Origin of the sequence: Pseudomonas gregormendelii, assembly GCF_017114825.1 — a bacterium.
Lineage (GTDB): Bacteria > Pseudomonadota > Gammaproteobacteria > Pseudomonadales > Pseudomonadaceae > Aquipseudomonas > Aquipseudomonas gregormendelii.
Genome location: NZ_JADEVO010000020.1, coordinates 1 through 57,490 on the forward strand (window position 1 = coordinate 1; position 57,490 = coordinate 57,490).

Here is a 57,490-nt window from a genome sequence, read left to right on the forward strand (position 1 = left end):
ACTGAAGCCACCGCCACCGCCGCCACCGAATCCACCACCGCCAAAACCGCCCGAACCGCCTCGCCCACCGCCACCACTGGGCAGGATGCCGAGCATCTGGCAGACAAATACGGTGAGGATGAACAGCATGACGAGGAACACCAATACCCCGGGATGCCGTGACAGGAAATCGCTATCCTGATCCCCGCGGGGTTCGTAGACCGTGGAAGGTTCGTCCAGCGGATTGCCGCCCAGCACGACCAGCATGGCCGCAACGCCGTCGCTGATGCCCTTGCTGAAATTACCGGTCTTGAACGATGGAGTGATCACCTGATTGATGATCACCGAACTCTGCGCATCGGTCAGGCGATCTTCCAGCCCGTAACCGACCTCGATACGCAACCGTCGATCATCCCGGGCCACAATCAGCAGTGCGCCGTTGTTCTTGTCCTTCTGGCCAATGCCCCAGTACCGCCCCAGTTGATAGCCGAAGTCGGCAATGTCTGTGCCCTGCAAATCCGCCACAGTGACCACCACCAACTGTTCACCGGTGGCTTTTTCGTGAGCCTGGAGTTGCTGGGCCAGTTGCTCGCGAACCGCGGGCTCGATCATCTGGGCGTTATCAACCACCCGCCCGGTCAGCTGGGGAAACTTCAACTCGGCCTGGGCCGCCAGGGCAAACACCCAGAGCAGCAGCACCAGGCCAACTTTCAACACGCGCATTGGCAACCTCATCCGTGGTAATGCAGCCCGATCAGAACTTCACTTGAGGTGCTTTATCGGCATCGGGGCTGGTCGCCTCGAAGGTTTCACGCACAGGCAGATCGCTGTACATCACACTGTGCCAGAGGCGCCCAGGGAAAGTGCGGATCTCGGTATTGTATTTTTGCACTGCCAGGATGAAATCCCGTCGTGCGACCGCGATACGGTTCTCGGTACCTTCGAGTTGCGACTGCAGCGCCAGGAAGTTCTGGTTGGCCTTGAGGTCCGGATAACGCTCGGACACCACCATCAGGCGACTCAGGGCACCGGTCAGCTGATCCTGGGCCTGCTGGAACTGCTTGAGCTTTTCCGGGTTGTCGAGGGTGCTGGCATCCACCTGGATCGAAGTCGCCTTGGCCCGGGCTTCAATGACCGCCGTCAGGGTTTCTTCTTCATGTTTGGCGTAGCCCTTGACCGTTTCCACCAGGTTGGGGATCAGGTCGGCACGGCGTTGGTACTGGTTCTGCACCTGACCCCAGGCGGCCTTGGCCTGTTCGTCCAGGGTTGGAATATTGTTGATGCCACAGCCGGCCAACAGCGTGGTCAGCAACATCAGGGCGGCCACCTGCAGGCTCGACCGATAGTGGTGTCGTACATTCATCTGGTTGACGCTCCCTTGCACATTCCGTTGAAAAAACAACCTGCGAACTTTGAACGCGGCTCTTGGGGCATAATCGGCGCCGCCACTGGATTGCATCCTGCCGATGGGCTAAAAGATGCTCCAGGATTAAAACAGTTCAGAAGTTTGCTGCATTTACCTGAACAACAATAGTCGCTCCCTCAATTTTGGCTGACCGGCGCGAAGTCATCGCCGCTTAGGCTTTCGAGAAGACAATTCATGAAGAAGCTGTGTTTGCTGGGCCTGTTCGTCAGCCTGGCCAGTCATAACGTACTGGCCGCCGCGACGCCCGCACCTCTGGAAAACAAGGATGCCTTCGTCAGTAACCTGATGAAGCAGATGACCCTCGATGAAAAAATCGGCCAGCTGCGCCTGATCAGCATCGGCCCGGAAATGCCGCGCGAGATGATCCGCAAGGAAATTGCCGCCGGCAACATCGGCGGCACGTTCAACTCGATCACCCGCCCGGAAAACCGTCCAATGCAAGACGCAGCGATGCGCAGCCGGTTGAAGATCCCGATGTTCTTCGCCTATGACGTGATCCACGGCCACCGAACGATTTTCCCGATTCCGCTGGCCCTGGCGTCGAGCTGGGACATGGACGCCATCGGCCTGTCCGGGCGCATTGCTGCCAAAGAGGCCGCGGCCGACAGTCTCGACATCACCTTCGCACCGATGGTCGACATCTCCCGCGACCCGCGCTGGGGCCGCACTTCCGAAGGCTTCGGCGAGGACACCTACCTGGTGTCGCGCATCGCCGGGGTCATGGTCAAGGCGTTCCAGGGTGCCGGCGCGAATGCGGCCGACAGCATCATGGCCAGCGTCAAGCACTTTGCCTTGTATGGCGCGGTAGAGGGCGGTCGCGACTACAACGTGGTCGACATGAGCCCGGTCAAGATGTACCAGGACTACCTGCCGCCGTACCGCGCCGCGATTGATGCTGGCGCCGGCGGAGTCATGGTGGCACTGAACTCAATCAACGGCGTACCGGCGACCGCCGACACCTGGCTGATGAATGACCTGTTGCGCAAGGACTGGGGCTTCAAGGGCCTGGCTGTCAGCGACCACGGGGCGATTTTCGAGCTGATCAAGCACGGCGTTGCTCGCGATGGCCGTGAAGCGGCGAAGCTGGCGATCAAGGCCGGCATCCACATGAGCATGAACGACACGCTTTATGGCAAGGAACTGCCAGGGTTGCTGAAGGCTGGCGAGATCGAGCAGAGCGACATCGACAATGCCGTGCGGGCTGTGCTCGGCGCCAAGTACGACATGGGGCTGTTCAAGGACCCGTACCTGCGCATCGGCAAGGCCGAGGATGACCCGGCCGACACCTACGCCGAAAGCCGCCTGCACCGTACCGAGGCCCGTGACGTAGCACGTCGCAGCCTGGTGCTGCTGAAGAACCAGGGCGAGACCCTGCCGTTGAAGAATACCGCGAAGATCGCCCTGGTCGGTCCGTTGGCCAAGGCGCCAATCGATATGATGGGCAGTTGGGCCGCTGCCGGCAGACCCGCGCAATCAGTGACCCTGTTCGACGGCATGAACGCGGCCATGGCCGACAAGGCAACTTTGATCTACGCACGCGGCGCCAACATCACCAGCGACAAGAAGGTCCTGGATTACCTTAACTTCCTGAACTTTGACGCACCGGAAGTGGTTGATGATCCGCGCTCGGCCCAGGTGCTGATCGACGAAGCCGTGAAAGCGGCCAAGGACGCCGATGTGGTGGTGGCAGCGGTGGGCGAATCCCGTGGCATGTCCCACGAGTCCTCAAGCCGCACCGACCTGAACATACCCGCCAGCCAGCGCGAACTGATCAAGGCCCTCAAGGCCACCGGCAAGCCATTGGTCCTGGTGTTGATGAACGGGCGTCCACTGTCGATCCTTGAAGAAAAGGACCAGGCAGATGCGATTCTGGAAACCTGGTTCAGCGGCACCGAAGGGGGCAATGCCATCGCTGACGTGCTCTTCGGCGACTATAACCCCTCGGGCAAGCTGCCCCTGACCTTCCCGCGTTCGGTAGGCCAGATTCCGACCTACTACAACCACCTGAGCATTGGCCGGCCGTTCACGCCGGGCAAGCCGGGCAACTACACCTCGCAGTACTTCGATGACACAACCGGCCCGCTGTTTCCATTCGGTTTTGGCCTGAGCTACACCGATTTCAGCCTGAGCGACATGGCGTTGTCATCGACCACACTGAACAAGACCGGCAAGCTCGATGCCAGCGTCATGCTGAAGAACACTGGCAAGCGTGATGGCGAGACCGTGGTGCAGTTGTATATCCAGGACGTCACCGGTTCGATGATCCGGCCAGTGAAGGAGCTGAAGAACTTCCAGAAAATCATGCTCAAGGCCGGCGAAGAGAAAGTCGTGCACTTCACCATTACCGAGGATGACCTGAAGTTCTTCAACACCCGGCTCAAGTACGCGGCAGAGCCTGGCAAGTTCAACGTGCAGATCGGCCTGGACTCGCAGGACGTGACTCAGCAGAGTTTCGAGTTGCTGTAACCCCTCGGACACTGAGAATCACTGTGGGAGCGGGCTTGCCCGCGATGAGGCCATAACATTCAACATCTACGTTGACTGTCAGGCCGTCATCGCGGGCAAGCCCGCTCCCACAATAATTTACGACTACCCCCGCCGATCCAGCAAATTCACCACGAGCCGATCCACCCATCCCCACACCCGCTGCTTCACCCGCCGCCACAGCGGCCTGCGCTGCCAGGCCTCCAGGCTGACTTCCTGACTCTGGGTAAAATCCTTCTCGAAACTGGCCACCACTGCTCGGGTCAACCCTGGGTCCAGGGCTTCAAGGTTGGCTTCCAGGTTGAAACGCAAATTCCAGTGATCGAAATTGCACGAGCCGATGCTGACCCAGTCATCGACCAGGACCATTTTCAAGTGCAGGAAACAGGGCTGGTACTCGAAGATTTTCACGCCAGACTTCAGCAACCTGGGGTAATAACGATGCCCGGCGTAGCGGACCGACGGATGATCGGTGCGCGGCCCAGTCAGCAGCAGCCGCACATCGATCCCCCGCGAGGCAGCGCGGCGCAGCGAGCGACGGACCTTCCAGGTCGGCAGGAAATAGGGCGTGGCGAGCCAGATGCGTTTCTGCCCACTGTTCAGCGCACGGATCAGCGACTGCAGAATATCGCGGTGCTGGCGCGCATCAGCGTACGCCACCCGCCCCATGCCCTCGCCCGTGGAAGGCACCTTGGGCAGGCGCGGCAAACCGAAATGCGCCGCAGGCCTCCAGGCGCGGCGATGGCGGTTGGCGATCCATTGGCGGTCAAACAGTAACTGCCAGTCGATCACCAGAGGACCGGAAATTTCCACCATGACCTCGTGCCACTCGCTGACGTCTTCCCCCGGGTTCCAGAACTCATCGGTGACGCCAGTGCCGCCGACCACCGCCAGGCTCTGATCGACCAACAGCAGTTTGCGGTGGTCACGATAGAAGTTGCCCACCCAGCGCCGCCAGCTCAAGCGATTGTAGAAGCGCAACTCCACGCCAGCGGCTATCAGGCGCTGACGCAGGGCCTGGGTAAATGCGAGGCTGCCATAGTCATCGAACAGGCAGCGCACACGCACTCCGCGCTCGGCGGCCTGGGTCAACGCCTGCACCATGGCTTCGGCGCAGGCGCCCGCCTCCACCAGATACAGCTCCAGTTCGACCTGTTCTTCGGCGCGTGCGATCGCCACCAGCATTCGCGGGAAGAACTGCGGACCATCGATCAACAGCTCAAAGCTGTTGCCTTCGCGCCAGGGGAAGATCGCACCGGCCATGGCAGTCAGCGCGCCGTGAAAATCAGTACCGCACCCACCGGTACCGACAGGCTGATCGCCGATAGAGCGGCGACCTTGCGCAAGCTTTCCAGCCCCGGCGCAAGGTCGAAGTCCGCCGCGTTGATCACCAGCGGCTCCAGCGTCACTACCTGAAATCGCCGGTCATCAAGACGAGTCGCCAACAGCTCGGCGTTGTATTCGTGGGTCTTGCCATGCAGGTTAACGGTCACCGGCAGGCGCAACTCGAGCTGCGCACCGGAGGCGAGATCATTGATCGGGCCCAGGTCAATTTGCGTAGTGATCAGGGCTTCGGCGAAGGTCTTGGTGTCGAACAGCTCCTTGCGCATGCGTTCGTCGCGCAATGGAATACCACTGTTCACCGAGTCCAGCTCGACTTCGACCTCGGCCAGGCCTTTGGGGCTCACCTTGCCGTGCAGCACGAGGAAGCGCTGCACTTCGGAAATGTTGGCGTTTTTAGTGCTGACGAACGACAGCCGCGAGGATTCGCCGTCCAGGTACCAGTTGGCCTGGGCCGAAAGGGTTGTGCCGGCAAGCAGCATCAGGGCGATAGTTTTGACCAGGGAGCGGTTGAGCATAGAGACTCGTGGGTGGATAAACTTGCACGAACCTTAACTGGCCTGAGGCCGCTTGCAAACAACCTGTTACTCCAGCGGCGCCCCTGAGGTGGCTAGGCCAGCGCGTGCCGTACCTCGCCAATGGTCGCAGCCAGGCTGCTCAGATGCAGGCTCAGCACCCGCTCCACCGGCGCCTGGTCCATCGGCCAGTGTAGCGCCATGCTGCCCACCAGGCGGCCATCGGCATGAATCGGCAGCGCCACCGCGCGGATCAGAAAAGGCAGGCGCACTGGGTACTCCCAAAAACCTTCGGTGCGCTGGCCAAAGCCCTGATGCAACGCCTGCTCACTGGCGCGGAACAGACTCTCATCGGTCAATCGCTCACGACCGGCCAGGCGCTCTACCTCATCGATTTCCAGCTCGCCCAGGCACGCCCGACCCATTGCTGAATGAAACAAGCTGGCGTGCTGGCCGACGATCTGGCAGTTGTTCGGGTAACGCTTGCGCAGCACGGCAGGAATCGAACTTTCCATGACCTCGACCCGCTCGCCGTCAAAGCTGGAAAGGTCGGCGACCAGCCCCGTGCGCTCGCTCAGCTCCATCAGCAGCGGCGCGGCGCTTTCCACCAGGCGCCGCTTGAAGCGCTGTTGACTGTCGCCAAACAGGCGCCTGGCACACAGCCGATAACGCCGATCACTCAGGCCGCGAAAGATCCAGCCCTGTTCCTGCAAGGTCAGCAACATGCGCGACACCGTCGCTTTGGGCAGGCTGGTCAGGTAGTGCAACTCTTCGAGGCCCAACGCCTGGTGCTTGCCCAGCAGTTCGACGATCGCCAGGGCCCGTTCAACGGATCGGACGCTGCCGGTGTCGGTTTTACTCTCCATGATTGGACCTCCCTAAGTCCGGTTCAGGTAGCCCGGATGGATGATCACTTTATGCAGCAAGATGCGGGCCCGTCGCATCGAATCAAGTTATTTGCAGGCACGCTGGCGGTCGGCGCTTGACCCATTGCGTCAGCTGTTCATGGGCGTAGGCCAGTTGCAGGACCGCCCGATCCGCCTGCGCCGGGCCTATGATTTGCAGGCCCATGGGCAACCCCGCCGAGTTGAATCCCACGGGTACGCTCATGCAAGGCAAGCCGGCCAACGTCGGCCCGATCACCACTTCCATCCAGCGGTGATATGTGTCCATGGAACGCCCGCCGACGATGCGCGGCCAAGGGGTTTGTGCAACAAAAGGGAACACTTGCGCGGTGGGCAACAGCAGGAAATCGTAACGTTCGAATAACTTGCCCAGGACGCAGTACCACTCGCTGCGGCTGACGGATGCCTGGTAGACATCGGCTGCGGTCATTCGCAGTCCGCCCTCGATTTCCCATTGCGCTTCAGGCTTCATCTGTTCGCGCTTCAGCGGGTCGGCATGCAGCGCCCCGAGACTGCCCTGCACCAGCCAGTGCCGGTGCACCAGCCAGCACTGCCACAAACGCTCCATGGAGAAATCCGGGTGACAGGTTTCAACCTGGCAACCCAGGGCAGTGAAGTCCCCCAAGGCCGACTCGCACAGATTCAACACACCGACGTCCATCGGCAGGTAGCCGTTGTAGTCTCCCAGCCAGCCGAGCCTGGCCCCGGCGAAGTCGCATTGCAACGGCTCGTTGAACTGCTGCGGGTCGCTGGTCAGTGACAGCGGCACGCGCCGGTCATGCCCGGCCTGGATGCCCAACAACCGCGCCACATCGGTGACGCTGCGGCCCATCGGCCCTTCAGTGGCCAGTTGCTGGACGAACGTTTCCGGCACGGGCCCATAGGGTACCCGGCCCTGCGATGGACGAAAACCGAAGACGTTGTTGAACGCCGCCGGATTGCGCAGCGAACCCATCATGTCGCTGCCGTCGGCCACCGGCAGCATGCGCAAAGCCAGCGCCACCGCTGCACCGCCGCTACTACCGCCGGCAATCAACGTCGGGTCATAAGCGTTAGTGGTGATGCCAAACACGCTGTTATAGGTCTGCGAGCCGAGGCCGAATTCCGGGACATTGCTCTTGCCAACGATGATCGCGCCATTAGCGCGCACCCGCGCCACGCTGATCGCGTCGTGCTGTGGAACGTGCCTGGCAAACAGCGACGAGCCCATGGTCGTGCGCAACCCCGCAGTAGCAGCCAGATCCTTGATCGCCTGTGGCATCCCGTGCATCCAGCCACGGGACTGGCCTTGATCCAGTTGCCGGTCGCAGACGTCAGCCTCGGCCAGAAGCTCATCAGTCGGGCGCAGCGACACCAGGGCATTGACCTGTGGATTGAAGCGCTCGATCTGCGCCAGATAAGCCTGCATCACCTCCCGGCAGGATACCTGTCGGGAGTGAATGGCACGGGACAACGCATCGGCGTCCAGTTGAACAATCGGATGCAGGCTCAAGGTTTCACCTCAAGGTCAAGGGCGACAGCTTTCTTGCGCGGCGTCTCGTGCATGCAGTAAGTGCCAAGCAGCGTCAGCACGCAAGCGAACAACACGTAGAACGCTGGGGCAACCGGAGTCGCCAGCACCTTGCTGAGCCACGTGACGATCAGCGGGGCGAAACCGCCGAAGACCATCACCGCCACGTTATAGGCCACCGACACTCCGGTGGAACGTACTTCGATAGGAAACTGCTCAGCCAGTGCAGTCGGTGCCGGGCCGAAAAATCCGCCAATCGCACTGCATAACAACATCTGCATCACCAGCAGTCGCTCCACCGAGGGTGCCGCTGCAACCCACACGTACAGCGGATACACCATCAGGAAAAACGCCAGGGTAAACGCCATCAATACCGGCCGCCGACCTAGCCTGTCCGACAGTGCGCCGGACAGTGGAATCACTACCGTCATCACCGCCACCGCGAGCATTTGCACCAGCAGTACCTGATCAAGAGGCAGACCCAGATTCTTATGCGCGAAGGTCGGCATATTCACCAGCACCACGTAAAACGACACCGTTGCGCCGCATGCCAGGCCCATCGATACCAGGATGCTGCGCCGATGCTCGCGGATCACTTGCATGAGGCTCGGGCTCTCGCCCTTTGCCTGCCGGCGAGCCTCAAGAAACTCCTCCGGCTCCTCCATGTGCTTGCGAATCCACAGGCCGACCGGGCCGATCAGCAAGCCGAGCACAAACGGAATCCGCCAGCCCCAGCTGTCCAGCGCCTCGGGGGAAAACAGATGAGTGACCAATGCCACCATTCCCGCGCCGCAAAATACCGCCAGACACTGGCCTACCAGTTGCCACGAACCGTACAGACCTTTTCTGTGAGCAGGCGCACTCTCCACCAGAAACGCCGTGGCGCTGGCGTATTCGCCGCCCGTAGCGAAGCCCTGGAGCATTCGCGCGACCACGATCAACAGCGGAGCGCCCATGCCGATGGCGGCGTAATTGGGCGCAAACGCGATCAGTGCAATGGACACTGTCATCAGGCGGATGATCATCTGCATCGCGGCCTTGCGGCCTTTGCGATCGGAATACATGCCCAGCAGGATGCCCCCCACCGGGCGCATGAAAAAACCGACGCCAAAGGTCGCTAGCGCCATCAGCAGCGAAGCGTATTCGTCTTCGGACGGAAAGAACTGGCGGGCGATGATGCTCGCCAGAAAGCCATAGACAATGAAGTCATACCATTCCAGCGCGTTGCCGATAACGGCGGCGACGACCTGCCGGGTACGCGAAACACCTGTGCTCGAAGTCTGCATGAAGGACTCTCCAAAAACCCTGTTGGTGAGAACGGGCGCAAGAGTGCGCGCCCGGTACAGCGGCAGTAGAAAGTGCGGGTCAGGCCGGCTTGAGCCAGCTCTCGGTCAGCGCCCCCCAGTACGCCGCCCCGATCAGCAGGATGTCGTCGTTAAAGTCATAGGCGGGGTTGTGGACCATCGGCCGCGAAACGCCATTGCCGATGAACAGGTAGGTGCCCGGGCAACGCTGCAGCATCCACGCAAAGTCCTCGCTGCCCATGAGTTTTGGCGTGCTACCGTCCACCGCATCGGCGCCGACCAGTTCGACGCCCACTTGCCGGGCGAACTCGGTTTCGGCCGCGTGATTGACCAGCACCGGGTAGGCCGGACGATGTTCGATGCGCGAAGTGCAACCGAAACTCCGGGCCTGGGCCTCAATGATCGCGCGCACCCGGTCGAGGGTTTGCTCGCGCACCTGGGCATTCAACGCGCGCAGGCTGAGGCGCAGGATCGCCTGCTGTGGAATGACATTGGCCGCTTCCCCGGCCTGCAACGCTCCGACTGTGACGACTGCCGCCTGCTGAGCATCGATGTTGCGTGCAACCACGGTTTGCAGAGCCATGACCACGCTGGCCGCCGCTACCAGCGGATCGACCGCCAGATGCGGCATCGAACCGTGACCGCCGACACCTTCAATGATGACCGCAAGCAAATCCTGCGAAGCCATCATCGGGCCTTCGCGAAAGCCCAGGTGACCGGCAGGCAGCCCCGGCATGTTGTGCATACCGAACAATGCGTCGCAGGGAAAGCGCTCAAGAAGGCCGTCGGCGAGCATCGCCTCGGCACCACCCTGGCCTTCTTCGGCGGGTTGGAAAATGAGGGTCAGGGTACCGTCGAACTGACGGGTTGCCGCCAGGTAACGTGCCGCACCCAGCAGCATGGTGGTATGGCCGTCATGGCCGCAGGCGTGCATGCAGCCCTGATGTTGACTGCTGTAAGTGGCGCCAGTGTTCTCGATGATCGGCAGCGCGTCCATGTCCGCTCGAATCCCGATTTTTCGCGAACTGTTGCCGTTACGCAGGACTCCAACCACGCCGGTCTTGCCGATCCCTGTATGCACTTCATAACCCCACGCCTGCAGGGATCTGGCCACCAGCGCCGAGGTGCGGGTTTCCTCGAAGCCGAGTTCAGGGTGAGCGTGAATGTCCTGGCGCGTGGCGTGCAGATCGCTGGCCACATCGTTGAGCCAGGCAAGAATGTGCTGATGTCGGTTCATGACGATTGTCCTCTGGCCGGGTTGATTCCCGTTCTTGTTGTTCGCGGTTGTCGGGTGTTGAGCGCGACACATCAAGGCAGGTCGCGCTCCCCACCAGATAACCGCGAGCGCGGCGCGAGGACAATCGAATGTGGTTCCACTGGGTGGAACCTGAAGCAGTTGAGCAGAACAACGCGCAGGTTCGGCGGACTCAGGGCGACAGGCGACAACCCTGGTGCTTGCTGATCCATTGCGCGCTGTTACTGCGGCCCATCCCGCTGACGGTGATGCGCTTGCCGACCGGGTCATCGGTAAATCCGCTAGTGGGCAGCCACTGTTTCACGTAGCTGTGGCAATACTCGGCGGGGCTGTTCATCACGTATCGGCATGAACAATATTCCTTGGCGGTGTAGGCGCTGATGATGTCCGCAAACGCCCAAAGCGCCACCCGCTCCCGCCAGATCCAGCCAAGCAACGCTGCCAGCACAATCAGTCCCAGGATGCTCAACGGCCGGCGACGTACAAGACTGCGGCGGGTCATGGTTGCACCCGCCCGGCGACTGCCTGGCGCACGAGCCTGAGCAATGTGTTGTGGCTATAGCTGCCATCGCGATCATCACCGTAGCGCACGATAACCAGGTTCTCGCTGGGGATCACGTACAGAGCCTGCCCCCAATGCCCGAGTGCCGCGAAGGTATCGGCGGGCGCATCGGGCCAGGGCTGGGCTGCGCCGTTGGCAGCGCGGTTAAGCCACCAATGTCCGCCCGGCACCGTAGCATCCTGGTGGGCCTTGTACCCCGTGAAGGGCTCGCGATTGAAGGCGACCCAGTCCTTGGGCAGCAATTGTCGTTCGCCCCAGCGCCCGTCGCGCGCCATCAGCAAACCAATGCGTGCCAGATCGCGGGCGGTGAGATAGGCATAGGAGGACGCGACGAAAGTGCCACTGGCGTCGGCCTCCCAGGTCGCGTCGCGGATGCCCAGCGGCTCGAACAAGGCGTTCCATGGGTAATCCGCATAACGCGTCGGCCCAACAATGGCTTTCAACGCGGCGGACAGCAGGTTGCTGTCGCCACTGGAATAGCGAAACACCTGGCCGGGCTCGGCGTAAGCGTCATGGGAGGCAGTGAACGCAGCCATGTTTGAATGACCGCGGGTATACAGCATCGCCACCACTGAGGACTTCAGCGGGGCGTACTCGTAGTCTTCCTGCCAGTCCAGGCCGGAGGCCCAGTGCAGCAGGTCAGCCATGCTGATGGCCGGATGCTTTCCCAGCGCCGGATAGAACTTCAGCACCGGGTCCGAAAGCTTGAACAGGCCTTCGCCATAGGCCACGCCGAGGACCGCGGCCATGAGGCTCTTGCTGATCGACCAGGTCAGGTGCGGCGTGTCGGCAGTGGTCGGTGCGCAGTAGCGTTCGTAAAGCAATTGGCCGTCGCGGATCACCAGCAAGGCATCGGTACGTATACCTGCCCGGGTGCTGTCATTACGGGGCGCGAATGCATAGGCCTCCAGGGCTTGCAGCGTTGGCCCGCTCAGGCTCGGGCCGCTGGACCACTGCTCCCCGGGCCAGGTTTCGGCACGGGCGCAGACACTGAGCACCACCAGGAAACACAGGGACAAACCTTTGGACATGGAGGTGGCTCGGGAGGTTGAACCTGTTGAGCCTAGTTGAAGCTAATTACAGTTTTAAGTTGGGTGTGGACCTTGGAGACGCCATCGCGGGCAAGCCTTGCTCACACAGGTCAGCGGCCACACCGCTGACTGGTCTGCCCCAAAATGTTAGACATCAATCATCACTTTTGGGGTGCAGACCATCGCGCAGGAATCGCGTGTGCACTGCAAATCCCTGTGGGAGCAAGGCTTGCCCGCGATGGGGCCATTCAATCCAGCGCAGATCACGCCAATGCCTTGGCCAACCGCTTGCCCCGCGCCACCGCTGCCAGATCCATCACCGCCTGATCGCGCTGCCACATCGCCGCCCAGTGCGGCGGCCCATCCGCCAGCGCCAGGCCAATCTCGACCTTGAGCCCGTCGAACTGGGCGAACAAACCGCCCAGCAACACATGCCCTGCCGGATTGTTCGGCGCCTGACGGCTGACTTCCGCACATCCGGCGAGCAACGCCAGCAATCGCAGCTGCAGGGACTGCGGCCAGGCACTGTCCTGCCCTATGCCGTAAAGCCAGGCGGTCACTGCGCTCAGCACATAGATATCTTCCAGGGTGCGGAACGGTTTGACGTAGGCGTCCCAACCGTCCCCGGCCAGCAATTCGCATTGGGCGTTCTCCAGAACCAGCCGACAGTGGCTGATATCCGGCATCAACGGGATCGACGGCAGGTGCTCCAGGCTTACCCCGGGCTCGCCCGGATACACCACCGCCAGGCTCAGGCGAGGCGCTTCGCCGGGCTGCTCGCTGCGAGCGGCGACCAGCAGCCAGTCGGCAGCATTGCCCGCGGTGACGAAATCCTTGCGGCCGCTCAGGCGTAAATCGCCCAGGCGAGTCTGCATGTCCGCCACCCGCAGGCTGCGCTGCTCGGTCGCACACATGGCGCCCAGGCTCAGCGGCGCGCTTGGCCAGAGCATGCGTAACGCAGCCTGATACCCCACCAGAAATGCCAGCCCCGGCGTCGCCATCAATCGCCCGCCCGCCACTGCCAGCTCGAAGGGCGTGACACTCCCCAGTTGCTGCAAAAGATTGGCAAAGCCTTCCGCCAGGTCCGCACTGGCCGGCACTCGATCACAACGTTTCAACAGGTTCTGCCAAGGCATTGAAGACTCCTCAAGGGCTGTCATACAAGCATCACCAAAGCTTCATGGCGATGACACCGGGGCTACATAGCCTGACTTTGCACAACACGGCTGCATAAAGAAAGTCGATCGACTGCCACCCAAGACGGGTGACCAGCCCGCACGGAGATTCGCCATGACCCAGATCGCCCACATCCGCGACACCGGCAATGAACGTCGCCTGCAAGCCGAACGCCTGGTAGGTGCCGACGCGCTGCAGGAAGCCCAGGCTCTGCGCTTCAACGTGTTCAGCGGCGAATTCAACGCCAAGCTGAAAGGCGCGGAGTGGGGTCTGGACATGGATGACTACGACGTTCACTGCGCCCACATCGGGGTGCGCGACCTGAACACCGGCCGCCTGGTGGCGACTACCCGCTTGCTTGACCACCAGGCCGCGAGCAGCCTGGGCAGGTTCTACAGCGAAGAAGAGTTCAGCCTGCATGGCCTGGTCCACTTGCAGGGCCCGATTCTGGAAATCGGGCGCACCTGCGTCGATCCCGCCTATCGCAACGGCGGCACCATCGCCGTGCTCTGGGGTGAGCTGGCCGAAGTGTTGAACCAGGGCGGCTATAGCTACCTGATGGGCTGTGCCAGCATCCCGATGCAGGATGGCGGAATCCAGGCCCATGCGATCATGCAGCGCCTGCGCGAGCGCTACCTGTGCACCGAACACCTGCGTGCCGAGCCGAAAAAGCCGCTGCCGGCGCTGGCCATTCCCTCCAACGTCATCGCCGAAATGCCACCGCTGCTCAAGGCGTACATGCGCCTGGGCGCGAAGATTTGCGGCGAGCCCTGCTGGGATGAAGATTTCCAGGTGGCCGACGTATTTATCCTGCTCAAGCGCGATGAACTCTGCCCGCGTTACGCCAAGCACTTCAAGGCGGCCATGTGATGAGCCGGTTGAGGGTGTACGCACGAATCGCACGAGTGCTGGTGGTGGTAACGCTGGGGTTGAGCATGGCTGGCGTGTTCGGGTTGTTCGAGCGCCTGGGCATCGCGCACTCCATGGCGCGCCGCCAGCGCTGGTCGCGTTTCTTCATGGCGCGCCTGGCCAATGCCCTGCCCTTTCGTGTGACCGTCCACGGCGAACTGCCGCAGCAACCGATGCTCTGGGTCAGCAATCACGTGTCCTGGACAGACATTCCGCTGCTGGGCATGCTCACCCCGCTGTCGTTCCTGTCCAAGGCCGAGGTGCGCACCTGGCCGGTGGCGGGCTGGCTGGCGGCCAAGGCCGGCAGCCTGTTCATTCGTCGTGGTTCGGGCGACAGCCAGTTGATCCGCAAGCAAATGGCCCGTCATCTGCAGCAGGCCCATCCCCTGTTGATGTTCCCGGAAGGCACCACCACCGATGGCCGCTCGCTGCGCACCTTCCATGGTCGCCTGCTATCCGCGGCGATTGATTCCCAGGTGAAGCTGCAACCGGTGGCGATTCGTTATCTGCGCGGGGGTGAGCTGGATTCGCTGGCGCCTTTTATTGGCGACGATGACTTGCTGTCGCACCTGATGCGCCTGTTCGGCGATGAGCGCGGTGATGTGGAAATTCATCTGCTCAAGCCAATCGCTTGTGAAGGCCGGGAACGCGCGGCGCTGGCGTTCGATGCGCAGCAGGCGGTGCAGAAGGCATTGTTTGGGGCGATTCCGGAACAGCAGCAAAGGCCGATGCGCCCTGCTATAGCTGCCTGACACCATTCCCCGAAAACAACAAATCTCCTGTGGGAGCGAGCCTGCTCGCGATAGCGGTGTATCAGTCGACAACTCTGTTGGCTGACAGACCGCAATCGCGAGCAGGCTCGCTCCCGCAGGATCTCCCCCAGGTCTATTTTGCTGGATGGTTCTGCACAAAGAGCTGAAGCTGAGGGTAGAACAACCGGAAATCCTCGCTCAGCGGCTCATACAGCACCCGCAACTCCTGCATCGCCCCGGCCAGTTCCTCCGGCCGGGTCAGCCGCCGCGAAATCCCGCGCAGCACCTGCTCCAGCACATCGAACTGGCGATAAGACCCCAACCAGTCATTGGCCATCATGTGCGGCGCAATCCTCGCCAGGCGTTCCGGCAGTTGCCGCTCACAGGCCAGCACCCGGTACACATCCGAAGTGAACCGTTCCAGCGGCTGCTCGGCATACAGGCCCCAGTCCCGCGCCAGGCAGTGATCGAAAAACACATCGAGGACGATCCCGGCGTAACGCCGGCGAGTCAGGGAAAAACGCGACAACGATACATCGACCAACGGATGCCGGTCGGTAAATACGTCAATGCTGCGATGCAGCTGGATGGCCGCCTCGACCTCCGGATCAAATTGCCCCTGCAGCCGCCCTTTGACGAAATCGCCATACAGGCTGCCGAGCAATTGACCGGGGCGCTGCCCACCAAGGTGCAGATGTGCGAGATAATTCATGTCGCCAGCTTAGCACTGCGCACCCGAATCGTTACAGCCAACGTATCGTTATAACTCGATATAGCGAATTATGTGGTCGTGAGACCAAAATCATATTTGTGTATCGCGAAATAGCGATTTAAAGTTCGCATCATCGCGATATAGCGTTTTACTCATCACGAGCCCATACCATGCCTATTAATCTCGACGAAATAATAAAAGCCCTGGCACACCCAGTCCGGCGAGAAATCCTGCACTGGTTGAAAGACCCGACCCTCGAATTCCCCGACCAGACCCACAGCAACGAGCACGGAGTCTGCGCCGGACAAATCGATCAACGCTGTGGCCTGTCGCAATCCACAGTCTCCGCGCACCTGGCCACCCTGCAACGCGCCGGCCTGATCAGCAGCCGCAAAGTTGGTCAATGGCACTTTTTCAAACGCAACGAGGAAACCATCCAGGAATTCCTCAGCACCTTCAGTAAAGAGCTCTGACCCTTTCAGTCAGCCAGCCCACAAGGAATCAACATGCCCCTCTCGCTCCTCATCCTGGCCTTGAGCGCCTTCGCCATCGGTACCACCGAGTTCGTCATCATGGGCCTGTTGCCCGATGTGGCGGCCGACCTCGGCGTGTCGATTCCTGGCGCGGGCTGGTTGGTGACCGGTTACGCACTGGGCGTGGCCATCGGTGCGCCGTTCATGGCACTGGCCACCGCCAAACTGCCGCGCAAGGCCGCCCTGGTAGCGTTGATGGGCATTTTCATCATCGGCAATCTGCTTTGCGCGCTGGCCAGTGACTACAACGTGCTGATGTTCGCCCGTGTCGTGACGGCGCTTTGCCACGGCGCCTTCTTCGGCATCGGCTCGGTGGTGGCGGCAGGCCTGGTTCCGGCTAACAAGCGCGCATCCGCCGTGGCCCTGATGTTCACCGGCCTGACCTTGGCCAACGTCCTCGGCGTGCCACTGGGCACCGCCCTCGGCCAGGAAGCCGGCTGGCGCTCGACCTTCTGGGCAGTAACCGTCATTGGCGTGATTGCGCTGATCGGCCTGATTCGGTTCCTGCCCGCCAAGCGGGATGAAGAGAAACTCGACATGCGCGCCGAATTGCGGGCACTCAAGGGCGCCGGCATCTGGTTGTCCCTGAGCATGACCGCGCTGTTCGCCGCCTCGATGTTCACCTTGTTCACCTATGTCGCGCCGCTGCTCGGCGACGTTACCGGGGTCTCGCCCAAGGGCGTTACCTGGACCCTGCTGTTGATTGGCCTGGGCCTGACCGTGGGCAACATCATCGGCGGCAAGCTGGCGGACAAGCGACTGGCAGCGACCCTGACTGGCGTTTTCATCTCGATGGCCGTGGTCTCCACCGTATTGACCTGGACCAGCGGGGCGCTGATCCCGACCGAAATCACCCTGTTCCTCTGGGCCACCGCATCGTTCGCCGCCGTCCCGGCGTTGCAGATCAACGTGGTGACCTTCGGCAAGGCGGCACCGAACCTGGTGTCGACCCTGAACATCGGCGCATTCAACGTCGGCAACGCACTGGGCGCCTGGGTCGGCGGCAGCGTTATCGCCCACGGCTTCGGCCTGACCCGCGTGCCATTGGCGGCCGCTGCCCTGGCAGTCCTCGCCCTGCTGGTGACGCTGATTACTTTCCGCCAGAGCGGCAATGCCGAACTGGCCCCTGCTACCCATTGATCTGCCACGAGGTTTGTATTTCATGACGACTATTTTCGATCCGATCAAACTGGGCGACGTCGAACTCGCCAACCGCATCATCATGGCGCCATTGACCCGCTGCCGCGCCGACGAAGGCCGGGTGCCGAATGCGCTCATGGCCGAGTACTACGTACAACGGGCCTCGGCTGGCCTGATCCTCAGCGAGGCCACCTCGGTCACGCCGATGGGTGTCGGCTACCCGGATACCCCGGGTATCTGGTCCAACGACCAGGTACGCGGCTGGAGCAACGTAACCAAGGCCATCCACGGCGCGGGCGGCAAGATCTTCCTGCAACTGTGGCACGTCGGCCGGGTCTCTCACGAGTCGTACCTGAACGGTGAGCTGCCTGTCGCACCAAGCGCCATTCAGCCAAAAGGCCACGTCAGCCTGGTGCGCCCTCTGGCCGACTACCCGACCCCACGCGCCCTGGAAACCGCTGAAATCGCCGACATCGTCGACGCCTACCGCACGGGTGCCGAAAACGCCAAGGCCGCCGGTTTCGACGGCGTGGAAATCCACGGCGCCAACGGCTACCTGCTTGACCAGTTCCTCCAAAGCAGCACCAACCAGCGCACCGACCACTACGGTGGCTCCCTGGAAAACCGCGCCCGCCTGTTGCTGGAAGTGACCGACGCCGCCATCGAAGTCTGGGGCGCCGGCCGCGTGGGCGTGCACCTGGCGCCTCGCGCCGACTCCCACGACATGGGCGATGACAACCTGGCGGAGACTTTTACCTACGTCGCTCGAGAGCTGGGCAAACGCGGCATCGCGTTCATCTGCTCCCGGGAAAAAGAAGGCGCCGACAGCCTCGGCCCACAACTGAAAGAAGCATTCGGCGGCCCGTACATCGCCAACGAACGTTTCACCAAAGACAGCGCCAACGCCTGGCTGGCGGCTGGCAAGGCTGACGCAGTAGCCTTCGGCGTGCCGTTCATTGCCAACCCGGACTTGCCGGCCCGCTTGAAGGCTGATGCGCCGTTGAACGAGCCGCGTCCGGAACTGTTTTACGCTAAAGGTCCAGTGGGCTACATCGACTATCCGGTGCTGTAAAACCGAACAGCAATACGCACTACAACAAAGCCTCGTCTCGAAAGAGCCGGGGCTTTGTATTACTGGTGTCTTGACCTTCAGGCAGTGAGGGTATTGGCGCGCTGACGGCTAGACCCGTTAGATCAATTGACACAAATCTCCTACAAAATACGCACCCCGCTACCTGTCCACCTGGCGGCTCTACGTATATAAAGCAGTCTGCGGGCGCTGGTCCCTTGACATCGCTGCCGCTACTTACGCATTTTGTTTCATTTGCGCAGGCTGGGACTGAAGCGCAGCATATCCAACCCTGTATCGGCCCAGCGCTCGGCCTCGGCGTGCAGCTCAAAGCTGTCCGGTGCCAGCAGCCACTGATACAGAATGCCGTCAATGTAGGCATGCAGGCTTATGGCGGCACGGACGGTGTCGAGGTCTGCCGGCAATTGCCCACGGTTGACTGCGTTACGCAAGGCGAGGCCGATCCGCACGTTGCAGTCCAGGCTGGCGGCCTGACGCTGCTGACGCAGGTCGCACATTTCATCGGTGAATTCGCACTTGTGAAACAGGATCTCATTGAGACGCCGGGTTTTCGGGTCCTGGGCAATCTGATGAAACAAATGAATCAGCAGCTTGCGCATGCAGCCCAGGGGGTCGGGTTCGTCCTCGCTCTCGCTGGCCTTGGCCATGTCATCCAGTGGTTCGTGCAAGCTATCGAGCATCGCCTGCACCACATCGGCCTTGTTGCTGAAATGCCAATAGATGGCCCCGCGAGTGACGCCGGCCAGGGTCGCGATATCGGCCAGTGTCGTGCGCGCCACACCCCGCTCGTAGAAGGCTTTTTCTGCCGCTTCGAGTATCTGGTTACGGGTTTCCTGGGCTTCCTCTTTGGTACGACGGACCATGGCAGTACAACCTCGATCAGGATGCTTCAGCAGTCTGAACATCCACTGAATAAAATTGCAGCGAGCGCTCTTGGGACTCGTCTGCGGCCTACAATTCAAACCTTCGCGGAGCATTTGTAACGGGATAAGTACAACGCCAAAGGTATTTACAAACAACCATGAACGTAAGTATATTCCTTAGCAAGCTACTTATCCACTCAGCGCACATTTTTTACCTTTCACACTTTCTAGTGCGCACCTAGCGCGCCTGACCCGAGGATTTTCATGCAATTCAAGCCAGCTGTTACCGCTCTGGTCACTGCCGTCGCCCTTGCATCGCTGCTCAGCGGATGTAAAAAGGAAGAGGCGGCCCCCGCCGCACCACCCCCTCAGGTCGGCGTCGTGACGCTGCATGCACAATCGTTCACCCTGACTTCCGAGCTTCCGGGTCGTACCAGTGCGTTCCGCATTGCCGAAGTCCGCCCGCAGGTCAACGGCATCATTCTCAAGCGCCTGTTCAAGGAAGGCGGCGACGTCAAGGCCGGCCAGCAGCTGTACCAGATCGATCCGGCCGTCTATGAAGCCACGCTGAAAAGCGCCGAAGCCAACCTGCAGCAGACCAAGTCGATTTCCGACCGCTACAAGCTGCTGGTGAAAGAGCAGGCCGTGAGCCGTCAGGAATACGACACGGCGCTGGCCAACCGCATGCAGGCGGAAGCTTCGGTGCAGACTGCCCAGATCAATGTGCGCTACACCAAAGTCTACGCGCCTATCAGCGGTCGAATCGGTCGCTCCAACGTGACCGAAGGTGCCCTGGTCACCAATGGCCAGGCCGAGGCCTTGGCGGTGATCCAGCAACTCGATCCGATCTATGTCGACGTGACCCAGTCGTCCGTGGAGCTGCTGGAACTGCGCCGTGAACTGGAAAGCGGGCGCCTGCAAAAGGCCGGTGACACCGCCGCGGCGGTCAAGCTGACCCTTGAAGACGGCAGCCAGTACAAGCTGGACGGTAAACTTGAGTTCTCCGAAGTCTCGGTAGACCAGACCACCGGTTCCGTGACGTTGCGCGCCGTGTTCCCCAACCCTGACCACACCCTCCTGCCCGGCATGTTCGTTCACGCTCAGCTGCAGGCCGGTGTGAACAGCGCAGCGATCCTGGCACCCCAGCAAGGCGTGACTCGTGACCTCAAGGGCGCGCCAACGGCACTGGTCGTGGGCCCGGACAACAAGGTCGAGCTGCGCCAGCTCAAGGCCAGTCGCACCGTGGGCAGCCAGTGGCTGATCGAAGATGGCCTGAAGGCGGGCGATCGACTGATCACCGAAGGGCTGCAGTACGTCAAACCTGGTGTCGAAGTCAAAGCCACTGAAGCGACTAACGTAGGCACCAAGAACCCGGTCCCCGCACAGGCAGCTGACAAGGCTTCCAGCGGCAAAGGGGAGTAACCCATGTCCAGATTTTTTATCGACCGTCCGATTTTCGCCTGGGTAATTGCCCTGGTGATCATGCTGGTCGGGGCACTATCGATCCTCAAACTCCCGATCAACCAATACCCGAGCATTGCGCCACCGGCCATTGCGATCCAGGTAACCTACCCAGGCGCGTCCGCACAAACCGTGCAGGACACCGTGGTCCAGGTGATCGAGCAACAGCTCAACGGTATCGATAACCTGCGTTATGTCTCCTCGGAAAGTAACTCCGACGGCAGCATGACCATTACCGCGACCTTCGAGCAGGGTACCAACTCCGATACCGCCCAGGTCCAGGTGCAGAACAAGCTGAACCTGGCCACCCCGCTGCTGCCGCAAGAAGTGCAGCAACAGGGGATCCGCGTAACCAAGGCGGTGAAAAACTTCCTGTTGGTCATCGGTGTGGTGTCGCGTGACGGCAGCATGAACAAGGACGACCTGTCCAACTACATCGTGTCCAACATGCAGGATCCGATCTCGCGGACCGCCGGTGTCGGTGACTTCCAGGTCTTCGGTTCCCAGTACGCCATGCGCGTCTGGCTCGATCCGGCCAAGTTGAACAACTTCAACCTGACCCCGGTAGACGTCAAGGCGGCCATCGCGGCGCAGAACATCCAGGTGTCCTCCGGCCAACTGGGCGGCTTGCCTGCTGCACCTGACCAGCAGCTGAACGCTACCATCATCGGCAAAACCCGCCTGCAGACCGCCGAGCAGTTCAACAAGATCCTGCTCAAGGTCAACAAGGACGGCTCGCAAGTGCGTCTGTCCGATGTCGCGGATGTGGGTCTGGGCGGTGAGAACTACAGCATCAACGCTCAGTTCAACGGCGCACCGGCTTCCGGCCTGGCGGTGAAACTGGCCAACGGTGCCAACGCCCTCGACACTGCCAAGGCACTGCGCAACACCATCGAAACCCTCAAGCCCTTCTTCCCGCAAGGAATGGAAGTGGTGTTCCCGTACGACACCACGCCAGTGGTGACCGAATCGATCAAGGGTGTGGTTGAAACCCTGGTCGAAGCGATCGTGCTGGTGTTCCTGGTGATGTTCCTGTTCCTGCAGAATTTCCGCGCCACGGTCATCACCACGATGACGGTGCCGGTGGTACTGCTGGGTACCTTCGGGATTCTCGCGGCGTTCGGTTTCAGCATCAACACCCTGACCATGTTCGGCATGGTGCTGGCCATCGGCTTGCTGGTGGACGATGCCATCGTTGTGGTGGAAAACGTCGAACGGGTCATGAGTGAAGAAGGCCTGTCACCCAAGGAGGCCACCAAGAAATCCATGGGGCAGATCCAGGGTGCACTGGTGGGTATCGCCTTGGTGCTCTCGGCGGTACTGCTGCCAATGGCGTTCTTCAGCGGTTCTACCGGGGTGATCTACAAGCAATTCTCGATCACGATCGTCTCGGCCATGGCCCTGTCGGTACTGGTTGCCCTGATCTTCACGCCGGCGCTTTGCGCAACCATGCTCAAGGCGATTCCGAAAGGCGAACATGGCACCCCGAAACGCGGCTTCTTTGGCTGGTTCAACCGCAGTTTCGACCGCGGCGTCAAAAGCTACGAGCGCGGCGTTGGCAACATGCTCACGCACAAGGCCCCTTACCTGCTGGCCTACGTGATCATCGTGGTCGGCATGATCTGGTTGTTCACCCGCATTCCAACGGCGTTCCTTCCGGAAGAAGACCAGGGCGTACTCTTCGCCCAGGTGCAGACCCCGGCCGGCTCCAGCGCCCAGCGGACCCAGGTGGTGATCGACGAAATGCGCGAATTCCTGCTGCGGCCGTCCAAGGACGGCGGCGAAGGCGATGCGGTGGCCTCGGTGTTTACCGTGAACGGCTTCAACTTCGCCGGTCGCGGCCAGAGTTCGGGCTTGGCCTTTATCATGCTCAAACCCTGGGGCGAGCGAAACGCCGATAACAGCGTATTCAACCTGGCCGCCCGGGCCCAAAAGCATTTCTTCTCGTTCCGTGACGCCATGGTGTTCGCCTTCGCGCCACCTGCGGTACTGGAGCTGGGCAACGCCACGGGCTTTGACGTATTCCTCCAGGACCGTGCCGGCATCGGCCACGAAAAACTGATGGAAGCGCGCAACCAGTTCCTCGGCATGGCCGCGCAGAGCAAGGTGCTGTCGCAGGTACGTCCCAACGGCCTGAACGACGAACCGCAATACCAGCTGGAAATCGATGACGAGAAGGCCAGTGCCCTGGGCCTCACGCTCAGCGACATCAACACCACCCTGTCGATTGCCTTGGGCAGTAGCTACGTCAACGACTTCATCGACCGCGGTCGGGTGAAGAAGGTGTACGTGCAAGGCCAGCCTGATTCGCGGATGAGCCCCGAAGACATCAAGAAATGGTACGTGCGTAACTCCGAAGGAACCATGGTGCCGTTCTCGGCCTTCGCCAAGGGCAAGTGGATCTACGGCGCACCTAAGCTGTCGCGTTATAACGGTGTAGAGGCGATGGAAATTCTCGGAGCCCCGGCGCCGGGTTATTCCACCGGTGAGGCCATGGCCGAAGTCGAAGCGCTGGCGAAGAAACTCCCGGCGGGTGTAGGGATTTCCTGGACCGGCCTGTCGTACGAGGAACGTCTGTCCGGCTCGCAGGCTCCGGCGCTGTACGCGTTATCGCTGCTGATGGTGTTCCTGTGCCTGGCGGCTCTGTACGAAAGCTGGTCGATTCCGATTGCGGTGATGCTGGTAGTACCTTTGGGGATCATCGGGGCACTGCTGGCGACCAGTCTGCGCGGGCTGTCCAACGACGTTTACTTCCAGGTGGGCCTGTTGACGACTATCGGCCTGGCGGCGAAAAACGCCATCCTGATCGTTGAATTCGCCAAGGAACTGCACGAGCAGGGCAAGAGCCTGCGAGAGGCTGCGATCGAAGCCTGCCGCATGCGTTTGCGCCCGATCATCATGACCTCGCTGGCCTTTGTCCTGGGCGTAGTGCCCCTGGCGATTTCCACTGGTGCCGGCTCAGGTAGCCAACATGCCATCGGTACAGGCGTTATTGGCGGTATGATCACGGCCACGGTCCTGGCGATTTTCTGGGTACCACTGTTCTTCGTTACCGTGTCGTCCATTGGTCAGCGCAAAAAAACCGACCCGGATGACACTACTGAAACTCCTAAAGAGGCTGGCCAATGAGCAAGTCGCTACTCTCCCTGGCAGTCGCCGCGTTCGTACTTGGTGGCTGCTCGCTGATACCCGATTATCAGCAGCCTGAAGCACCGGTGGCGAGCCAGTACCCGCAAGGGCCGGCTTATTCGCCGGCCCAGGCGCCAGGTCAGGCCGCTGCTGAACAGGGCTGGAAGCAGTTTTTCCATGACCCGGTCCTGCAACAGCTGATCCAGGTGGCCCTGGAAAACAACCGTGACCTGCGAGTCGCCGCATTGAACATCGACGCCTTTGCCGCGCAGTACCGCATCCAGCGTGCGGACCTGTTCCCGGCGGTGTCGGCCAATGGCACTGGCAGCCGCCAGCGAGTTCCGGCCAACGCTTCGCAAACCGGCGAGGCAGGGATCACCAGTTCCTACTCGGCTACGGTCGGCATCAGCGCTTACGAACTCGACCTGTTCGGTCGTGTTCGCAGCCTGAGTGAAGAAGCCCTGCAACAGTACTTCGCCACTGAAGAAGGCCGTCGCAGCACGCAAATCAGCCTGGTGGCCAACGTGGCCAACGCCTACCTGACCTGGCAAGCCGACAAGGAACTGCTCAAGGTGACCCAGGACACCCTTGGTGCGTTCGAGGAGAGCTACAAGCTCACTTCGCGCAGCAACGAAGTGGGCGTCGCCTCGGCACTGGACCTGGCGCAGTCGCGCACCTCGGTGGAAAACGCCCGGGCGCAACTGGCCAAGTACACCCGCCAGGTCGCGCAGGATGAAAACAGCCTGGTGCTGCTGCTCGGTACCGGCCTGCCGGCGAACCTGCAGCCCACCCGGCCCCTGGCTGACGACTTGCTGAGCGATGTACCGCCAGGCCTGCCGTCGGACTTGCTGCAACGGCGCCCGGACATCCTCCAGGCCGAGCGCAACCTCAAGGCCGCCAACGCCAACATCGGCGCCGCGCGGGCTGCGTTCTTCCCGAGCATCAGCCTGACAGCCAATGCCGGTTCCCTGAGTCCGGACCTGTCCGGCCTGTTCAAGGGCGGCTCGGGCGCCTGGTTGTTCCAGCCGCAGATCAACCTGCCGATCTTCAACGCCGGCAGCCTGCGTGCCAGCCTGGATTACTCGAAAATCCAGAAAGACATTGGCGTGGCGAACTACGAGAAGTCCATTCAAACGGCCTTCCAGGAAGTCGCCGACGGCCTGGCAGCGCGCCAGACCTACACCCAGCAGCTGCAGGCGCAGCGTGATTTCGTCACCGCCAACCAGGACTACTACCGTCTGGCCGAGCGACGTTATCGCATTGGTGTCGACAGCAACCTGACCTTCCTCGATGCCCAGCGCCAGTTGTTCAGCGCCCAGCAGGTACTGATCACCGATCGTCTGGCCCAACTGGTCAGCGCAGTCAATCTGTACAAGGCACTGGGTGGTGGCTGGAATGCGCAAACCGCGCAAAACGAGCCGGTGAAAGAAGAAGCGCCGAAACTGAAGTTGTTCTGATAGCGCTTTTCGCAATATCGAAGCCCACCTTACCGGTGGGCTTTTTGTTGGGCTTCAGGACCAACAGATCGCAGCCTTCGGCAGCTCCTACAGGCATTCGCGCACACCTGTAGGAGCTGCCGAAGGCTGCGATCTGTTGATCTTTTATAGTTCGATAATCGCCCAAAACCCTCAGCTACAGATTGAACTATCTAGTACATTCCGCGCACCATTCGCTCCACAAAACCAATAACCTCCAGGTTCGACCATGTCTCAGCGCCCTGCCCTGTCCGGCTGAATCCGTTTCTCTACTTCCACGATACGCATCTTCAACTGCAGCCTCAGGTTGCGGCATCACCCGTTGCATCCCCAATAAATAGAGAGACCCCTACCCATGACGCCTCCCACTGCGCACTACTTATATCCCAGCCTGATCGCCTTTGCCCTGGCCGCCGCAGCTGGCACCGCGGCCGCCGAGGAGTCGGGTTTCGTCGAGGGCGCCAAGGTCAATCTGAACCTGCGCAATTTCTACATCAACCGTAACTTTACCAACCCGACCAAGACCCAGGGCAAGGCTGAAGAGTGGACGCAGAGTTTTATCCTGGATGCGAAATCCGGGTTCACCCAAGGCACCGTCGGGCTAGGCATGGATGTGCTGGGGCTGTACTCGGTGAAGCTCGATGGCGGCAAGGGCACCGGCGGGACTCAGCTTTTACCTCTGGATCAGGACGGCCGTCCGGCCGATAACTTCGGTCGCACCAACGTGGCGTTCAAGGCGAAGCTGTCGCAAACCGAAGTCAAAGTCGGCGAATGGATGCCCGTGCTGCCGGTCCTGCGTTCGGACGACGGCCGATCCCTGCCGCAAACCTTCAGGGGCGGCCAGATCACTTCCAGGGAGTGGGCTGGGCTGACGCTGTACGGTGGGCAGTTCCGCGCCAATAGTCCGCGCGACGACAGCAGCATGAGCGACATGTCGATGACCGGGAAGCCGTCTTTCACCTCGGACAGATTCAACTTCCAGGGCGGCGAATATGTGTTCAACGATAAACGCACCCAGCTTGCGCTGTGGAACGCCGAGTTGAAGGACATCTACAGCCAGCAGTTCATCAATGTGATCCATAGCCAGCCCTTGGGCGACTGGACACTGGGCGCCAACCTGGGCTTTTTCTACGGCAAGGACGACGGTAGCGCTCGCGCCGGCGAGCTGGACAACAAGACCTGGTCCGGCCTGTTCTCGGCGAAGTATGGCGGCCATACTTTCTATCTGGGCCTGCAGCAACTCACCGGCGACAGCGCCTGGATGCGGGTCAACGGTACCAGCGGCGGTACGCTGGCCAACGACAGTTACAACTCGAGCTACGACAATGCCCGGGAGAAATCCTGGCAACTGCGCCACGACTACAACTTCGTCGCTGTCGGCATTCCCGGGTTGACCTTGATGAACCGCTACATCAGTGGCAGCAACGTCCATACCGGCACGATCACTGATGGCAAGGAATGGGGTCGCGAAAGCGAACTGGGCTACACCGTGCAGAGCGGTGCGCTGAAGGACTTGAACGTCAGATGGCGCAATTCGACCATGCGCCGGGACTACAGCAATAACGAGTTCGATGAGAACCGGTTGATCATCAGCTACCCGATCAGTCTGTTGTAAGCCTCACCAGCGTTATCGCGGGCAAGCCCGCTCCCACAGGTTTATGTCTTGCGAATGTTTGGGGAATGACACAAAACCTTTGGGAGCGGGCTTGCCCGCGATGGCCTCAGTTCAGGCAACAAAAATCATAAATCACTCCCGGGACTCAACGCCCAGTTCGTCCCACACTGACTCGGCCAGGTGGAAAGTCGCATTGGCAGCCGGGATACCGCAGTAGATCGCGCTCTGCATGATCACTTCCTTGATCTCGCCACGGCTCACCCCGTTATTGGCGGCTGCGCGAAGGTGCAATTTGAGTTCTTCATTGCGATTCATGCCGATCAGCATCGCGATGGTGATCAGGCTGCGGGTATGACGTGGCAGGCCTGGGCGGGTCCAGATGTCGCCCCAGGCATGGCGCGTGATCATTTCCTGGAACTCCGAGTTGAACTCGGTCAGGGCGTTCAGGCTGCGATCGACATGGGCGTCGCCGAGAACCGCACGGCGAACTTTCAGCCCCTCATCGTAACGTTGTTGTTCGTCCACGAAACTCCCCCTTATCGAGCTGACAGGAACGCCACGACGCGCTCGCTGAATGCTGCGCCGGCCTGGACGTTGGACAGGTGGGCGGCATGGAACTCGGCGTATTCGGCGCCGGCCACGTGCTCCTGAATGAAGTGACTACCCGCTGGCGGCGTGACCGCATCTCCAGAGCCTGCAATGACCAGCAGCGGCACCTTGATCGAGCCCAGTTGATCACGGAAATCGGCATCACGCACCGCAGCGCAATTGGCGGCATAACCTTCAGGCGAAGTGGCTGCGAGCATGTCGGTAATGCGGCTGGCGACAGCAGGATTGGCCGAGGCGAAGTCCGGGGTGAACCAGCGCGCAATCGACGCATCCCGCAGGGCGACCATGGCCGCTGCACCATCACGCAGGACGGTTTCAATGCGCGGGTTCCACACCGACGGATCACCGATTTTCGCTGCGGTGTTGCACACCACCAGCTTGAGCAGGCGATCACCGGCATTGATCCCCAACCACTGGCCGATCAAACCGCCCATCGACAGGCCACAAAAATGCGCGCGCTCGATGTTCAGGGCATCGAGCAGCGCCAGGACGTCGTGCCCCAGTTGCTCAATGCTGTACGGGCCCGGCGTCACCAGGGATTTCCCGTGACCTCGGGTATCGAACCGCAGTACCCGGAAGTGCTCGGTGAACGCGGCCATCTGCGCGTCCCACATATGCAGGTCGGTGCCCAGCGAGTTGGAGAGCACCAGCACCGGCGCATCCTGCGGTCCGTCGAGTTGGTAATGCAGTTCGCCCTCGGCGAGTTGTACAAAAGCCACAGCAATCTCCTTCAGGCAGTTAATCCAGAATGTTCAGCCACCGCTCGCTCGACCCAGGTTCGGGCCTGACCGAGGTAGTGGGCAGGGTTCAACAGATGATCCAGTTCAGCCCCAGACAGCTGGGCAGTGACTTGCGGCTCTTCGCCAAGGACTGCGCGCAGGTGCCGTTGCTGGGCGACAGCACGTTTGCAGCATTGCTCCAGCACATGGTGCGCGGTATCACGCCCCACCCGCTGGGCAAGGACAATGCTCACGGCTTCGGCGAGCACCAGCCCCTGGGTCAGGTCGAGGTTGCGGGTCATGCGTTCGGCGTCTACTTCCAGGCCGGCCGCCATCAGCAGCGCCTGCTTCAGGCTGCCGGACACCAGGCAACAAATCTCTGGCAGGGTTTCCCATTCGGCATGCCACAAGCCCAGGCTGCGCTCGTGCTCTTGCGGCATTGCACTGAACAGGGTCGAGATCAGGCCGGGCACCCGCGTGGCCGCACCGATGAGCACTGCGGCGCCCACCGGATTGCGCTTGTGCGGCATGGTCGAGGAGCCGCCTTTACCTGGTGCCGAGGGCTCGAAAACCTCCCCTGCTTCAGTCTGCATCAGCAGACTGACATCGCGCCCCAACTTGCCCAGGCTGCCGGCGATCAACCCCAGTACGGAACCGAACTCCACCAGGCGATCTCGCTGGGTGTGCCAGGGTTGATCCGGCAAGCCCAGTTGCAGTTCCTTGGCCAGCGCCTGGGCAATCGGCAGCGCTTGGTCGCCGAGAGCAGCCAGGGTTCCGGAGGCGCCACCAAATTGCAGCACCAGCAGGCGCGGCTTGAGTTCTTGCAGGCGTTGACGGCTGCGGGTCACCGCCCCCAGCCAACCGGAGATCTTCATGCCCAGAGTGACGGGCGTGGCATGTTGCAGCCAGGTCCGGCCAGCCAACGGCGTGGCAACATAGCGTTCGGCCTGAGTCGAGAGGATTGCACCCAGCTGTGCCAGGTCACTTTCGATCAGCTCCAGCGCCCGGCGCAGTTGCAGCACCAGGCCGGTGTCCATCACGTCCTGGCTGGTTGCGCCAAGATGCACATAACGTTCGGCGTCGGCATCGGTCGCCGCGATCTGTTTGCCCAGGGCTTTAACCAGCGGGATGGCCGAATTGCCCGCTGTGGCAATGGCCTCGCCGAGCGCTGCAAAGTCGTAGAGTCCGGCCCGGCAAGCCGCCTGGATCGGCGCCACAGCAGTCTGCGGGATCAGGCCGACTGTTGCCTCGGCCCGAGCCAGCGCCGACTCGAAGTCGAGCATCGCCTGGACGCGCCCCTGATCGCAGAACACTTCGCGCATGTCGCGGGCAGTGAAATAGGCATCGAACAACTGATTGCCCGGTCGCTCGTTCATAAACTATCCCTGCAAGCGTGGGCCGTTCAGGCCCACGGGTAAATATCAAAGGTCGTGGTGCAAGTATTTCGCCTGTTTCGGCAGGCGCAGGCTGAACAGGAACGCCACCGCCATCATCACCGTCACGTACCAGTAGAAGGAGTTTTCCATGCCCACGGCCTTGAGGCTCAGCGCCACATACTCGGCCGACCCGCCGAAAATTGCATTTGCCACCGCATACGCCAGGCCCACGCCCAATGCGCGTACTTCCGGCGGGAACATCTCGGCTTTAACCAAGCCACTGATGGAGGTGTAGAAACTCACGATCGCCAGTGCCACGGTAATCAGCACAAACGCCAGGAAAGGACTGCTGACACTTTTCAGGCTGAGCAGGATCGGCACGGTGCACAGGGTCCCGAGGGCGCCGAACCAGAGCATCGAGTTGCGCCGGCCGATCTTGTCCGCGAGCATGCCGAACAGCGGCTGCATGCACATGTACAGGAACAGCGCGCCGGTCATGATGTAGCTGGCCGTCTTGGCGTGCATGCCGGCGGTATTCACCAGGTATTTCTGCATGTACGTGGTAAACGTGTAGAAAATCAGCGAACCACCGGCGGTGTAGCCCAGCACGGTGATAAACGCAGCTTTATGATCTCGGAACAGCGCACGGATACTGCCGGCGTCCTTGTTCTCGCGCATTTCCTTGCTGCTGGTTTCCTTCAACGAACGGCGCAGGAACAGCGAAATCAGCGCCGCCACCGCACCGACCACGAACGGGATCCGCCAGCCGTAGGCACGCAGGTCATCCTCGGTGAGAAATTGCTGCAGCACCACAACCAGCGACACCGCGAGCAACTGGCCGCCAATCAGCGTCACGTACTGGAACGAGGCGAAGAATCCGCGCTGGCCCTTGAGAGCGACTTCACTCATGTAGGTAGCGGTGGTGCCGTATTCGCCGCCAACCGACAGGCCCTGCAGCAAACGGGCGAACAGCAGCATGATCGGCGCCCAGACGCCAATGTCCTTGTAGGTCGGCAGGCAGGCAATGAGCAAGGAGCCGAAGCACATCATCAGAATCGATATCAGCATCGAATTCTTGCGCCCGTGCTTGTCCGCGACGCGACCGAAGATCCAGCCGCCGATGGGCCGCATCAGGAACCCGGCAGCGAACACGCCCGCCGTGTTGACCAGTTGCACGGTCGGGTTGTCGGACGGGAAAAACGCCGGGGCGAAGTAGATGGCGCAGAAGGCGTAAACGTAGAAGTCGAACCATTCAACGAGGTTGCCCGAGGAGGCGCCAACAATTGCGAAGATTCGTTTTTTACGCTCTTCGCCGGTGTAGTGCGCTGGAGTAGCGGTGGGGGTTGTCATTGTTTTTCACTCTTTGGGGACAGTGACAGTCTAGACATACTTTGCAACAGTCCCGTTCCGCAGATGCATCAGGCAAAGCAATCCCGTGTGGGGAACCCGCACGGGATTAACATTTGCGGGGTTCTCAATAATCGAAGAACACCGTCTCCGCCTCAGTGCCCTGCAAAATCACATTCCACTGGTACACGCCGGCCGCGTCCTGCTTCGCCAGCAAGGTGCTGCGGCGCTCCGCAGGTACGCACTCCAGCAGCGAATCATCGACGTTCGCCGGCTCGCCATCGAAGTAAATCCGTGTCAGCAGATGCTTCACCAGCCCGCGGGCGAACACCAGCACCACCAGATGCGGCGCCTGGGTTGTGCCTTTCAGGCCTTGCACGGTACCTGGCTTGATCGTGGTAAAGCGGAAGCGCCCCTGCGCATCCACCGGTATCCGGCCAAACCCTTCGAAGTTCGGGTCCAGCGCCTTGGCCTGGTCATCTTCCGGGTGATCGTATTTGCCAGCGGCATTGGCCTGCCAGATTTCCAGCATGGCGTCGTTGACGAAGTCTCCGTTGCCGTCCACCACCTGCCCGCTGATGGCGACGCGCTGGCCCAAGGTCTGTTCGACGGTCAGGTCTTCGCGGTTCAGCCAGGTCAGGCCGATGTGGTAATAGGGTCCGACGGTGTGGGATGTGGTCGCGTTGAGCGTCATCTTATTTCTCCATCGGCGTGGCTTCGCGGCCGCGCAAAACGATGTCCCAGCGGTAACCGAGGGCATAGGAAGGGATGGTTTTCTCCAGATCGAAACTGGCGATCAAGCGCTCTTTGGCGCTGGTATCCGGTACGCAGTTGTAGATCGGGTCATACGCCAGCAGCGGGTCGCCCGGGAAGTACATCTGGGTGACCAGACGCGTCAGGATGCTTGGCCCGAACAGCGAGAAATGGATATGCGCAGGGCGCCAGGCATTGTGGTGGTTGCCCCACGGATAAGCACCCGGCTTGATGGTCTGGAACTGGTACCAGCCTTCAGCATCGGTCACGGTGCGACCGGTGCCGGTGAAGTTCGGGTCCAGCGGCGCGTCGTGCAGGTCACGCGCATGGTTGTAGCGCCCGGCGGCGTTGGCCTGCCAGATTTCCACCAGGATACCCGGCACCGGCAGGCCGTCTTCGTCCAGCACGCGACCATGGACAATGATGCGCTCACCCTGGGGTTCGCCCGAATGTTGCGCGGTCAGGTCGTTGTCCTGGGCTTGGATACGCTCGGCACCGATGGTCGGACCGGTGATCTCCGACAACGAGTGCGGCAAAAACACCAACGGCTGCGACGGCGCGCGCAGGTTGGTGGATTGATAGGCCGGGTGCAGGTAGGCCGGTTGAGTGCCCTCCTGCGGGCGGCGGTAACCAGGCTTGTCAGTCATTACGCTTTCCTCTGTTCTTGTTAACTGACGCGTTCAATCGCCAGGGCCAGGCCTTGGCCGACGCCGACACACATGGTCGCCAGGCCCTTGCTGCCGCCGGTTTTTTCCAGTTGATGCAAGGCCGTGAGTACCAGGCGCGCACCGCTCATGCCTAACGGATGGCCCAGGGCAATGGCGCCGCCGTTCGGGTTGACCTGAGGTGCGTCGTCCGCCAACCCCAGCTCGCGCAGGACGGCGAGGCCCTGGCTGGCAAATGCTTCGTTGAGTTCGATCACGTCGAAGTCGCTGACGGCCAGGCCCAGGCGTTCGGTCAACTTGCGCACCGCCGGCACCGGGCCGATGCCCATGACCCGAGGTGCAACACCGGCACTCGACATCCCCAGCACTTTCGCACGAGCCGTCAGGCCGTGTTTCCTTACAGCGTCGGCCGATGCCAGGATCAATGCCGCTGCGCCGTCATTTACGCCTGAAGCGTTGCCGGCAGTAACCGTTTTGTCCGCACCGTTAACCGGTTTGAGCCTGGCCAGGGTTTCCAGGGTAGTGTCGCCGCGAGGATGCTCGTCCTGGCTGACCACTGTTTCACCCTTTTTGTGGGCAATGCGCACTTCGATGATTTCTTCTGCGAAATAGCCGGCTGCCTGGGCAGCGGCGGTCCGTTGCTGGCTGCGCAGTGCGAACGCGTCCTGATCTTCGCGCGAGACTTCATAATCGTCGGCGACGTTGTCAGCAGTCTGCGGCATTGCATCCACACCGTACTGGGCTTTCATCAACGGGTTGATGAAACGCCAGCCGATAGTGGTGTCTTCCAGCTTCATGCTGCGAGAAAACGCGGCATCGGCCTTGCCCATCACGAACGGTGCCCGGGACATCGACTCCACCCCGCCGGCGATGGCCAGTTCCATTTCACCACTGGCAATCGCCCGAAACGCGGTGCCGATGGCGTCCATGCCCGAAGCGCAGAGGCGGTTGAGCGTAACGCCCGGAATGGACTCCGGCAGCCCGGCCAACAGCAAGGCCATGCGTGCGACGTTGCGGTTGTCTTCGCCGGCCTGGTTGGCACAGCCGAGGAATACCTCGTCCACTGCGTTCCAGTCGACTGATGGATTGCGCTCCATCAAAGCCTTGATCGGCACGGCGGCCAAGTCATCGGCGCGGACCGCCGACAGTCCGCCACCGAAGCGGCCGATAGGGGTGCGAATCGCGTCGCAGATAAAAACGTCACGCATCAGGCTTCTCCGGGGGCTTGGCCATGGGCGGCTGCGGTGCGGGCTTCCAGATCCCTGAGCGCCTTGAGTTCGACTTCAGTAGGCTCGGCGGTGTGCTCGACGGTTTCGGCGAAGCGAATGGCCCAGCCGGTGGCCGCCACCACTTGCTCGCGGGTCACGCCTGGGTGCAATGCGGTCACCACAAATTCGTGAGTGCCCTCTTCAGGTTCCATGATGCACAGGTCGGTAATGATGCCTACAGGACCGGCACCCGGCAGGCCCAGGCGTTTACGCGAATCGCCGCCCTCGCCATGACCCACCGAGGTGATGAAGTCCAGCTTGTCGACGAACGAGCGTGACGACTGTTTGAGGATAATCAATACGCTCTTGGCCGAGCCGGCAATTTCCGGAGCACCGCCGGCACCCGGCAGACGGACCTTGGGTGAATGGTAGTCGCCGACCACGGTGGTATTGATGTTGCCGAAGCGATCGACCTGCGCGGCGCCGAGGAAGCCGACGTCGATGCGCCCGCCCTGCAGCCAGTAGCGAAAGATCTCACCGGTGGGCACGACAGTGTCAGCAGTTTCCGCCAGTTCACCGTCACCAATCGACAGCGGCAGCACACTAGGCTTGGCACCGATCGGGCCGGATTCGTAGATCAGCACGACATCAGGCGACGATGTCAGGCGTGCCAGGTTGGCGGCTTTGGAAGGCAGGCCAATGCCGACGAAACACACCGAACCGTTCTTCAAGCGGCGGGCGGCAGCGACGGTCATCATTTCATTGGTGGTGTAAGTCATTACTTGGCCTCCGAAGCAGCGGCCAGCTTGGCCTGGAACTCGCTGAAGTCAGCGCTACCTTGGATGTATTCGTTGATCCATGCGGTGAAAGTCTCACGGTCACGGGCGATCGGATCCCAGGCCTGGTAAAAGCGGTTGTCCCGCTCGTTGTACCCATGGGCGTAGGACGGATGCGCACCGCCCGGTACGTGGCAGACCGCGCTGAGCGCCCAGGTGGGCAGCACGCAGGAGTTCATCGGCGCGTTCAGGTCGTCGACGATTTCTTCAACGGTGACGATGCAACGCTTGGCTGCCAGCGCCGCTTCTTTCTGCACCCCAAGAATACCCCAGAGCAATACGTTGCCCTTGCGATCGGCTTTCTGTGCATGAATCACGGTGATGTCCGGGCGTACCGAAGGCACCGCGGCCAATACTTCGCCAGTGAAGGGGCAAGTGACCGTCTTGATCAGCGGATTGACCTTGGGCAAGTCGGAGCCGGCGTAGGCGCGCAGTACTGCGAAAGGCAGCCCGGAGGCGCCGGCAACGTAGGCGTTGGCCAGGTCGGCATGGCTGTGTTCTTCGATTTCCAGCGGGTGTGGCCAGTGCTTCTCGACCGCGTCACGCAAACGGTGCAGCGAGCCAACACCAGGGTTGCCGCCCCAGGAGAAAATCAGCTTGCGCGCGCATCCGGCTCCGATCAACTGGTCGTAGATCAGGTCAGGTGTCATCCGTACCAGCGTCAGGTCTTTCTTGCCCTGGCGAATGATTTCGTGACCCGCCGCCGTAGGGATCAGGTGAGTGAAGCCTTCGAGCGCGACGGTATCGCCGTCGTTTACGAATTGCTTCACTGCTTCGTGCAGCGAAAGGATTTCAGCCATGGGGCAGGCTCCCGTTTTGTAATGAACCGACAGTGGATGAAAAGGGCGCGATGCGCGGCGCCGGAGTAACTGAAGAGTAAGCCTGCGCAATGGGCCAAACAATCCGATAATCGACTGAGTGTTCGTTTATCGAACAGATTGTTGTTGGGCTATCGTTCTACGTGACCCGCGAAAAATCTCAGCCTTCGGCACCTCCTACCGGACTTCGCGCACACGTAGGAGCTGCCGCAGGCTGCGATCTTTAGCGGGCCGCAACCGGGTTCAGGTCGCATCCGCATGACTGACCATGCCCTTGATCACCACCGCCGCCGTCGCCAGTGCCGCCGGTATCACCAACGCCGTCAGCACCTGCTCGAAGTTCCAGCCCAGGCCCAGCAACGTCGCGCCCATCCATGCGCCGAGAATCGCGCCGAAGCGGCCAATGCCCAGCATCCACGAGACGCCCGTCGCCCGCCCCTGTGTCGGATAAAACCGCGCCGCCAGCGACGGCATGGCCGATTGCGCGCCGTTAACGCACATCCCGGCCACCAGCACCAACGTCGCCAACAACGTGATGTTGCCCAGGCTCTGCCCTACCGCGTAGGCAAACACCCCCGCCAGCAGGTAGAAAATGCCGATGACCTTGTGCGGATTGAAGCGATCCATCGCCCAGCCCACTCCTACGGCGCTCAATACCCCGCCGAACTGAAACAACGCGCCGATGAAGGCCGCTTGTTCCATGCTGGCGCCGCTATCGCGCATCAAGGTCGGTAACCAGCTGGTCAGCAGGTAGACAATCACCAGCCCCATGAAATAGGTGAGCCACAACAGCAACGTGCCGGTGCTGTAGGTGCCGTTGAAGATCACCGCAAACACGTTGCGGGCTTTGACGGTTTTCTGTTCCGGCACACTGAAGCTTGCAGCCTGGGCGACAACGACCGGGTCGATGGGCGCGAGGGTCTTGCGCACTTTATCGGTGCCGCGATTGCGTACCACCAGGTAACGCGCCGATTCCGGTAACCAGAACAACAGGACAACGGCGAGGATCAGCGGAAGGACCCCGCCAATAAACAACAGGCTGTGCCAGCCGAACATGGGGATCAGCTTGGCCGAGATGAACCCGCCGCCCGCCATGCCCAGGTTAAAACCGCAGAACATGCTGGTCACCAGCAAAGATTTTTTGCGCTCCGGGGTGTATTCCGACAGCAGTGTGGTCGCGTTCGGCATCCCGGCCCCCAGGCCCAGGCCCGTGAGAAACCGCAATACCAGCAGTTGGTCGACGTTGGTGCTGTAGGCCGACGCGAGGCTGAATGCGCCGAACAGCACCACCGCACCGACCAGCACCACTTTGCGTCCGAAGCGGTCAGCCAGCGGGCCGGAGCCCAATGCGCCAAACACCATGCCGATCAGGGCAGCACTCATTACCGGGCCGAGGCTGGCCCGATCGATCCCCCAGTCCTGGGACAGGGCCGGCGCGATGAAACCCATGGCCGCCGTGTCAAGGCCATCGAGAAAGACAATCAGGAAACACAGGATCACCACTCGCCACTGGTAGCGCGAAATGGGTTGGGCATTGATGAAGGACTGCACGTCGAGGCAGTTACCTACAACAGACTGGGGCTGGTTCATTATTTTTATTCCACGCAAGAACGCAGTCGAACAGGTGCCAGCCTAGTGCTGGCGCTGCGGCGACATTAATGATCCTGGGGAAACAGCGTCAATTCGATAAACGCGAGTCTGTGCGTTTATCGAACACTTCGCAGCTGTGCGCTAGGCAAAGAGCTGACTGCTGAGGTCGCGGCTGGCACTGAGCAGCCCAGGCAGGAATCGCTGTTCGAGTTCGTTGCGACTGACCCGGCCAGCGTGGGTGCTGACGTTTAATGCCGCCACCACCTGCCCGGAGGCGTCATACACGGGAACGGCGATCGAGCGCAGGCCTTGTTCGAGTTCCTGGTCGACGATGCACCAGCCCTGTTGCCGTACCTCTTGCAAACATTCGAGCAAGGCTTCGGGGGTGTGCAGGGTACGGCTGGTCTTGGCCTGTAACTCGGCGTGATCGAGGTACTCGCGCAGCGAAGTGTCGTCCAGCGCGGCCAACAGGATTCTGCCCATAGAGGTGCAATAGGCGGGAAGCCGCCCGCCCACCGAGAGGTCGACCGAGATCAGCCGTTGGGTGGTCGCCGAGCGCGCGATGTACAAAATGTCATCGCCCTCCAGCGTGGCCATGTTACAGGCCTCGTGCAGTTGCTCGCTCATGCGGTCCAGGTATGGCTGGGCGGAGACCGCCAGCGGCGTGGATGACAGGTAGGCATGGCCGAGCGTCAGGACTTTGGGCAGCAGTGAATAGGTGCGCCCGTCCGTGGTGGCGTAGCCGAGCTTGATCAGCGTGTGCAGGCAACGTCGCACTGCAGCGCGAGGTATTTCCGTGCGGTGGCTGATTTGGGCAATGGTCAGGTGGCGCTTGCGCTCCTGGAAGGCCTGCACCACCGCCAGGCCGCGGGCCAGCGACGTCATGAAATCCGGGTCGCCGGTCAGCGCCTGGATCCGTTTGGCGGGAGACGCGACTATCGGCGGCGCCACTGAAGCGAAGGAGTTGCGCAGTTGGTCGTTCATATCAGGTCCTTTTCCCACACGATTCGGGAGCCATTACAAGCGGCTCCGGTACGGTGCACAAGAGACACCGGTCAACATCGGGCGATTATCGAACCATCAACCGATTATCGCAAACCCACTGTCGGCCACACAGCTGACGAGCGCCGGAAGTTTTCCTGGAACGGAACTCTCGTACAACTAAGGGTGGGCAATTGGCTGCGAACTTGCCGGCCACAATGGCGTCAGAAAGACAGCGTCACAAAATACATACGCTGAACGGCCTAGTTCAGGGTAAAACTTATGTCGCATTAAACAAACTTCGCGCAATATCTTGTTTTAACGGTTTAGAGATAGTGTTCTACGAAACGGCCGCTATAATACAATTCAATGGCGACTCGGCTACTCACCTGCCGAGTCCACCATTGGGTGGCGCAATGTTCCATTGTCGCCCCCAGCAGCAAGCGCCTGCCGCTGATCACTGGATTCAACGCCAACGCGCTCGCTGAAACTGGAGACTGATGCTACGTCAGCTGTTTATCTCTGGTGCCGTGGCCGCCTGTAACCTGTATTGAATGCTCTCGCCAACGAAAACCTCCCGGGTTGACGCCGACTGCACTCGATACCGCTGTGCAGTGCGTTTCACCAGAATCAATCTCAACTCATACAGGTAGCACTGTGACGAAAGACGAACTGCGCGCGGAACTTGAGCGCCAGGAACAACGTTACAAGGAAGTTTACGGCGGGGAAGTCACCACCTACGCCGCACAGCCCGAACCGGAACGTAAACCCTGGCGTAAACGCGCCACCGTTCAGGATCAGGCGTTCAGCCAGGAACTGCAAAAAATGGAAAAGGAACTCAAAACCGAAGAGCCATGAATCGCCGGGCTTTGATCTTTCCAGGGGTCTGGATGCGGGCCTGCTAAAAGCGGCTTGAGTCGATGATGCCTTCGCGCCCGCTACGAGCGGGCAGCGGCTACCTTGTCCACCGGATGAGGTGACAGGTTCATTTCTGACCCTTATTACAGAAATTTCCTACGGGTGTTCATATTTTTCCAGTTGCTCGGAGAAACCCCTGTGTGTGCAGCCTTTACCTTAAGATTCAACGACCTGCAAAACCCGGCGAGGCACCGCCAAGCGCAAACTAAATCGTTGAAGAATGTTACCGATGAGCAGCTAGTGCATCGATTTCCATCCTTTTCTGGCATAATCGCGCCCCCTTACGACCGGGTCAGAAAACCTTCATGATCGATTTATTCAGCGGACTGGATGCTTGGGTGCTCGTGAGCCTCTTGCTCGCCCTGGCCTTTGTCCTCGCCTTCGAGTTCATCAACGGCTTTCATGACACCGCTAACGCGGTGGCCACCGTTATTTACACCAAAGCCATGCCGCCCCATCTGGCGGTGTTCTTTTCCGGTGTGTTCAACTTTCTCGGCGTGCTGCTGGGCGGTGTCGGCGTGGCGTATGCCATCGTCCACCTGCTGCCGGTAGAACTGCTGATCAATGTGAACACCGGTCACGGGCTGGCCATGGTGTTCTCGCTGCTTGCCGCGGCCATCACCTGGAACCTGGGCACCTGGTACTTCGGTATCCCGGCCTCCAGCTCCCACACGCTGATCGGTTCGATTCTCGGTGTCGGCCTGGCCAACGCCCTGATCAACGACATTCCGCTGGCAGACGGTGTGAACTGGCAGAAAGCGATCGATATCGCCGCCTCCCTCGTCTTTTCGCCAATGGCTGGTTTCCTGATCGCCGCGCTGATCCTGATCGGCCTGAAATGGTGGCGCCCGCTGTCGAAGATGCACAAGACGCCGGAACAGCGCCGCAAGATCGACGACAAGAAACACCCGCCTTTCTGGAACCGCCTGGTCCTGGTTATTTCGGCCATGGCCGTGAGTTTCGTGCACGGTTCCAACGACGGCCAGAAAGGTATCGGCCTGATCATGCTGGTGCTGATCGGTATCGTCCCGGCGCAGTTCGTACTTGACCTGGGCAGCACTACATACCAGATCGAACGGACTCGCGACGCGACCCTGCACTTGAGCCAGTTCTACAAGCGCAATGCCGATACCCTGGGCGAGTTCCTGGCCCTGGGCAAGAGCGTGGAAGGCGATCTGCCGGAGAAATTCCGGTGCAACCCGCAACAGACCGAACCGACCATCACCGCCCTGCTCGGCACTTTGAAAGGTGTTTCCGACTACCACTCGCTGCCGTCGGACAGTCGCATCGAAGTGCGTCGCTACCTGCTCTGCCTGGATGACACGGCGAAGAAAGTCAGCAAATTGCCTGGCTTGGCCGCACGTGAAAAGGCCGACCTGGACAAGCTGCGCAAGGACTTGACCACCACCACCGAATACGCCCCGTTCTGGGTCATCCTGGCGGTCGCCCTAGCGCTGGGCCTGGGCACCATGGTTGGCTGGAAGCGCGTGGTACTGACCATCGGCGAGAAAATCGGCAAGCAGGGCATGACCTATTCCCAGGGCATGTCGGCGCAGATCACCACCGCGAGCCTGATCGGCATGGCAAACATCTTTAGCCTGCCGGTTTCCACCACTCACGTACTGTCCTCGGGCGTGGCCGGTACAATGGTCGCAAACAAAAGTGGCCTGCAAGGCGGCACCGTGAAAACCATCCTGCTGGCCTGGGTGTTGACCCTGCCGGCAACGGTAGGCTTGTCGGCCGGCCTGTTCTGGCTGGCGTCGAAGGCGCTGGGTAGCTGATAGTCAGCGGCACAAAAAAGGCGCGTCCCGTGAGGTTCGCGCCTTTTTTATGCCTGCAAACAACCGCCAATCTTGGGAAGCCCCGGCCTTTTCGCGGGCAAAAAAAAGGGCAACCGAAGTTGCCCAAAATGCCTTGCGTGCTCATTGTTTCCAGAAAGACCTACGGTTTTTTCCGTTTGTGCGAGTCTTGCCAGATGAAAAATCCAAACCCTGCAAAAAACAGAACCATGAGGCCGACTGTCAGCACTCCGGCGATCACCACGTTGTCGAAAAACATGACTGGCCTCCAGCACTTGCCCTGTTGCGATAGGGCTAAGTTAACCAATCGGGCAGGAGAGAAAATTGACCGGGATCAATGTCGCCCGAGACTGGGCGTAAAGGAGAGGCAAAACTGACCTGCATCAAACAATGCAGGGGGGGGCTTAACGCTTTTTCGGTTTGTTCTTCGGCTTCTTCTTGGGTTTTCCCAAAGGCATGGCCTGCTCGAATGCCTGGCGCACTTCATTGAGGCGCTTCTCGTTGAGGTCATGAACCCGCTTGGCGCGTTCAGTGTTGAGATCGATCAGTTTGTCGTCCTGGCTCATGTTTTTTAATACATCGCATCGTTTAAAGGTGCTGCGCTTGCACGCATGTTCCCGCCAATAATGGAGCCTGACGACGGCGCTGACCAGTGCTGGCATCAGATCTCGATATCGACCCACAAACCCTGCCTCGGCTCGTCTTCGATCAACGGCGCCACTGGCACCGTGTTGTCCGCGTTCAACTCATAGCCGGGAATCGGCAAATGCTGATCAGATTGGCCATCGGCTTCTCGCCGACGCTTTTCTCGCTGCTGCTGACGGCGCTGTTCTTCGCGCAGCTGAAATGCTGCTTCCTCGGGGTCGCGCTGCTGCAGGTCGATCGTGCTGTCGCTGGAGGTCTGCTGTACCGGGGTCACGGGCGCGATGTCCGGGCGCTGGCGAACCGGGTCCTGCTGTGAAGTGATCGGCACGGCACTCAATGGGAGCATCGGTGGCAGCATGATTTTTGTTCTCCTGTCAGCAGGCTGTCGGCTGCGGGGACCGCGACTTGAGCCAGCTCACGCAAACTGTGACCCGGTTGGCACTTGCGCGGTGGCGGCGGGCTTGGGGGATTGGACTGTCATTTATCGGACAACGTCTGACCCAGACGTTCCACCAGGATCAAAAAGATCGCCGCTTGCGGCAGCGCCTGCGCGCGTTATCCTTTGGCCTGGAGCCCTCATTCCGTTAAGATAGCCCGCTTTTTCAAGGTGGGAGTCAGGCAGCATGGCGCAGCAGTATCAACCGGGGCAACGCTGGATTAGTGACAGCGAAGCCGAGCTGGGTTTGGGCACCGTTCTGGCACAGGACGGCCGCTTGTTGACCGTGCTCTATCCGGCCACTGGCGATACCCGCCAGTACGCGCTACGGAATGCGCCCCTCACCCGCGTGAGGTTTTCTCCGGGTGACTCGATCACTCACTTCGAAGGCTGGAAACTGACCGTACAGGAAGTCGACGATGTCGACGGCCTGCTGGTCTACCACGGCCTCAACGCGCAGAACGAAACCGTCACCCTGCCGGAAACCCAGCTGTCGAACTTCATTCAGTTCCGCCTGGCCAGCGACCGTCTGTTCGCCGGCCAGATCGACCCGCTGGCCTGGTTCTCCCTGCGCTACCACACGCTGGAACACACCAGCCGCCAGCTGCAGTCCTCTTTGTGGGGCCTGGGCGGCGTTCGGGCGCAACCGATCGCCCACCAGCTGCACATTGCCCGCGAAGTCGCTGACCGCATCGCCCCTCGGGTTCTGCTGGCGGACGAAGTAGGCCTGGGTAAAACCATCGAAGCCGGCCTGGTGATCCATCGCCAATTGCTCTCGGGCCGCGCCAGCCGTGTGCTGATCCTGGTTCCGGAAAACCTGCAGCACCAGTGGCTGGTAGAGATGCGCCGCCGTTTCAACCTGCAGGTCGCGCTGTTCGACGAAGAACGCTTTATCGAAAGCGATGCGACCAACCCGTTCGAAGACACCCAGCTGGCATTGGTTGCGCTTGAGTGGCTGGTGGACGACGAAAAAGCCCAGGACGCGCTGTTTGCTGCCGGCTGGGACCTGCTGGTGGTCGATGAAGCACACCATCTGGTCTGGCACGAAGAAAAGGCCAGCCCTGAGTATTCCCTGGTCGAGCAACTGGCCGAAGTCATTCCCGGCGTCCTGTTGCTGACCGCCACCCCGGAACAACTCGGCCAGGACAGCCACTTCGCACGCCTGCGCCTGCTCGATCCGAACCGTTTCCATGACCTGCACGCCTTCCGCGCCGAGAGCGAAAACTACCGCCCGGTGGCCGAAGCCGTTCAGGAGCTGCTGGACCAGGGGCGTCTGTCGCCTGAAGCGCACAAGACCATCCACGGTTTCCTCGGTAATGAAGGCGAAGCGCTGCTGGCTGCGGTCAACGATGGCGACACCGAAGCCAGTGCGCGCCTGGTTCGCGAACTGCTGGATCGCCATGGCACCGGACGCGTGCTGTTCCGTAACACCCGCGCCGCCGTGCAGGGGTTCCCGGAACGCAAACTGCACCCGTATCCGCTACCGTGCCCGGACGAATACCTCGAGCTGCCCCTGGGCGATCACGCCGAGCTGTACCCGGAAGTGAGCTTCCAGGCCCAGCCGGATGCCAATGAAGAAGAGCGCTGGTGGAAGTTCGACCCACGTGTCGAGTGGCTGATCGATCAACTGAAGATGCTCAAGCGCACCAAGGTTCTGGTGATTTGCGCCCATGCCGAAACCGCGATGGACCTGGAAGACGCCCTGCGCGTGCGTTCCGGCATCCCGGCGACGGTGTTCCACGAAGGCATGAACATCCTTGAGCGTGACCGCGCCGCCGCCTATTTCGCCGACGAGGAATTTGGTGCCCAAGTCCTGATCTGCTCGGAAATCGGCAGTGAAGGTCGCAACTTCCAGTTCTCGCATCACCTGGTGCTGTTCGACCTGCCTGCGCACCCGGACCTGCTGGAGCAACGCATCGGTCGTCTCGACCGGATCGGCCAGAAGCACATTATCGAGCTGCACGTGCCCTACCTGGAAACCAGTCCGCAGGAGCGTCTGTTCCAGTGGTACCACGAGGCCCTGAACGCGTTCCTCAACACCTGCCCGACCGGCAACGCGCTGCAGCATCAGTTCGGCTCGCGCCTGCTGCCGTTGCTGGAAAATGCCGACGACGGCGAGTGGCAAGCGTTAATCGACGAAGCCCGCGCCGAGCGCGAGCGCCTGGAAGCCGAGCTGCATACCGGCCGCGACCGCTTGCTGGAGCTCAAATCCGGCGGTGCCGGCGAAGGTGATGCACTGGTCGAGGACATTCTTGAGCAAGACGATCAGTTCGCCCTGCCCATCTACATGGAAACCCTGTTCGACGCCTTCGGCATCGACAGCGAGGACCACTCGGAAAACGCGCTGATCCTCAAGCCGAGTGAAAAAATGCTCGACGCCAGCTTCCCGCTGGGCGACGACGAAGGCGTTACCATCACCTACGACCGCAACCAGGCGCTGTCTCGCGAAGACATGCAATTCATCACCTGGGAACACCCGATGGTCCAGGGTGGCATGGATCTGGTGCTGTCCGGCTCGATGGGCAATACCGCCGTGGCGCTGATCAAGAACAAGGCGCTCAAACCTGGCACCGTGTTGCTGGAACTGCTCTACGTCAGCGAAGTGGTGGCGCCGCGCTCACTGCAGCTGGGGCGCTACCTGCCGCCAGCCGCCCTGCGCTGCCTGCTCGATGCCAACGGCAACGACTTGTCGGCTCGCGTAGCGTTCGAAACCCTCAACGACCAGCTCGAAAGCGTTCCTCGGGCCAGCGCCAACAAGTTCATCCAGGCCCAGCGTGACCAGCTGACGCCACGGATCAACGCCGGTGAAGAAAAGATCTTCCCGCGCCATGCCGAGCGCGTCGCCGAAGCCCAGCGCCGCCTGGCCGCCGACACGGACGAAGAACTGGCACGCCTGACCGCCCTGCAAGCGGTCAACCCGACGGTACGCGACAGCGAACTGGTAGCACTGCGCAAACAACGCGAGCAAGGCCTGGCCATGCTCGACAAGGCTGCGTTGCGACTGGAAGCGATTCGGGTGCTGGTGGCGGGGTAAGTCCCCTGCCCCATCGGCAAACGGAAAAGGCCCGCAGCGATGCGGGCCTTTTTTATTCCTGTTTGTTGTGGTGTTGCTGATGGCCTCTTCGCGGGCAAGCCCGCGCCCACAGTGGATTTTTGAACGCCACAGATCCGCTGTGGGAGGGCTTGGTCGGGGCGGCGTTCCGACGCAGGCGATTACGCAGTCGCCGCACAACCCCCTGGCTCAACCACAGCCACCAGCCCATCCTTCATCCGCTTCGCATCCCGCACAAAACACCGCGAAGCCATGAACAGAAACACCATGGTGAAGAACAGTGCCACCGGTATCAGGTACATCGCATCGTGCAGGCCTACCGCCTTGAACGCTTCGGTCATCTGCCCGGCGCCAGCCGCCAGCATCGCCGTGTGGGCGAAGTGATCGGACAGCCCACCTACCACCACCGGCCCCAATCCGCCGCCCAGCAGGTACAAGCCGGCAAAAAACAGCGCCATCGCCGTTGCTCGCAAGCGCGGCTCGACCACGTCCTGGATCGCGGTGTAGACGCAGGTGTAGAAGTTGTAGGCAAACAGCCAGCCCAGGCTGAATACCCCGACAAAGAGTCCGATCTCGATTCGCCCGGCGTGCAGGGCCCAGGCAGTGCATACGGTCGAGACAATCAGGCTGAAGGCTGCAAACAGCAGCCGCCCATTGGCGACCCGCTGGTGGATCTTGTCAGCGACCAACCCGCCCAGGGTCAGGCCGAACAACCCGGTGACACCGACAATCACCCCGGTCGCCACCGCAGCGTCATGCAGTGGCATCAGGAAGTAGCGTTGCAGCATCGGCACCAGGAATGAGTTACAGGCATAAGTCGCGAAGTTGAAGCACAACCCCGCCATCACCAGCCACAGGAAGGTCGGCACGGCCAATACCCGACGGATTGGCCGCTCGACGCGCTCCTGGGACACCTGCACACTTTCCGCGGCACCACGCTTGGGTTCCTTGATGAAAAACATGAACACCGCCAGAAGCAGGCCCGGCACTGCGGCAATGAAAAACGGCGCACGCCAGCTGTCGAATGTCTTGACCATCCAGCCGATGGTGAAGAAAGCCAGCAACAGACCCAGTGGCAGGCCCAGCATGAAGATACCCATGGCCCGGGCACGCCGGTGCGCTGGGAACAGGTCGCCGATCAACGAATTGGCTGCCGGTGCATAACTGGCTTCGCCAATACCAACACCCATGCGCACGAGCAAAAACGTCCAGAAACTGCCGACCAGGCCATTGACCGCTGTCAGCCCGCTCCAGGCCGCCAGCCCCCACCCCATCAACTTGGCCCGTGAACCGGTATCGGCCATTCGCCCAAGGGGCAGGCCGGCGATTGCATAGACGATGGTAAATGCCGTACCGATGATCCCCAGCTGAAAATCACTCAAGTGCCATTCCATGCGGATGGGCTCGATGATGATGGCCGGGATGGTGCGGTCGAAAAAGTTGAACAGGTTGGCCAGGAACAACAGGAACAGAATGCGCCACGCATTCGCCGCTTGGGTCGAGTTCTGCATGCTTCCGTCTCTTTTATTGTTATGGGGCTTAACTGCCCCCGGAACATGCAATCTAGTCACGCCCGCACAAGCTGTCTGTAATTATTCGTTAAGCTGATAGGCGGCCATGAAGAGCCAACTGCCGGCGCGATTTGGTTATTGCCAAACGCTCTAATACTCATTCCAAATCGATTGACGCCAAACTGCCACCACGGCTTGCGCTTCCGCCGTGCGCTCTATACTCCAAGGCAACCCGCCTGCAGCAGTGGCGGCAGCCAGGATGACGACAAACGGGAAATGCTATGGAATGGCTTGGTTTGCCTTTCATTACCGGCCTACCAGACAGTGGACAGGTAATCCTGAGTTGCACCCACAATCCTTTTCTGGTGCTGCTGGCATACGTGGTTGCGTGCGTTGGCAGCTTTGCCATGCTGGACATGGCCGAACGGGTGGATCATGCACAGAAGGCGCAATCCCAGCGCCTGTGGCGCCTGACAGGAACCGCCTGCCTGGCAGGTGGAATCTGGGCCATGCACTTCATTGGCATGCTAGCGTTTCAAGCGCCTGTCGAGATCCATTACGCCCTGCCCATTACCCTCGCCTCCCTGCTGATTGCCCTGCTCGCCTCATGGCTGGTGATGCTCACCCTCAGCCAGGCGCAACAAACCCTGTGGCGTTACGTAAAAGCCTCGGTGTGCATTGGCCTGGGTATCGCCGCCATGCATTACGTCGGCATGGGTGCCATGCGCTCCGAAGCCGCCGCTTACTTCGAGCCGACGCTGTTCACACTGTCTGTGCTAATCGCCATGCTGGCCGGCCTTGCCGCCCTGCTGATCGCCCGGCAGTTGCGCGGCGGCATGGGCCTGCCCCATCAACTGAAGAAATACACCGCCAGCCTGGTGCTTGGCGCCGGTCTCTTCAGCATGCACTTCACCGGCATGGCCGCGTTCAATCTAGTGCTGCCTGCAGGCAGTGTCCTGACGCCGCCTGGCGAAAACGATCACCTGCAACTGGGACTCACCGTGGCCGTCATGACGCTGCTGATCATCGGCAGCAGTATCAGCGCGGCCTTGGCCGACAAAAAGCTGCAGCACAAGGAGCACGACCTGCAACGTGTCAACGCCTTGCTCAGCCAACTCGACCAGGCACGGATGTCGTTGCAGCAGGTGGCGCATTACGACGCGCTGACCAACCTGGTCAACCGCCGCGGGTTCAACCAACTGTTCGCCGAGAAGCTCAGCGAAAAGACCAAGGAAGGCGGCATGCTCGCGGTAGTGTTCCTGGACATCGACCACTTCAAGCGTATCAACGACAGCCTCGGCCATGACGCCGGCGACGAATTGCTCAAGGTCCTGGCCAGTCACATCAAGGGGTCGGTACGCAGCCATGAAGATGTGGTGGCACGCTTCGGCGGTGATGAGTTCTGCATTCTCATTGGGTTGCATGACCGTGAAGAAGCCCGGCAAATGGCCCAGCGCATCATGATGAAAATGAAGGAACCCATCGAGCTGGCGGGACGGCGCATGGTGATGACCACCAGCATTGGCATCAGCTTGTTTCCCGAAGATGGCAGCACCTGCGAAGAACTGTTGAAAAACGCCGACCTGGCGCTCTACCAGTCCAAGGGCAATGGCCGCAACGGCCTGAATTTTTTCAGCGCGAACCTGAAGACCCGTGCAACGCTGGAATTGCAACTGGAAGAAGAATTGCGTCATGCCCTGCGCGAGAACATCGGACTGATGCTGTATTACCAACCGATCTTCGACCTCAAGACCGGGCTGGTGAGCAAGCTCGAAGCCCTGGTGCGCTGGCAGCATCCGGTGCATGGCCTGCTCTCGCCAGAGCGGTTTATCGCCATCGCCGAAGCCAACGGCCTGATTGCGGAACTGGACAACTGGGTGCTGCGCAAAGCCTGCGAAGACTTGAGTGAATTGTCCCGCCAGGGCTGCGAAGCACTCAGGATTGCGGTGAACTGTTCACCCCTGAACCTGGCGCGCGAGGAACTCGCCGATGAAATCGAACAGGCGTTGCGGGTCGCCGGTGTAGCCCCGCAACGGCTGGAATTGGAAGTCACGGAAAATGCGCTGATGGGCAACATCGCCAACACGCTGGTGTTGCTGCGCCAGATTCGTGCGCTGGGGGTATCCCTGTCGATCGACGACTTCGGCACCGGGTATTCCTCCCTCGCCTATCTCAAACGCCTGCCGCTCAACACCTTGAAGATCGATCGGTCATTTATCCAGGAGATTCCCGAGTCGACCCAGGACATGGAAATCGTCCAGGCGATCATTATCATGGCCCATACCCTGCACTTGCAGGTTGTCACCGAGGGCGTCGAAACGCTGGAGCAATACGAATTCCTGGAGCGCTACGGCTGTGATTTCGTCCAGGGCTACTTGCTCAGTCGCCCGGTTCCGCTGGCCGAACTGCGCCCCGTCCTTAACGAAATCAACCAGCGCCAGTATTCGAGCCCGGTCATTCCCTCGGGCCAGGTTCGCGGTACATCTGCACTAACGTCGACGGATCCTTTTCCAGGAAGCCCTTACTCCCGTGCAACCGCATCAATTGCGCGGCCAGTGCGCTGAGGGGTGTCGCTGCCCCCTGCTCGCGGGATAATTTCACTGCCGTGTCGAGATCCTTGAGCAGTGTGCGAACGTGCCATTTCACCGGTTCGAAACGGTTGTCGGCCATTTGCGGCGCAAGTATCTGCAACGGCTTCGAATCGGCGAACCCCCCTGCCAGCGCTTCGGCAATCAGGCTGGCGTTAACGCCGGACCGCTCGGCCAAGGCCACCACCTCGGCAATGACCAATGCATTGCAGGCAACAATCATCTGGTTGCAGGCCTTGGTCACCTGCCCCGCACCGACGCCCCCCATGTGGGTCACCCGCTGACCGACGCTCAGCAATGCAGTCCTGACCCGTTCGAGGTCTGATGCCGCGCCGCCGACCATGATCGCCAGCGACCCCGCTTCGGCGCCCACCACGCCACCAGACACTGGCGCGTCCAGCCATTGCATGCCGCTTGATGCGTTCAACGCAGCGGCCATTTCCCTGGTGGCCGCAGGCTCCAGGCTGGAAAAGTCCACCAGCAACTGGCCGTTTCTCGCACCCTCGGCAATGCCTGCCGCGCCAAACACCACTTCGCGCACCACTGCAGTATCCGCCAGGCAAAGCATGACCACGTCCGCGTGCGCACACAGCTCGGCCGGCGTCGAAACCTGTCGCGCCCCGGCCTCGACCAGCGGCAAGCACTTGTCCGGATTGCGATTCCACACAGTCAACGCAAAGCCCGCCGCCATCAATCGTTGGCACATCGGCAAGCCCATCAGGCCGATACCGGCAAATCCCAGGGAAGGTAAAGTTGCCACGGGTGGTTCCTCCATTTGAAGAGCGGTAAAAAGCCTGGTGTGCTCGAACTGGGCCAAATATCTGGAAACAATTAAATAGACCAATGGCGGGTCAGCCAACTGTTCCCGTTACGTGCACGTCACCCTCGCCAGGCATTCGATGTGGCCTTTCTCCACGGCAACATGCCATCACGCTACGGGCCTACACACTTTCCAGCAAGCAGCTCATGCACCAATAAAGCGCAGAGGTTTATTCGCCCGCCCTTTCCTGGATCAGAATCCACGGCGAAACCACCACGGCCCACAGCTCGGGATCTCGCTCGAAAAGATCCAGCGCCCGCGATTCAGAGAGCTTGGCGAGTTTGTCGTCGGCCAGCCAGGCAGCCACTTTCTCACCTTCGTCAACCGCCACCGCCTCGGCCGCGGCGATCAAATCCAGAGCCGGGTCGACCCATAACAGGGCACCCTTGGCAAAGAAGGGTTCAAGCTCTTTCCAGGTAATAGATGCGGTCTCACCAAGCAGCTTGGCATAGAGGGTGCTAGGTTCTTGATTCATGGGTTCTGTCCGGAAAAGAAATCGACGCGAATGATAAACGTCGATGGTCTGGCAGCAAAACCCGGATGCAATTTGCTTCACCGATTGAAAACCGCAGGAAAGCCAAGGAATGCAGGTGAATCAAGCTATTAGCCAGCTAACATCCCGCCGCGATTCTGTATTTTTCTTTCAATTAAGCGACACCCTCTGGTTTTGCCCCCCGGCGCTGCCTTCCCAGGCTGACAATCGGCGCTCTACACTGTACCGGTACAGTTGTCGGGGGCATTTCCGGAGGGTATCGACGATATCTGACCCGGTTCTGCTGCTACGGCGCCAGGACTATAAAAACTACAACAGTAAGAGTGGAGCACTATGACTAAGGCTACTAAGCAGATTTCCAAACTGTTTGCCGCTATGGTTCTGGCCGGGGTTGCCAGCCATTCGTTCGCAGCTGACACCATCAAGATCGGCATTGCCGGCCCTAAGACCGGTCCTGTAGCCCAGTACGGCGACATGCAGTTCAGTGGCGCCAAAATGGCCATCGAGCAGATCAACGCCAAAGGCGGCGTAGACGGCAAGAAACTCGAAGCCGTTGAATACGATGACGCCTGTGATCCAAAACAAGCGGTAGCGGTTGCGAACAAGGTCGTCAACGACGGCGTCAAGTTCGTGGTCGGCCACCTGTGCTCCAGCTCCACTCAACCGGCTTCGGACATCTACGAAGACGAAGGCGTGATCATGATCACTCCGGCCGCCACCAGCCCGGACATCACCTCCCGTGGTTACAAGATGGTGTTCCGCACCATCGGTCTCGACAGCGCCCAGGGCCCTGCAGCCGGTAACTACATTGCCGATCACGTTAAGCCGAAAATCGTTGCCGTCCTGCACGACAAACAGCAATACGGTGAAGGCATCGCTACCGCCGTGAAACAAACACTCGAGAAGAAAGGCACCAAGGTTGCCGTGTTCGAAGGCATCAATGCCGGCGACAAGGATTTCTCCTCGATGATCGCCAAGCTCAAGCAAGCCAACGTCGACTTCGTTTACTACGGCGGCTACCACCCGGAGCTGGGCCTGATCCTGCGTCAAGCCTCGGAAAAAGGCCTGAAAGCCAAGTTCATGGGTCCGGAAGGCGTGGGTAACGACTCCATTTCGCAGATCGCCAAGGACGCCTCCGAAGGCCTGCTGGTAACCCTGCCGAAATCCTTCGACCAGGACCCTGCCAACATTGCCCTGGCTGACGCATTCAAAGCCAAGAAAGAAGATCCGAGCGGTCCGTTCGTGTTCCCTTCCTACTCGGCTGTTGAAGTCATTGTTGGTGGCATCACTGCCGCCAAGAGCGAAGACCCGGCAAAAGTGGCTGAAGCCATTCACGCTGGCACTTTCAAAACCCCGACTGGCGACCTGAGCTTCGACGCCAAGGGCGACCTGAAAGACTTCAAATTTGTGGTTTACGAGTGGCACTTCGGCAAACCTAAAACTGAAGCTTCGCCTCAGTAAGGCCTTGCCTGACTGACTGCCCACAAAGCCCACGGCGTGCCGTGGGCTTTGTTTTACGAATGTACTGGGCCGCGCTTGCGTGATCCGCAAGTCTCCCCACCTGAAAATCTCAAAACCGTCATCAGCGGTTCGCTGGCAAACCCCGAATTCGAAGTGGATGCAGATCCGCGGGATCGGGCGGGAAAATGACTCCACCAGTGAAATGCGTATCAGGTTTTTAGGAGCGCTGTAATGCCTGACATCTATCACTTTTTCCAACAGCTGGTTAACGGCCTGACCGTTGGCAGCACGTATGCCCTGATCGCCATCGGCTATACGATGGTTTACGGCATCATTGGAATGATCAACTTCGCCCACGGCGAGGTGTACATGATTGGCTCCTACGTGGCGTTCATCGCCATCGCAGGCCTGGCCATGATGGGACTCGACAGCGTCCCGCTGCTGATGACTGCCGGTTTCATCGCGAGCATCGTCGTCTGCAGTGCCTACGGTTACAGCATCGAACGGATTGCCTATCGCCCCTTGCGTGGCAGCAACCGTCTGATTCCGCTGATCTCGGCCATCGGCATGTCGATCTTCCTGCAGAACACCGTTCTGCTGTCGCAAGACTCCAAGGACAAATCCATCCCCAACCTGATCCCCGGGAATCTCTCATTCGGGCCAGGTGGTGCACATGAAGTGCTGATTTCGTACATGCAGATCGTCGTGTTCGTGGTGACCCTGGTCGCCATGCTCGGCCTGACGATGTTCATCTCCCGTTCCCGACTGGGTCGCGCCTGCCGCGCCTGCGCCGAAGACATCAAGATGGCCAACCTGCTGGGTATCAACACCAACAACATCATTGCCCTGACCTTCGTCATCGGTGCGGCGCTGGCAGCCATTGCAGCCGTGTTGTTGAGCATGCAATACGGCGTGATCAACCCGAACGCCGGCTTCCTCGTTGGCCTCAAGGCCTTTACCGCTGCGGTACTTGGCGGCATCGGCAGCATTCCCGGCGCCATGCTCGGCGGACTGGTGCTTGGGGTGGCGGAAGCCTTTGGTGCCGATATCTTCGGCGACCAGTACAAGGACGTCGTGGCTTTCGGCTTGTTGGTTCTGGTTCTGTTGTTCCGGCCGACCGGCATCCTGGGCCGTCCGGAGGTTGAAAAGGTATGACTAAGAATCTTAAGCAAGCGCTCTTCAGCGCGCTCCTGGTCTGGGCAGTTGCCTATCCGGTGCTCGGCCTCAAACTGACCATCGTTGGCATCAACCTGGAAGTCCACGGCACCAGCAACATGACCCTTGCAATCATCGCGATCTGCTCGGCACTCATGTTCTTGCGGGTACTGTTCGACGACCCTATCAGCAAGGCCTGGAAATCCTCGCCGTCCATGCCGTTGATTCCGGCCAAGGCCAGCAACTTCCTGACCCTGCCGACCACTCAGCGCTGGATCATCATCGCGTTGATCATCGGTGCCCTGGTCTGGCCGTTCTTCGGCTCCCGTGGCGCGGTGGACATTGCGACCCTGATCCTGATCTACGTGATGCTGGGCCTGGGCCTGAACATCGTGGTCGGTCTCGCAGGCCTGCTCGACCTGGGTTACGTCGGTTTCTACGCCGTCGGTGCCTATAGCTATGCGCTGTTGTCGCACTACCTGGGCTGGAGCTTCTGGGTCTGCCTGCCGGTCGCCGGCCTGATGGCAGCCACCTTTGGCTTCCTGCTCGGCTTCCCGGTTCTGCGCTTGCGGGGTGACTACCTGGCGATCGTGACCCTGGGTTTCGGTGAGATCATCCGTCTGTTCCTGCGTAACCTCACGGACATCACTGGCGGCCCGAACGGCATCAGCAACATCGAGAAGCCCACGTTCTTCGGCCTGACCTTCGAACGCAAAGCGGCCGAAGGCATGCAGACGTTCCATGAGTACTTCGGGCTGCAATACAACTCGATCAACAAGGTGATTTTCCTCTACCTGGTTGCGCTGTTGCTGGCCCTGGCGGCCCTGTTCGTCATCAATCGCCTGTTGCGCATGCCAATCGGCCGTGCGTGGGAAGCGTTGCGTGAAGACGAGATCGCTTGCCGTGCACTCGGTCTCAACCCGACCGTCATCAAGCTGTCGGCCTTCACCCTGGGCGCCAGCTTCGCCGGTTTTGCAGGCAGTTTCTTTGCTGCCCGCCAGGGCCTGGTCACGCCCGAGTCATTCACCTTCATCGAGTCGGCGATCATCCTCGCCATCGTCGTTCTGGGTGGCATGGGCTCGCAGCTGGGGGTGATCCTGGCTGCCGTGGTGATGATCCTGCTGCCGGAAATGATGCGTGAGTTCAGTGAATACCGCATGTTGATGTTCGGTGCCTTGATGGTGCTGATGATGATCTGGCGTCCTCAGGGTCTGCTGCCCATGCAACGTCCTCACATGGAGCTGCGCAAATGAGCCGCGAGATCCTGAAAGTCGAAAATCTGAGCATGCGCTTCGGCGGCTTGCTGGCGGTCAACGGCGTGGCCCTGACCGTCAAGGAAAAACAGGTCGTCGCCTTGATCGGCCCTAACGGCGCTGGCAAGACCACGGTGTTCAACTGCCTGACCGGCTTCTACAAGCCGAGCGGTGGCAGCATCCTGCTCGACGGCCAGGCGATCGAAGGCCTGGCCGGGCATGAGATCGCCCGTAAAGGCGTGGTGCGAACCTTCCAGAACGTGCGGTTGTTCAAGGACATGACGGCGGTCGAGAACCTCCTGATCGCCCAGCATCGTCACCTGAACACCAACTTCCTGGCGGGTCTGTTCAAGACCCCGGCGTTCCGCAAAAGCGAGCGCGAGGCGATGGAATTTGCCGAGTACTGGCTGGACAAGGTCAACCTCAGGGAATTCGCCAACCGAACGGCTGGCACGCTGGCCTACGGTCAGCAACGTCGCCTGGAAATCGCCCGCTGCATGATGACCCGCCCGCGGATCCTCATGCTCGACGAACCGGCTGCTGGCCTGAACCCCAAGGAAACCGAAGACCTCAAGGCGCTGATCGGCGTGTTGCGTGAAGAGCACAACGTCACCGTGCTGTTGATCGAACACGACATGAAGCTGGTGATGAGTATTTCCGACCACATTGTCGTCATCAACCAGGGCACTCCCCTGGCCGACGGCACGCCGGAACAGATCCGCGATAATCCTGAAGTGATCAAAGCCTACCTGGGGGAAGCGTAATGCTGCAGTTCGAAAACGTTTCCACCTTCTATGGCAAAATCCAGGCCTTGCACGGCGTCAATGTGGAAATCCGCCAGGGTGAAATCGTCACCCTGATTGGTGCCAACGGCGCCGGCAAGTCCACCTTGCTCATGACGTTGTGCGGTTCACCTCAAGCTCACAGCGGCAGTATTCGCTACATGGGCGAGGAACTGGTCGGGCAGACTTCGGCGCAGATCATGCGCAAGAGCATTGCCGTGGTGCCGGAAGGCCGTCGAGTGTTTGCTCGCCTGACCGTGGAAGAAAACCTCGCCATGGGCGGATTCTTCACCGACAAGGGCGATTTCCAGGAACAGATGGACAAGGTCCTCGGACTTTTCCCACGCCTGAAGGAGCGCTTCAGTCAACGCGGCGGCACCATGTCCGGCGGCGAACAGCAGATGCTCGCCATCGGCCGCGCACTGATGAGCAAACCCAAGCTGCTGCTGCTGGACGAGCCGTCACTGGGTTTGGCACCGATCATCATCCAGCAGATCTTCGACATCATCGAACAGCTGCGCAAGGATGGCGTCACGGTTTTCCTGGTGGAGCAGAACGCCAACCAGGCGCTGAAAATCGCTGACCGAGCGTACGTTCTGGAGAACGGTCGGGTGGTGATGCAAGGCACTGGTGAAGCGCTGCTGACCGATCCGAAAGTGCGCGAGGCTTATCTGGGCGGCTAAGCACAATACCCTGTAGGAGCTGCCGGAGGCAGCTCCTACAGTGGTCATGTGTCGTGCCTCAAAGCTTGTCCAAGGCCTCACCACTGCGCTTGAACCACCCCATCAGATAGTCCGCCAGCACCTGCGTGCGTTTCGGCAAACCGCCCTGATACGGATGCACCAGATACATTGGCATCCTGCGGGTCTGATAATCACGCAACAACCAGCGCAAGCGCCCGTCGGCCAACTCCGTTTGCAATAAATACGACGGCAACCGCGCAATCCCCGCCCCCGCCAGCGCCGCTTTCTTCAGCAGACTGTAATGATTGCTGGCGAACGGTCCCATCACTCGCACCCGCAGCAACTCGTGCTGCTGGTGATAGAGCCATTCTTCGCGACCGCTGTAATGGCTGTTGAGCAGGCAGCGGTGCTCTGCCAGTGCCTGCGGTGTTGTGGGCTCACCATAGTGTTCAAGGTACACCGGGCTGGCGCAGGTCATCTCATGCCAGGCCAACAGCGGTCGGGCCACCAGCCGCTCGTCGTTACCAACCTCGGAGCGCACTGCAAGATCAAAACCCTCTCGGGATAAATCGCGGAATTCGTTACTCAGGTCCAGCTCGATTTGCACCTCTGGGTACTGTTGGGAGAATTCCAGCAACAACCCATCGAAGAAAGTTTCGCCCAGCGACACCGGCACAGTCATGCGCACTGGCCCGGCCATATCGTCCTTCAATCGCGCCAATGCCTGCCGCGCCCTCTCCACTTGCACCACCAATGCCTGGGCCTGGGGCAATAGCGCAGCGCCGGCCGCCGTCAAACTCAGGCGGCGGGTGGTGCGCTGCAGCAGGACTACGGAAAATCGGCTTTCCAGCAGGCTGATGCGCTTGGACAATTGCCCCTTGCTGCAACCCAGTTGCTGCGCAGCCAGGGTAAAACTCCCCGCCTCGATCAATACCGCGAACGCCGCAAGGTCATCCATTTCGCTCATTGATTGTTTCCGTTTAAAAACCAAAGGTTGCCTATTAGCACGCTTATCAGCGAAAAAAACCACCCCTAGACTGGAGCCTCGTTTAAACCACCCGGGGATCAGGGCATGAAAATTCTGTTGATAGGCGCAGGCGGCACCATCGGTTCAGCGATCGACAAGGAGTTGTCGCAACGTCACGAAGTCATTCGCATCGGTCGTAACAGTGGCGATCTGCAGGTGGATATCAGCGACAGCGCCTCGATTCGCAAACTGTTCGAGCAGACCGGAAAATTTGACGCCCTGGTCTGTGCCGCTGGCAACGTGACATTCGCGCCGCTGGATGAGATGTCCGAGGAGAGTTTTGCACTGGGGCTGAAGGACAAACTGATGGGGCAGGTCAACCTGCTGTTGATCGGCCGCGAGTTCGCCAATGATGGCGCCTCGTTCACCTTCACCACTGGCGTCCTGAGCCATGACCCGATCCGCAGCGGCGCTTCGGCGGCCCTGGTCAACGGTGCGCTGGACAGCTTCGTGCGCGCGGCGGCTATCGAATTGCCTCGCGGGTTACGCGTGAACTCCATCAGCCCGACCGTGCTGCTGGAGGCGATGGGCAGTTATGCGCCGTACTTCCGCGGGTACAAACCGGTTCCTGCGGCCGATGTGGCTTTGGCTTACGCCAAAAGCGTAGAAGGCTTGCAGACGGGTCAGACTTTTCACGTGGGCTGAGCCTGAAATAATTTGCGGGAAGCTCGCCAGTGACCTGTGGGGCCTTGCCAGTGAATCTGCGGGAGCAAGGCTTGCCCGCGATGGCGCCCTTTAGATCGCTATCGCGAGCAAGCTTTGCTCCCACAGTTGATCCAGGTTGATCCAGTTTGATCC

51 protein-coding genes are annotated in these 57,490 nt (G+C 60.6%); 20 read left to right on the forward strand and 31 right to left on the reverse strand.

Annotated features, from left to right (window positions below):
- Together IMW75_RS15115 and IMW75_RS15120 are read right to left on the reverse strand one after the other, a co-directional pair.
- Positions 1-702: TPM domain-containing protein (locus IMW75_RS15115; protein ID WP_205893078.1), on the reverse strand; the 702-nt coding region annotated here is incomplete at its 3' end.
- A 31-nt stretch (positions 703-733) separates the two neighbouring features.
- A complete protein-coding gene (locus tag IMW75_RS15120; RefSeq protein ID WP_045061101.1) occupies positions 734-1,342 on the reverse strand; it encodes a LemA family protein in 609 nt (202 codons plus the stop codon).
- 237 nt (positions 1,343-1,579) lie between these two features.
- On the opposite strand from IMW75_RS15120, the gene bglX reads away from it, so the two are divergent.
- Complete coding sequence (gene bglX, locus IMW75_RS15125) at positions 1,580-3,871, forward strand: beta-glucosidase BglX (RefSeq protein WP_205893079.1); 2,292 nt, start codon at positions 1,580-1,582, stop codon at positions 3,869-3,871.
- A 123-nt stretch (positions 3,872-3,994) separates the two neighbouring features.
- On the opposite strand, the gene IMW75_RS15130 is transcribed toward bglX, so the two are convergent.
- From IMW75_RS15130 to IMW75_RS15170, 9 genes are all read right to left on the reverse strand, one after another.
- Positions 3,995-5,152 (reverse strand): phospholipase D-like domain-containing protein, encoded by a 1,158-nt coding sequence (locus IMW75_RS15130; protein ID WP_205893080.1) that lies wholly within the window; start codon positions 5,150-5,152, stop codon positions 3,995-3,997.
- A 5-nt stretch (positions 5,153-5,157) separates the two neighbouring features.
- Complete coding sequence (locus IMW75_RS15135) at positions 5,158-5,748, reverse strand: YceI family protein (RefSeq protein ID WP_205893081.1); 591 nt, start codon at positions 5,746-5,748, stop codon at positions 5,158-5,160.
- A 92-nt stretch (positions 5,749-5,840) separates the two neighbouring features.
- Positions 5,841-6,611 carry an IclR family transcriptional regulator gene (locus tag IMW75_RS15140; RefSeq protein WP_045061021.1) on the reverse strand — a complete coding sequence of 257 codons (771 nt, stop codon included), beginning with the start codon at positions 6,609-6,611 and terminating at the stop codon, positions 5,841-5,843.
- A gap of 82 nt (positions 6,612-6,693) precedes the next feature.
- Positions 6,694-8,136 (reverse strand): amidase, encoded by a 1,443-nt coding sequence (locus tag IMW75_RS15145; protein ID WP_205893122.1) that lies wholly within the window; start codon positions 8,134-8,136, stop codon positions 6,694-6,696.
- Positions 8,137-8,138: 2 nt separating this feature from the next.
- On the reverse strand, positions 8,139-9,446 hold the full coding sequence (locus IMW75_RS15150; RefSeq protein ID WP_045061023.1) for a citrate-proton symporter: 1,308 nt from the start codon (positions 9,444-9,446) through the stop codon (positions 8,139-8,141).
- Positions 9,447-9,525: 79 nt separating this feature from the next.
- Entirely contained in the window at positions 9,526-10,701 is a 1,176-nt protein-coding gene (locus IMW75_RS15155) for a M20 aminoacylase family protein (RefSeq protein WP_045061024.1), read from the reverse strand.
- Between the two features lie 190 nt (positions 10,702-10,891).
- Positions 10,892-11,221 (reverse strand): amidase, encoded by a 330-nt coding sequence (locus IMW75_RS15160; protein ID WP_205893082.1) that lies wholly within the window; start codon positions 11,219-11,221, stop codon positions 10,892-10,894.
- Complete coding sequence (locus tag IMW75_RS15165) at positions 11,218-12,312, reverse strand: serine hydrolase domain-containing protein (protein ID WP_205893083.1); 1,095 nt, start codon at positions 12,310-12,312, stop codon at positions 11,218-11,220. Before IMW75_RS15165 ends, IMW75_RS15160 begins: the two co-directional genes overlap by 4 nt.
- A 263-nt stretch (positions 12,313-12,575) precedes the next feature.
- The gene (locus tag IMW75_RS15170; RefSeq protein ID WP_205893084.1) at positions 12,576-13,448 is read right to left on the reverse strand and encodes an acyl-CoA dehydrogenase middle domain-containing protein; all 873 of its coding nucleotides are present in this window, start codon (positions 13,446-13,448) and stop codon (positions 12,576-12,578) included.
- A 154-nt stretch (positions 13,449-13,602) separates the two neighbouring features.
- Between IMW75_RS15170 and olsB the strand changes: the two genes are divergently transcribed.
- Both olsB and IMW75_RS15180 read left to right on the forward strand, forming a co-directional pair.
- The gene (gene olsB, locus IMW75_RS15175) at positions 13,603-14,358 is read left to right on the forward strand and encodes an L-ornithine N(alpha)-acyltransferase (RefSeq protein ID WP_045061028.1); all 756 of its coding nucleotides are present in this window, start codon (positions 13,603-13,605) and stop codon (positions 14,356-14,358) included.
- Positions 14,358-15,149 (forward strand): lysophospholipid acyltransferase family protein, encoded by a 792-nt coding sequence (locus tag IMW75_RS15180; protein ID WP_045061029.1) that lies wholly within the window; start codon positions 14,358-14,360, stop codon positions 15,147-15,149. The genes olsB and IMW75_RS15180 overlap by 1 nt, the downstream gene beginning before the upstream one ends.
- 133 nt (positions 15,150-15,282) lie before the next feature.
- On the opposite strand, the gene IMW75_RS15185 is transcribed toward IMW75_RS15180, so the two are convergent.
- On the reverse strand, positions 15,283-15,861 hold the full coding sequence (locus tag IMW75_RS15185; protein ID WP_205893085.1) for an acyl carrier protein phosphodiesterase: 579 nt from the start codon (positions 15,859-15,861) through the stop codon (positions 15,283-15,285).
- A gap of 170 nt (positions 15,862-16,031) precedes the next feature.
- Here IMW75_RS15185 and IMW75_RS15190 point away from each other — a divergent pair, with 170 nt between their 5' ends.
- The 3 genes from IMW75_RS15190 to IMW75_RS15200 are packed head-to-tail and all read left to right on the forward strand — an operon-like array spanning position 16,032 to position 18,606.
- Entirely contained in the window at positions 16,032-16,334 is a 303-nt protein-coding gene (locus tag IMW75_RS15190) for an ArsR/SmtB family transcription factor (RefSeq protein WP_045061031.1), read from the forward strand.
- A 33-nt stretch (positions 16,335-16,367) separates the two neighbouring features.
- Complete coding sequence (locus IMW75_RS15195) at positions 16,368-17,534, forward strand: MFS transporter (protein WP_205893086.1); 1,167 nt, start codon at positions 16,368-16,370, stop codon at positions 17,532-17,534.
- Between the two features lie 22 nt (positions 17,535-17,556).
- A complete protein-coding gene (locus tag IMW75_RS15200) occupies positions 17,557-18,606 on the forward strand; it encodes an alkene reductase (RefSeq protein WP_205893087.1) in 1,050 nt (349 codons plus the stop codon).
- A gap of 248 nt (positions 18,607-18,854) precedes the next feature.
- Here IMW75_RS15200 and emhR read toward each other — a convergent pair whose 3' ends face one another.
- Positions 18,855-19,487 (reverse strand): TetR family transcriptional regulator, encoded by a 633-nt coding sequence (gene emhR, locus IMW75_RS15205; protein WP_205893088.1) that lies wholly within the window; start codon positions 19,485-19,487, stop codon positions 18,855-18,857.
- Between the two features lie 264 nt (positions 19,488-19,751).
- Between emhR and IMW75_RS15210 the strand changes: the two genes are divergently transcribed.
- The 4 genes from IMW75_RS15210 to IMW75_RS15225 all read left to right on the forward strand — a co-directional run bounded on the left by IMW75_RS15210 (position 19,752) and on the right by IMW75_RS15225 (position 27,167).
- Positions 19,752-20,909, forward strand: coding sequence for an efflux RND transporter periplasmic adaptor subunit (locus IMW75_RS15210; RefSeq protein ID WP_205893089.1), 1,158 nt, complete (start codon positions 19,752-19,754; stop codon positions 20,907-20,909).
- A 3-nt stretch (positions 20,910-20,912) separates the two neighbouring features.
- On the forward strand, positions 20,913-24,077 hold the full coding sequence (emhB, locus tag IMW75_RS15215) for an efflux RND transporter permease subunit (protein ID WP_205893090.1): 3,165 nt from the start codon (positions 20,913-20,915) through the stop codon (positions 24,075-24,077).
- Positions 24,074-25,534, forward strand: coding sequence for an AdeC/AdeK/OprM family multidrug efflux complex outer membrane factor (emhC, locus tag IMW75_RS15220; RefSeq protein WP_205893091.1), 1,461 nt, complete (start codon positions 24,074-24,076; stop codon positions 25,532-25,534). Before emhB ends, emhC begins: the two co-directional genes overlap by 4 nt.
- A 373-nt stretch (positions 25,535-25,907) precedes the next feature.
- On the forward strand, positions 25,908-27,167 hold the full coding sequence (locus IMW75_RS15225; RefSeq protein ID WP_205893092.1) for an OprD family porin: 1,260 nt from the start codon (positions 25,908-25,910) through the stop codon (positions 27,165-27,167).
- Between the two features lie 132 nt (positions 27,168-27,299).
- Here IMW75_RS15225 and pcaC read toward each other — a convergent pair whose 3' ends face one another.
- The 11 genes from pcaC to pcaR form a co-directional block, all read right to left on the reverse strand.
- On the reverse strand, positions 27,300-27,692 hold the full coding sequence (pcaC, locus tag IMW75_RS15230; RefSeq protein ID WP_045061037.1) for a 4-carboxymuconolactone decarboxylase: 393 nt from the start codon (positions 27,690-27,692) through the stop codon (positions 27,300-27,302).
- 11 nt (positions 27,693-27,703) lie between these two features.
- Positions 27,704-28,495, reverse strand: a complete 792-nt coding sequence (pcaD, locus tag IMW75_RS15235) for a 3-oxoadipate enol-lactonase (RefSeq protein ID WP_205893093.1) — start codon at positions 28,493-28,495, stop codon at positions 27,704-27,706.
- An 11-nt stretch (positions 28,496-28,506) separates the two neighbouring features.
- Positions 28,507-29,871: a 3-carboxy-cis,cis-muconate cycloisomerase gene (locus tag IMW75_RS15240; protein ID WP_205893094.1), complete on the reverse strand. Its 1,365-nt coding sequence runs from the start codon at positions 29,869-29,871 to the stop codon at positions 28,507-28,509.
- 45 nt (positions 29,872-29,916) lie between these two features.
- Positions 29,917-31,221, reverse strand: coding sequence for an MFS family transporter (locus IMW75_RS15245; protein ID WP_045061040.1), 1,305 nt, complete (start codon positions 31,219-31,221; stop codon positions 29,917-29,919).
- A gap of 124 nt (positions 31,222-31,345) precedes the next feature.
- Complete coding sequence (gene pcaG, locus IMW75_RS15250; RefSeq protein ID WP_205893095.1) at positions 31,346-31,912, reverse strand: protocatechuate 3,4-dioxygenase subunit alpha; 567 nt, start codon at positions 31,910-31,912, stop codon at positions 31,346-31,348.
- A gap of 1 nt (position 31,913) precedes the next feature.
- On the reverse strand, positions 31,914-32,618 hold the full coding sequence (pcaH, locus tag IMW75_RS15255; protein ID WP_045061042.1) for a protocatechuate 3,4-dioxygenase subunit beta: 705 nt from the start codon (positions 32,616-32,618) through the stop codon (positions 31,914-31,916).
- Between the two features lie 20 nt (positions 32,619-32,638).
- Positions 32,639-33,847, reverse strand: coding sequence for a 3-oxoadipyl-CoA thiolase (gene pcaF / locus IMW75_RS15260; RefSeq protein WP_177328580.1), 1,209 nt, complete (start codon positions 33,845-33,847; stop codon positions 32,639-32,641).
- Positions 33,844-34,623 carry a CoA-transferase subunit beta gene (locus IMW75_RS15265; protein ID WP_045061044.1) on the reverse strand — a complete coding sequence of 260 codons (780 nt, stop codon included), beginning with the start codon at positions 34,621-34,623 and terminating at the stop codon, positions 33,844-33,846. Before IMW75_RS15265 ends, pcaF begins: the two co-directional genes overlap by 4 nt.
- Positions 34,623-35,480, reverse strand: coding sequence for a CoA transferase subunit A (locus IMW75_RS15270; protein WP_205893096.1), 858 nt, complete (start codon positions 35,478-35,480; stop codon positions 34,623-34,625). The genes IMW75_RS15265 and IMW75_RS15270 overlap by 1 nt, the downstream gene beginning before the upstream one ends.
- Before the next feature lie 261 nt (positions 35,481-35,741).
- On the reverse strand, positions 35,742-37,088 hold the full coding sequence (pcaK, locus tag IMW75_RS15275) for a 4-hydroxybenzoate transporter PcaK (protein ID WP_205893097.1): 1,347 nt from the start codon (positions 37,086-37,088) through the stop codon (positions 35,742-35,744).
- Between the two features lie 141 nt (positions 37,089-37,229).
- Complete coding sequence (gene pcaR / locus IMW75_RS15280) at positions 37,230-38,072, reverse strand: pca regulon transcriptional regulator PcaR (protein WP_045061047.1); 843 nt, start codon at positions 38,070-38,072, stop codon at positions 37,230-37,232.
- Between the two features lie 654 nt (positions 38,073-38,726).
- Between pcaR and IMW75_RS15285 the strand changes: the two genes are divergently transcribed.
- On the forward strand, positions 38,727-38,927 hold the full coding sequence (locus IMW75_RS15285) for a hypothetical protein (RefSeq protein WP_205893098.1): 201 nt from the start codon (positions 38,727-38,729) through the stop codon (positions 38,925-38,927).
- Positions 38,928-39,292: 365 nt separating this feature from the next.
- Entirely contained in the window at positions 39,293-40,768 is a 1,476-nt protein-coding gene (locus IMW75_RS15290; protein ID WP_205893099.1) for an inorganic phosphate transporter, read from the forward strand.
- 160 nt (positions 40,769-40,928) lie between these two features.
- On the opposite strand, the gene ccoM is transcribed toward IMW75_RS15290, so the two are convergent.
- The 3 genes from ccoM to IMW75_RS15300 form a co-directional block, all read right to left on the reverse strand.
- A complete protein-coding gene (gene ccoM / locus IMW75_RS27265) occupies positions 40,929-41,045 on the reverse strand; it encodes a cytochrome c oxidase subunit CcoM (RefSeq protein WP_045061049.1) in 117 nt (38 codons plus the stop codon).
- A 145-nt stretch (positions 41,046-41,190) separates the two neighbouring features.
- Positions 41,191-41,448: a hypothetical protein gene (locus tag IMW75_RS15295; RefSeq protein ID WP_045061050.1), complete on the reverse strand. Its 258-nt coding sequence runs from the start codon at positions 41,446-41,448 to the stop codon at positions 41,191-41,193.
- Complete coding sequence (locus IMW75_RS15300; protein WP_045061051.1) at positions 41,448-41,789, reverse strand: hypothetical protein; 342 nt, start codon at positions 41,787-41,789, stop codon at positions 41,448-41,450. The genes IMW75_RS15295 and IMW75_RS15300 overlap by 1 nt, the downstream gene beginning before the upstream one ends.
- Before the next feature lie 265 nt (positions 41,790-42,054).
- On the opposite strand from IMW75_RS15300, the gene rapA reads away from it, so the two are divergent.
- Complete coding sequence (gene rapA / locus IMW75_RS15305; RefSeq protein WP_205893100.1) at positions 42,055-44,901, forward strand: RNA polymerase-associated protein RapA; 2,847 nt, start codon at positions 42,055-42,057, stop codon at positions 44,899-44,901.
- A 179-nt stretch (positions 44,902-45,080) separates the two neighbouring features.
- Here the strand turns inward: rapA and IMW75_RS15310 are convergent, their stop codons facing one another.
- Positions 45,081-46,430 (reverse strand): spinster family MFS transporter, encoded by a 1,350-nt coding sequence (locus tag IMW75_RS15310; RefSeq protein WP_205893101.1) that lies wholly within the window; start codon positions 46,428-46,430, stop codon positions 45,081-45,083.
- A gap of 281 nt (positions 46,431-46,711) precedes the next feature.
- Between IMW75_RS15310 and IMW75_RS15315 the strand changes: the two genes are divergently transcribed.
- A complete protein-coding gene (locus IMW75_RS15315) occupies positions 46,712-48,994 on the forward strand; it encodes a putative bifunctional diguanylate cyclase/phosphodiesterase (protein WP_205893102.1) in 2,283 nt (760 codons plus the stop codon).
- Here IMW75_RS15315 and IMW75_RS15320 read toward each other — a convergent pair.
- Complete coding sequence (locus tag IMW75_RS15320) at positions 48,885-49,778, reverse strand: NAD(P)-dependent oxidoreductase (protein ID WP_269082911.1); 894 nt, start codon at positions 49,776-49,778, stop codon at positions 48,885-48,887. The two genes, IMW75_RS15315 and IMW75_RS15320, sit on opposite strands and share 110 nt — an antisense overlap.
- A 229-nt stretch (positions 49,779-50,007) precedes the next feature.
- Positions 50,008-50,313 (reverse strand): DUF2288 domain-containing protein, encoded by a 306-nt coding sequence (locus IMW75_RS15325; protein ID WP_122837749.1) that lies wholly within the window; start codon positions 50,311-50,313, stop codon positions 50,008-50,010.
- 351 nt (positions 50,314-50,664) lie between these two features.
- Here IMW75_RS15325 and IMW75_RS15330 point away from each other — a divergent pair, with 351 nt between their 5' ends.
- The 5 genes from IMW75_RS15330 (at position 50,665) to IMW75_RS15350 (ending at position 55,665) form a co-directional block, all read left to right on the forward strand.
- A complete protein-coding gene (locus tag IMW75_RS15330; RefSeq protein WP_045061058.1) occupies positions 50,665-51,792 on the forward strand; it encodes a branched-chain amino acid ABC transporter substrate-binding protein in 1,128 nt (375 codons plus the stop codon).
- 231 nt (positions 51,793-52,023) lie between these two features.
- The gene (livH, locus tag IMW75_RS15335; RefSeq protein ID WP_045061059.1) at positions 52,024-52,947 is read left to right on the forward strand and encodes a high-affinity branched-chain amino acid ABC transporter permease LivH; all 924 of its coding nucleotides are present in this window, start codon (positions 52,024-52,026) and stop codon (positions 52,945-52,947) included.
- Entirely contained in the window at positions 52,944-54,200 is a 1,257-nt protein-coding gene (locus tag IMW75_RS15340) for a high-affinity branched-chain amino acid ABC transporter permease LivM (protein WP_045061060.1), read from the forward strand. Before livH ends, IMW75_RS15340 begins: the two co-directional genes overlap by 4 nt.
- Positions 54,197-54,964, forward strand: a complete 768-nt coding sequence (livG, locus tag IMW75_RS15345) for a high-affinity branched-chain amino acid ABC transporter ATP-binding protein LivG (RefSeq protein WP_045061061.1) — start codon at positions 54,197-54,199, stop codon at positions 54,962-54,964. The genes IMW75_RS15340 and livG overlap by 4 nt, the downstream gene beginning before the upstream one ends.
- Positions 54,964-55,665 (forward strand): ABC transporter ATP-binding protein, encoded by a 702-nt coding sequence (locus IMW75_RS15350; protein ID WP_045061062.1) that lies wholly within the window; start codon positions 54,964-54,966, stop codon positions 55,663-55,665. The genes livG and IMW75_RS15350 overlap by 1 nt, the downstream gene beginning before the upstream one ends.
- Positions 55,666-55,723: 58 nt before the next feature.
- Here IMW75_RS15350 and IMW75_RS15355 read toward each other — a convergent pair whose 3' ends face one another.
- On the reverse strand, positions 55,724-56,632 hold the full coding sequence (locus IMW75_RS15355; protein WP_205893103.1) for a LysR family transcriptional regulator: 909 nt from the start codon (positions 56,630-56,632) through the stop codon (positions 55,724-55,726).
- A 105-nt stretch (positions 56,633-56,737) separates the two neighbouring features.
- On the opposite strand from IMW75_RS15355, the gene IMW75_RS15360 reads away from it, so the two are divergent.
- Positions 56,738-57,337, forward strand: coding sequence for a short chain dehydrogenase (locus IMW75_RS15360; RefSeq protein ID WP_045061064.1), 600 nt, complete (start codon positions 56,738-56,740; stop codon positions 57,335-57,337).
- Positions 57,338-57,490: the final 153 nt, after the last annotated feature.

Bases quoted from the DNA above. Each gene is read 5' to 3' on its own strand.
- IMW75_RS15140 (WP_045061021.1), bottom strand. From the start codon at position 6,611: ATGGAGAGTAAAACCGACACCGGCAGCGTCCGATCCGTTGAACGGGCC.
- pcaK (WP_205893097.1), bottom strand. From the start codon at position 37,088: ATGAACCAGCCCCAGTCTGTTGTAGGTAACTGCCTCGACGTGCAGTCC.
- emhB (WP_205893090.1), top strand. From the start codon at position 20,913: ATGTCCAGATTTTTTATCGACCGTCCGATTTTCGCCTGGGTAATTGCC.
- IMW75_RS15180 (WP_045061029.1), top strand. From the start codon at position 14,358: ATGAGCCGGTTGAGGGTGTACGCACGAATCGCACGAGTGCTGGTGGTG.
- IMW75_RS15350 (WP_045061062.1), top strand. From the start codon at position 54,964: ATGCTGCAGTTCGAAAACGTTTCCACCTTCTATGGCAAAATCCAGGCC.
- IMW75_RS15210 (WP_205893089.1), top strand. From the start codon at position 19,752: ATGCAATTCAAGCCAGCTGTTACCGCTCTGGTCACTGCCGTCGCCCTT.
- IMW75_RS15150 (WP_045061023.1), bottom strand. From the start codon at position 9,446: ATGCAGACTTCGAGCACAGGTGTTTCGCGTACCCGGCAGGTCGTCGCC.
- IMW75_RS15295 (WP_045061050.1), bottom strand. From the start codon at position 41,448: ATGCCAGCACTGGTCAGCGCCGTCGTCAGGCTCCATTATTGGCGGGAA.
- IMW75_RS15225 (WP_205893092.1), top strand. From the start codon at position 25,908: ATGACGCCTCCCACTGCGCACTACTTATATCCCAGCCTGATCGCCTTT.
- IMW75_RS15245 (WP_045061040.1), bottom strand. From the start codon at position 31,221: ATGACAACCCCCACCGCTACTCCAGCGCACTACACCGGCGAAGAGCGT.
- IMW75_RS15360 (WP_045061064.1), top strand. From the start codon at position 56,738: ATGAAAATTCTGTTGATAGGCGCAGGCGGCACCATCGGTTCAGCGATC.
- IMW75_RS15165 (WP_205893083.1), bottom strand. From the start codon at position 12,312: ATGTCCAAAGGTTTGTCCCTGTGTTTCCTGGTGGTGCTCAGTGTCTGC.
- bglX (WP_205893079.1), top strand. From the start codon at position 1,580: ATGAAGAAGCTGTGTTTGCTGGGCCTGTTCGTCAGCCTGGCCAGTCAT.
- emhR (WP_205893088.1), bottom strand. From the start codon at position 19,487: ATGGTCCGTCGTACCAAAGAGGAAGCCCAGGAAACCCGTAACCAGATA.
- IMW75_RS15185 (WP_205893085.1), bottom strand. From the start codon at position 15,861: ATGAATTATCTCGCACATCTGCACCTTGGTGGGCAGCGCCCCGGTCAA.
- pcaH (WP_045061042.1), bottom strand. From the start codon at position 32,618: ATGACTGACAAGCCTGGTTACCGCCGCCCGCAGGAGGGCACTCAACCG.
- IMW75_RS15270 (WP_205893096.1), bottom strand. From the start codon at position 35,480: ATGGCTGAAATCCTTTCGCTGCACGAAGCAGTGAAGCAATTCGTAAAC.
- livG (WP_045061061.1), top strand. From the start codon at position 54,197: ATGAGCCGCGAGATCCTGAAAGTCGAAAATCTGAGCATGCGCTTCGGC.
- IMW75_RS15130 (WP_205893080.1), bottom strand. From the start codon at position 5,152: ATGGCCGGTGCGATCTTCCCCTGGCGCGAAGGCAACAGCTTTGAGCTG.
- IMW75_RS15160 (WP_205893082.1), bottom strand. From the start codon at position 11,221: ATGACCCGCCGCAGTCTTGTACGTCGCCGGCCGTTGAGCATCCTGGGA.
- IMW75_RS15325 (WP_122837749.1), bottom strand. From the start codon at position 50,313: ATGAATCAAGAACCTAGCACCCTCTATGCCAAGCTGCTTGGTGAGACC.
- IMW75_RS15120 (WP_045061101.1), bottom strand. From the start codon at position 1,342: ATGAATGTACGACACCACTATCGGTCGAGCCTGCAGGTGGCCGCCCTG.
- IMW75_RS15310 (WP_205893101.1), bottom strand. From the start codon at position 46,430: ATGCAGAACTCGACCCAAGCGGCGAATGCGTGGCGCATTCTGTTCCTG.
- IMW75_RS15330 (WP_045061058.1), top strand. From the start codon at position 50,665: ATGACTAAGGCTACTAAGCAGATTTCCAAACTGTTTGCCGCTATGGTT.
- IMW75_RS15290 (WP_205893099.1), top strand. From the start codon at position 39,293: ATGATCGATTTATTCAGCGGACTGGATGCTTGGGTGCTCGTGAGCCTC.
- IMW75_RS15315 (WP_205893102.1), top strand. From the start codon at position 46,712: ATGGAATGGCTTGGTTTGCCTTTCATTACCGGCCTACCAGACAGTGGA.
- livH (WP_045061059.1), top strand. From the start codon at position 52,024: ATGCCTGACATCTATCACTTTTTCCAACAGCTGGTTAACGGCCTGACC.
- IMW75_RS15240 (WP_205893094.1), bottom strand. From the start codon at position 29,871: ATGAACGAGCGACCGGGCAATCAGTTGTTCGATGCCTATTTCACTGCC.
- olsB (WP_045061028.1), top strand. From the start codon at position 13,603: ATGACCCAGATCGCCCACATCCGCGACACCGGCAATGAACGTCGCCTG.
- IMW75_RS15195 (WP_205893086.1), top strand. From the start codon at position 16,368: ATGCCCCTCTCGCTCCTCATCCTGGCCTTGAGCGCCTTCGCCATCGGT.
- pcaG (WP_205893095.1), bottom strand. From the start codon at position 31,912: ATGACGCTCAACGCGACCACATCCCACACCGTCGGACCCTATTACCAC.
- IMW75_RS15265 (WP_045061044.1), bottom strand. From the start codon at position 34,623: ATGACTTACACCACCAATGAAATGATGACCGTCGCTGCCGCCCGCCGC.
- emhC (WP_205893091.1), top strand. From the start codon at position 24,074: ATGAGCAAGTCGCTACTCTCCCTGGCAGTCGCCGCGTTCGTACTTGGT.
- IMW75_RS15300 (WP_045061051.1), bottom strand. From the start codon at position 41,789: ATGCTGCCACCGATGCTCCCATTGAGTGCCGTGCCGATCACTTCACAG.
- IMW75_RS15170 (WP_205893084.1), bottom strand. From the start codon at position 13,448: ATGCCTTGGCAGAACCTGTTGAAACGTTGTGATCGAGTGCCGGCCAGT.
- IMW75_RS15200 (WP_205893087.1), top strand. From the start codon at position 17,557: ATGACGACTATTTTCGATCCGATCAAACTGGGCGACGTCGAACTCGCC.
- rapA (WP_205893100.1), top strand. From the start codon at position 42,055: ATGGCGCAGCAGTATCAACCGGGGCAACGCTGGATTAGTGACAGCGAA.
- ccoM (WP_045061049.1), bottom strand. From the start codon at position 41,045: ATGTTTTTCGACAACGTGGTGATCGCCGGAGTGCTGACAGTCGGCCTC.
- IMW75_RS15135 (WP_205893081.1), bottom strand. From the start codon at position 5,748: ATGCTCAACCGCTCCCTGGTCAAAACTATCGCCCTGATGCTGCTTGCC.
- IMW75_RS15340 (WP_045061060.1), top strand. From the start codon at position 52,944: ATGACTAAGAATCTTAAGCAAGCGCTCTTCAGCGCGCTCCTGGTCTGG.
- IMW75_RS15355 (WP_205893103.1), bottom strand. From the start codon at position 56,632: ATGAGCGAAATGGATGACCTTGCGGCGTTCGCGGTATTGATCGAGGCG.
- IMW75_RS15190 (WP_045061031.1), top strand. From the start codon at position 16,032: ATGCCTATTAATCTCGACGAAATAATAAAAGCCCTGGCACACCCAGTC.
- pcaR (WP_045061047.1), bottom strand. From the start codon at position 38,072: ATGAACGACCAACTGCGCAACTCCTTCGCTTCAGTGGCGCCGCCGATA.
- IMW75_RS15155 (WP_045061024.1), bottom strand. From the start codon at position 10,701: ATGAACCGACATCAGCACATTCTTGCCTGGCTCAACGATGTGGCCAGC.